Below are 57671 nucleotides of genomic sequence, written 5' to 3'. Positions count from 1 at the left end.
GAACTGGTTGATCCACTTCGCGGCCGTCTTCTCGCCGACACCGGGGATGCCGGGGAGGTTGTCCGACGGGTCGCCGCGCAGGGCGGCGAAGTCCGGATACTGCGCGGGGGTCAGTCCGTACTTCTCCTGGACCTTCTCCGGGGTGAAGCGGGTCAGTTCGGAGACGCCCTTGGTGGGATACAGCACCGTGGTGTGCTCGCTGATGAGCTGGAAGGAGTCCCGGTCGCCGGTGACGATGAGGACCTCGAAGCCCGCTTCCTCGGCCTGGGTGGCGAGGGTGGCGATGACGTCGTCCGCCTCGAAGCCGTCGATGGCGAACCGGTGCGCGTTCATCGCGTCCAGCAGTTCGCCGATCAGCTCGACCTGGCCCTTGAACTCGTCGGGCGTCTTGGAGCGGTTGGCCTTGTACTCGGGGAACTCCTCCGAGCGCCACGTCTTGCGTGAGACGTCGAAGGCCACCGCGAAGTGCGTGGGCGCCTCGTCACGCAGAGTGTTGGCCAACATCGAGGCGAAGCCGTAGAAGGCGTTCGTCGGCTGCCCGGAGCTGGTGGTGAAATTCTCCGCGGGCAGCGCGAAGAACGCCCGGTACGCCAAGGAGTGCCCGTCCATGAGGAGCAGGCGAGGACGGTTGTCTGCGGTCTTCTTCGATGCTGTCTCAGCCACGTACCCGATCCTGCCACGCCCCACTGACAATCCTGACCCGCGCTCCACCCCGAGGGGCCCCCGGCGGTGCGTGACAGGATCGGGGGGAGAGTTGTCGGGGACGGAATCGCGGGACGAGTCCCGTCGTACGAGTGAGGGAGAGCGTGATGGCACGCAAGCCGCCTTCAGGTGACCCGGTCCAGGACGCGCCGCAGGTCGCCGACCCGCAGCACAGCGCGGCCGGGCTGCCGGCCGTGGCGCATTCGCTGCGGGTGGCCCAGCAGCAGATGGGCGTGCGGCGCGCGGCGCGGACGCTGCTCAAGGTCAACCAGAAGGACGGCTTCGACTGTCCGGGCTGCGCGTGGCCGGAGGGCGACCACCGGCATACGGCGGAGTTCTGCGAGAACGGTGTGAAGGCGGTGGCCGAGGAGGCGACGCTCCGCCGGGTGACGCCGGACTTCTTCGCCGCGCACCCGGTCGCCGATCTGGCGAGGCGCAGCGGCTACTGGCTGGGCCAGCAGGGCCGTATCACCCAGCCGATGCTCCTGGAGCGCGGCGCGGGCGGCAGCGCGCACGGCGACAACGGCGGCGGTGGAGCCGGCAGCGGTGAGGGCGGCGGTGACCGCTACGAACCGGTGAGCTGGGAGCGCGCGTTCGCGATCATCGCCGAGGAACTCAACGCGCTGGACTCCCCCGACGAGGCGCTGTTCTACACCTCGGGCCGTACGAGCAACGAGGCTGCCTTCCTGTTCCAGCTGTTCGCCCGCGAGTTCGGTACGAACAATCTGCCGGACTGCTCCAACATGTGCCACGAGTCGTCCGGTTCGGCGCTCTCCGAGACCCTGGGCGTCGGCAAGGGCAGCGTGTCCCTGGAGGACATGCACCAGGCCGACCTGATCATCGTCGCCGGGCAGAACCCGGGGACCAACCACCCCCGGATGCTCTCCGCCCTGGAGAAGGCCAAGGCCGCGGGCGCGAAGATAATCTCGGTGAATCCGCTGCCCGAGGCCGGCATGGAGCGGTTCAAGAATCCGCAGACGCCGCAGGGCATGATCAAGGGCGCGGCGCTCAACGACCTGTTCCTCCAGATCCGCATCGGCGGCGACCAGGCCCTCTTCCGGCTGCTGAACAAGCTGATCCTGGAGGCCGCCGAGGAGGACCCGTCCGCCGTCGACGAGGCGTTCGTCGCCGAGCACACCCACGGCTTCGGGGAGTTCGCCGCCGCCGCGCGGGCCGCCGACTGGGACGAGACACTCATCGCGACGGGTCTCGACCGCGCCGACATAGAGCGCGCGCTGTCCATGGTGCTGGCGTCCAAGCGCACCATCGTCTGCTGGGCGATGGGCCTGACGCAGCACAAGCACTCGGTCGCGACCATCCGCGAGGTCGTCAACTTCCTTCTGCTGCGCGGCAATGTGGGCCGGCCCGGCGCGGGGGTGTGCCCCGTGCGCGGACACTCCAACGTCCAGGGCGACCGCACCATGGGCATATTCGAGCGGCCCGCGCCGGCCTTCCTCGACGCCCTGGACCGGGAGTTCGGGATCACCTCGCCGCGTCACCACGGCTACGACGTCGTCCGGGCCATCCGGGCGCTGCGCGACGGCGACGCGAAGGTCTTCTTCGCCATGGGCGGCAACTTCGTCTCGGCGTCGCCGGACACGGAGGTGACGGAGGCGGCGATGCGCAACGCGCGGCTGACCGTGCACGTCTCGACCAAGCTCAACCGCTCGCACGCGGTGACCGGCGCGCGCGCCCTGATCCTGCCGACCCTCGGCCGTACGGACAAGGACGTGCAGGCGGGCGGCAGGCAGGTCGTGACCGTGGAGGACTCGATGGGCATGGTGCACGCCTCGCGCGGCAACCTCGCCCCCGCGAGCCCGCACCTGCTGTCCGAGCCCGCGATCGTCGCCCGGATGGCGCGCGCCGTCCTCGGCCCGGAGTCGCTGACTCCCTGGGAGGACTTCGAGAAGGACTACGGCTCGATCCGCGACCGGATATCGCGTGTCGTTCCCGGCTTCGAGGACTTCAACGAACGCGTCGCCAGGCCCGGCGGTTTCCAGCTCCCGCACGCGCCGCGCGACGAACGGCGCTTCCCCACCTCCACCGGCAAGGCCAACTTCACCGCCGCGCCCGTCGAGTACCCGGCGCTGCCGGAAGGCCGGCTGCTGCTCCAGACGCTGCGCTCGCACGACCAGTACAACACCACGATCTACGGGCTCGACGACCGCTACCGGGGCATCAAGGGCGGCCGCCGCGTCGTGCTGGTGAATCCGGACGACGCACGCCGACTGGGCCTGGCCGACGGCTCGTACACGGATCTCGTCAGCGAGTGGAAGGACGGTGTCGAACGACGGGCGAGCGGTTTCCGGGTGGTGCACTACCCCACGGCCCTCGGCTGCGCCGCCGCCTACTACCCGGAGACGAACGTGCTGGTGCCGCTCGACTCCACGGCCGACACCAGCAACACCCCGGCGAGCAAGTCCGTCGTGGTGCGCTTCGAGCACCGCTGACAGCACCGCCGGCGGAACTCCCCGGTCCGGTCCGCGCGTCGGTCCGTCCGAGCGCACGCCCCACCTAAGCGTTCGCTCAGCCATCTGATAAGACGGTGCGTACCGGCGCGCGCGGACCCACGCACGGAGGCCGGTCGCCGAATCGCGCGGCGGAACGCACCGAAACATGCAATGAACACGTATCGCACCACACAGCCGATCGGAGCCGGGCCCATGGGTGAACAGCCAGAAGCGAACGACGAGTCGGCGGCGACGTTCCCGAAGGAGGTCGTCGACGAGTACGCGCCGTACGACACCGACCTGACGTCGCTCTTCTCCGCCGGGGACCTCGGCAGCCGGATGGGCCTGAAGGTCACCGAGGCGTCCCCCGAACGCGTCGTCGCCACCATGCCGGTGGAGGGCAACACCCAGCCGTACGGGCTGCTGCACGGCGGCGCCTCCGCCGTACTCGCCGAGACCCTCGGCTCCATCGGCGCGATGCTCCACGGCGGGCGCGACAAGATCGCCGTGGGCGTGGACCTCAACTGCACGCATCACCGCGGCGCGCGCGGCGGAGTGGTGACCGGTGTCGCGACCCCGCTCCACCGGGGCCGGTCCACCGCGACGTACGAGATCGTGATCACCGACGAACAGGGGAAGCGGGTGTGCACGGCCCGGTTGACGTGTCTTCTCCAGAGCGGCGACGGCACCGGATTCATGGCACGGAAAGACGGCTGAGGGGCGAACCTCAAGGGATGCTCAAGCGGGCCGGGGATGGCACCGAACGGGCCTCCCGGGGCCCGCGGTGACCAACAGGTGAGACGCGCGACCGGCGTCGGACGGCCGCGAAACACGGCGGAAACGAAGGTCCGCCGGGACTTCCGCGGTGCCCCGCCCGCCGCCGGAGCCCGGCGAGGGAGAGCCAGGTGGGACCCTCGATGGTGACGTTGTGTTACGCCCTGCGGGGCGATCCATTGTCGTGGCGCCCGAAGCGCAGTAGCGTCGGCGCATGAGCGGTATCGGCCCCGTCGAACCGGGCGAGGACACCTATCACCATCCCGCGGCCCCGCTCACGGGTGCGACGCGGCCTCGCCTCCGTCTCACGGTGCCTCCGCGGCACCGCCGCAAGGCCGCGCTGGGCGTCGCCGCGACCCTCACGGCGGGCGGCTGCGTGTACGTCCTGACGGCCCCCTCGCCGCCCCCCGGGCCACCACCGCCCTGGCCGTCGCAGGTAGTTGGCTTCGCCTACGGGGGCGCGGCGCCGAGGAGCGGGCACATGGGGGCGTTCACCTTCGGCGTCAGCATCTCGACCGAACCCGGCCGGCGTGTCACGGTCGACGCCATCACCCAGCCGTCCCCGGCGCTGGCCGTTTCGACCGAGCCGCCGGCGCCGTTCACCGTGGCGGCCGGAGACTCCCGCGAGGTGCTGGTGACCGTCTATGTGCTCGACTGCGGGGAAGTGCCTCGGAACACCGGACTCCCTTTCCTGGATGTCACGTTGCGTAATGACCGGGCCGTCCAGAAACAGAGTCGGATCCTCGGCGGCGGATACCCGGAAGACCTCGGCGCGGCCATCGGAAAGGCATGCGTCCACTCCGTTCCGTAGTCGGCCGACTACCGGTCCGGTCCTGCTGGTTCTCACTATGTGGACTCACCAACAGTCTCAAATCACACGTCTTTCCCCTCCGTCGCGGGCTTCATCACGCTTCCGTCATAACAAGAGCGTCACATCCTTGGTCCCACCTCTGCACCACCCCCACCAGCGCGCTTAGAGTCACGGCCAGTCACCGCGCCACCGGATTCCTTTCAGTTCGGTTCCAGCGCTCGACCCGGCTTCCCAATCAGGGACAGCCGTGCCAGGGGAAAGGACTGATCGTGCGTCACCGTTCCTTGTTCATAGTCACCACTGCTGTCACTGTAGGAGCCCTCACGCTTTCGGCTTGCGGCTCCCGCGACGACAGCAGCGAGGGCGGCGGCGGCGGAAAGAAGACCGTCGTCATCGGCCTCGACGCGCCGCTGACCGGAGACCTCTCCGCGCTCGGCCAGGGCATCAAGAACTCCGCCGACCTCGCCGTCAAGACGGCCAACAAGAACAACGAAGTCGAAGGCATCACCTTCAAGCTGGAGTCCCTGGACGACGTCGCCCAGGCCGCCACCGGCCAGCAGAACGCCACGAAGCTCGTCGGCAACCAGGACGTCATGGGCGTTGTCGGCCCCCTGAACTCCGACGTCGGCCAGGCCATGCAGAAGGTCTTCGCCAACGACAACCTGGTCCAGGTCTCGCCCGCCAACACCAACCCCGAGATGACTCAGGGCAAGGACTGGCAGACCGGCAAGAAGGTCCGGGGCTTCGACACGTACTTCCGTACGGCCACCACGGACGCCATTCAGGGCCCGTACGCCGCGCAGTACATGTTCAACGAGAAGAAGCTCAAGAAGGTCTATGTCATCGATGACAAGAAGACCTACGGAGCCGGTCTCGCCGCCACCTTCTCCGCCGAGTTCAAGAAGCTCGGTGGCACGGTGGTGGGCACCGACCACATCAACCCGGACGACAAGGACTTCTCGTCCGTCGCGAGCAAGGTAGCCCAGAAGGACGCCGACTTCGTCTACTACGGCGGCGAGTACCCGGCCGGCGCCCCGCTGGCCAGCCAGATCAAGAACGCCGGCGCGAAGATCCCCACCGTCGGTGGTGACGCTCTCTTCAGCGCCGAGTACATCAAGCTGGCCAAGAAGAACTCCGAAGGCGACGTCGCCAGTTCCGTGGGCGCGCCCCTGGAGACCCTGGAAACCGCCAAGACGTTCATCAAGGACTACGCGGCCGGCGGCTACGACGGCGCGTTCGAGGCGTACGGCGGCTACGCCTACGACTCGACCTGGGCGATCATCCAGGCCGTGAAGGCAGTCGTGGAGAAGAACGACGGTGAGCTGCCCGGCGACGTCAAGGACGCGCGCAAGCAGATCACCGAGGCCATGCAGGACGTCAAGTTCGACGGCGTCACCGGCACGGTCGGATTCGACGAGTACGGCGACACCGTGAACAAGCAGCTCTCCCTCTACGAGGTGAAGGCCGGCAAGCACGTGCCCGTCAAGACGGGCGTGTTCGAGGGCTGACCGGGCTCACCAGCCCTCCCTCCTGTAGGACCTACCACCGCGCGGGGGCGCCACAGCGCCCCCGCGCGGCCGTATCTGACCCCACTCATTCGGAGGCCCCGCGGTGAACGATCTGCCGCAGCAACTTGCCAACGGCCTGCTACTCGGCGCGCTGTACGGACTCATCGCAATCGGTTACACGATGGTCTATGGCATAGTCCAGCTCATCAATTTCGCCCATGGCGAGATCTTCATGATCGGCGGCTTCGGTGCGCTGACCGCATTTCTCTGGTTGCCCAGCGGTACCAGTCTGCTCATCGCACTGCCCCTCATGATCCTCATGGCGATGGCCTGTTCCGTGCTCGTCGCCGTAGGAGCCGAACGCTTCGCCTACCGGCCCCTGCGCGACGCGCCCAGGCTCGCGCCACTGATCACCGCGATCGGCCTCTCCATCGCACTGCAGCAAGCCATCTGGGCCTTCTACCCGGACGCCACGAAGTCCCGCCCCTTCCCCGAGTTCGAGGGCGGCAGGCTCGACTTCGGCGCGTTCGCGATCAGCCGCGGTGACCTCTTCCTGCTCATCGCCGCGCCCCTGTGCATGATCACGCTCGGCGTGTTCGTCTCCAAGACCCGCACCGGGCGCGCCATGCAGGCCACGTCGCAGGACCCGGACACGGCCAAGCTGATGGGTATCAACACCGACCGCATCATCGTCACCGCGTTCGCCATCGGTGCCGCCTTCGCCGCCATCGCGGCGGTCGCCCACGGCCTCAAGTACGGCGAGGTCAACTTCAAGATGGGCTTCATCGCCGGACTCAAGGCCTTCACTGCCGCGGTCCTCGGCGGTATCGGCAACATCTACGGAGCCATGATCGGCGGCCTGGTCCTCGGCCTCGCCGAGGCCATGGCCACCGCCTACATCGAGAACATCCCCGGCATGTCGCAGCTCGGCGGCGGCGCCTGGAAGGACGTGTGGGCGTTCGTCCTCCTCATCCTCGTACTGCTGCTGAGGCCACAGGGTCTACTCGGCGCACGCGTCTCGGACAGGGCGTGATACCGATGACCACCACCACATCCGAAACGACCACCGCGCCCGCGGCCCACCGGGAGCACCGCCCCGTCATCGGCCTGCCGCCCACGGCGGCGAGCATCGGTGCCGCGGTCGGCGCCGTCGTGACGTTCGCGAGCACCTTCCTCGCCTGGACCTGGACCGCCGAATTCCCCGGCGACCTCACGGTCACGGGCTACCCCGGCGGCCTCCAGCTGCTCACCCTCACCGGTGCGCTGCTGACCCTGCTCTTCGTCGCCGCCGGTTACGGCGTACGCGGCCTCTGCTGGCTCTCCCCCGGCGGCAAGAACGGGCCCGTCCTTCTCTTCGCCCTCGGTACGTTCGCCACCACCTGGTACACGGTCATCGCGATCGCCGTGAAACTCGGCGGACTCGCCAACCTCGAACCGGGCGGCTACGTCGCCGCCGTCGCCTCGCTGATCACGCTCGTCGCGGCCCTCGGCCTCCCCAGCGACGTCGCGCACGAGCACCCCAGCCCCAACGCCTGGCAGCGGTTCGTCCAGTCGTTCAAGGCGCCCACGCCCGAGGAGGCCGCACCGCTTCCCGGCTGGGCCGAGATCCTCATCATCGCCGCCGCCTTCGGGCTCGGCCTGTTCGTCTTCACGTACGGCATCGACACCGAGGCCGCCGAGCTCTTCATCGGCTACATCCTCCTCGTCGCCTTCGGCGCGACCGCCGTTTCGCGTGCCGGCCTCAACCGCCGCCTCGCGAGCCTGACCTCGAAGCACAAGAACGTGACCGTGACCGCGGCGTTCGTCTCCGCGTTCGCCTTCCCGTTCACCCAGAGCAACGACGCGTACGCCTCCATCGGTACGAACATCCTGATCTTCGCCACCGTCGCGCTCGGACTCAACGTCGTCGTCGGCCTCGCCGGCCTGCTCGACCTCGGTTACGTCGCCTTCCTCGGCGTCGGCGCCTACACGGCCGCCCTCGTCTCCGGATCGCCGTCGTCCACCATCGGGCTCCAGCTGCCTTTCTGGGCCGCCGTCCTCTGCGGCGCCGGTGCCTCGCTGATCTTCGGTGTCGTCATCGGCGCGCCGACGCTGCGACTGCACGGCGACTATCTGGCCATCGTGACGCTCGGCTTCGGTGAGATCTTCCGCATCACCATGCAGAACCTCGACGGATCGTCGGGCCCCGATGTCACCAACGGCTCCAACGGCATCCCGAACATCCCCGACCTGGACCTCTTCGGGTTCAACCTCGGGGAGCCACATACGATTCTGGGCGTCGAACTCGGCAGGTTCTCCAACTACTACCTGCTGATGCTGCTGTTCACGATCATCGTGGTGACCGTGTTCCGCCGCTCCGACCAGTCGCGCATCGGCCGCGCCTGGGTCGCCATCCGCGAGGACGAGACCGCGGCCAGGGCCATGGGCATCAACGCCTTCCGGCTCAAGCTGCTCGCCTTCGCGCTGGGCGCCACCCTCGCGGGCATGGCCGGCACCGTACAGGCGCACGTGACCTTCACCGTCACCCCCGCCCAGTACAAGTTCGTCGAGGCCGTCCCGCCGAACTCGGCGTTCCTGCTCGCCGCCGTCATCCTCGGCGGCATGGGCACGGTCAGCGGTCCCCTCATCGGCGCCTCGCTGCTCTACCTCATCCCGGCGAAGCTCCAGTTCATGTCCGACTACCAGCTGCTGCTCTTCGGCATCGCGCTGATCCTGCTGATGCGATTCCGCCCCGAGGGCCTCATCGCGGACCGCAGGAAGCAGCTCGAATTCCACGAAACCGGGCAACTGGACGCCCCCAAGGGCGATATCGGCCTCAGTAAAGCGGGGGTGTGACCCGAATGACCACCGACATCGAACCCACCGGCGCCGGATCCCCCAAGGCCGCCGCGGGGACCGCCGTCCCCGTGCTCCAAGCCACCGGCGTCACCAAGAAGTTCGGCGGCCTCACCGCCGTACAGAACGTCGATCTCCAGGTCAACACCGGTGAGATCGTCGGCCTCATCGGCCCCAACGGCGCGGGCAAGACCACCTTCTTCAACTGCCTCACCGGTCTGTACGTCCCCACCGACGGCACCGTCACCTACAAGGGCACCGTCCTGCCGCACCAGTCCCATCTGGTCACCAAGGCAGGCATCGCCCGTACGTTCCAGAACATCCGGCTCTTCGCCAACATGACGGTCCTGGAGAACGTCCTCGTCGGACGCCACACCAGGACCAAGGAAGGCCTCTGGTCCGCACTCCTGCGCGGCCCCGGCTTCAAGAAGGCGGAGAAGGAGTCCGAGGAACGCGCCATGGAACTCCTGGAGTTCACCGGCCTCGCGGCCAAGCGCGACCACCTCGCCCGCAACCTCCCCTACGGAGAACAGCGGAAGCTGGAGATCGCGCGCGCACTCGCCAGCGACCCGGGCCTCCTCCTGCTCGACGAGCCCACCGCCGGCATGAACCCGCAGGAGACCCGCACCACCCAGGACCTGGTCTTCGCCATCCGCGACCAGGGCATCGCCGTACTCGTCATCGAGCACGACATGCGCTTCATCTTCAACCTGTGCGACCGCGTCGCCGTACTCGTCCAGGGCGAGAAGCTCGTCGAGGGCACCGCCGAGGTCGTCCAGGCCGACGAGCGGGTCGTCGCCGCCTATCTCGGCACCCCCTACGAGGGCGCCCCGGGCGCCGAGGAAGTCTCCGAGGTGGAGGCCGCGGAGGCACACAGCACGGTAGGCAAAGAAGGAGACACCAAGTGACCGCACTACTGGAGGTGGAGGACCTCAAGGTCGCCTACGGCAAGATCGAAGCCGTCAAGGGCATCTCCTTCAGCGTCGAAGCCGGTCAGATCGTCACGCTCATCGGCACCAACGGCGCCGGCAAGACGACCACGCTGCGCACCCTGTCCGGGCTGCTCAAGCCCTCCGGGGGGCGGATCGTCTTCGACGGCAAGCCGCTTCAGGGCGTCGGTGCGCACAAGATCGTCGCGATGGGCCTGGCGCACTCCCCCGAGGGCCGCCGGATCTTCCCGCGTCTCACGATCGCGGAGAACCTCAAGCTCGGCGCTTTCCTCCGTAAGGACGCCGCCGGCATCGACAGCGACATCAAGCGCGCCTACGAGCTGTTCCCGATCCTCGGCGAACGCAGCAAGCAGGCGGCGGGCACCCTCTCCGGCGGCGAGCAGCAGATGCTCGCCATGGGGCGGGCGCTGATGTCGCGGCCCAAGCTGCTCATGCTGGACGAGCCCTCCATGGGACTCTCGCCGATCATGATGCAGAAGATCATGGCGACGATCGCCGAACTCAAGTCGCAGGGCACGACGATCCTCCTCGTCGAGCAGAACGCCCAGGCGGCGCTGTCACTGGCGGACCAGGGCCATGTGATGGAGGTCGGCAAGGTCGTGCTCTCGGGCACCGGACAGGACCTGCTGGTCGACGAGTCGGTGCGGAAGGCGTACCTGGGCGAGGACTGAGTCCCCGCGCGCGTACGTATACGGAACGGAAGAAGGCCCGCGTCCCGAACGGGATGCGGGCCTTCTCGCGTCGCGCCGGCCGCTCTACTGCCCCTTCGCGGCCTTCTTCTCCTCGTCGTCCTCGATGACGGCCTCGGCGACCTGCTGCATCGACAGCCGCCGGTCCATCGACGTCTTCTGGATCCACCGGAACGCGGCGGGCTCCGTGAGGCCGTACTGGGTCTGCAGGATCGACTTCGCGCGGTCCACGAGCTTGCGCGTCTCCAGGCGGGTCGTCAGATCGGCGACCTCCCGCTCCAGCGCCTTCAGTTCGTTGAAGCGCGAGACGGCCATCTCGATGGCGGGCACGACGTCCGTCTTGCTGAACGGCTTCACGAGATACGCCATGGCACCGGCGTCCCGGGCGCGCTCCACGAGATCGCGCTGGGAGAAGGCGGTGAGCATCAGGACGGGCGCGATCGACTCCCGCGCGATCTTCTCCGCGGCGGAGATGCCGTCCAGGACGGGCATCTTGACGTCGAGGATGACGAGATCGGGTTTGTGCTCCCGCGCGAGCTCGACGGCACGCTCACCGTCGCCGGCCTCGCCCACCACGGAGTAGCCCTCTTCTTCGAGCATCTCCTTGAGGTCGAGGCGGATGAGCGCCTCGTCCTCGGCGATGACGACTCGCGTCGTCAGGGGCGGGACATGCGACTTGTCGTCGTCGGAGACGGGCTGGGGCGACTCGGGGGCGGTCACTGAGGCTCCTCGTTCCAGGCAGATACTGCTCGTCAAGAGCCTACCCAGCTACGGTATGGTTGTGTCACGGAGGGGACGGCATTTCCTTCGTTTCAAAGGGCGCCCCGGTAGCCCAGCGGTAGAGGCAATGGTCTCAAACACCATCCAGCGTGGGTTCGAATCCCACCCGGGGTACTTTCCCTCCATTTCCATGATCGCACCAGACCTCCGCGATCATGCGGGATCGCGCGATCACACCGAGCCCCGCTCCCGGTTCACGGGAGCGCGACGGACTCGGTCGCACCCAAGCCGATCCGAACGGCATCCGAACAGCATGGGACGCGAATGAGCCCTCCCCGTTTTGTCACAGTCGTGATACTGTTCTGAAATGCCAGCCCGAATTGACCTTGAACAGCGTCGCAAGGATGTTATCGAGGCGGGTTTCCGCCTGTTGGTCGCCGAAGGCCTCAGCGGTTTGTCGCTGCGGAAGGTCGCCGCCGAATCCGGATTGAACATCGGATCGGTGCGCCATTATTTCGATGATCATCAGAACCTCCTCATTGCCGCCGCGACCGAGGTCAGCGATCGCATGGGGAAAAGGCTCACCCGGTATTCGACCGACACCTTGGTCGGACTCGAAGGCGCGGCCGCCGTGGACGCGTTTCAGGCCCTGGTCGAGGAACTGCTCCCGATCGACGAGGAACGCCGCGTCGAGTCGATCGTACTGATGGAATTCATCGTCGCCGCACGGGTGAATCCGATCTTCCGCCCGGTGACCGAGAAGATGGCAGCCGACATGCGGCTGGTCATCACCGACGCCCTGAGCGTTCTCGATGTGCCCGACCCGGCCGAGGAGGCCGAACGGCTCGTCGCCGTCCTGGGCGGGCTGATCGTCGATTCCGTGACTCCGCACGGCTCACTCGGCGTCGAGCGTCTCCGCAAGACGCTACGGGCGCATCTGTGCTCGATATTGGCGACCGCCCCCGTCGCCGTACCGACCACCGACTGACCTGATCCACGCACCATCAGGCACCGTCGAAGCACAGAAGGAGATCAGTTGTGCCCGCGTGGCTGTTCGCGCTGCTCGCTGCGGCTTTTGTCCTCTACACCGACGACTATGTGATCGCGGGGGTTCTGCCGGAGATCGCCCGCGATCTGAATGTCAGCGAGGCGCAGGCGGGGCAGTTGGTGACCGTCTTCTCCCTCACCGTCGCCCTGGCCGCGCCGGTCGCCGGGGTCGCCCTCGCACGAGTGTCCCGACGGCGTCTCTTCACGGCCTCCTTCCTGATCTTCGTCGTGGCGAATCTGCTGGCGGCCTCGACAACCGGCTTCGGTCTTCTGGTGGCCCTGCGGATCGTCGCGGCGCTCGCCGCGGCGGCCTCGACTCCGGCGGTCTTCGCCTACGCCGCCGAGCGCGCTCCGGAAGGCCATATCGGCAGGTACGTCGCGGTGGTGGCGCTCGGCGTCACGGGCTCGATCGCCGCCGGAGTCCCGATCGGCACCTGGATCGGCGGCCACTTCGGCTGGCGGGCGACCTTCGTCGCGGTGGCGGTGGCGGGAGCCGGAGCGCTGCTCCTCCTGCTGGTGACCCTGCCACGCGAGAGCGCCGAAACCGGTGAAGTCCTCACCGTCTCCGAGCAGTTGCGGGCCCTCGCCAGCCCGCCGGTGTCGCTCGGACTCCTGGCGAACTGCGCACTCATGACCGGATCGATGATGATGCTCACCTACATGGCGCCGTACCTCGCCGCGGTGAGCGAGGCCAGCATCGATCAACGGGCCCTCGCGTTCAGCCTCTCCGGCTTCGCCGGCATCGTCTGTATCTGGGCCGGTGGGAAGGCCACCGACCGGTGGGGTCCCGACCGGACCCTGGTCGCCGGAATCAGCCTCTTCACCGGGATCATGGTGCTCCTGGGAATGCTCTGGCTCGCCCGTCCCGTGCCGTTCTCCGTCCTCGTCGTGGTCGGGACCATCTGGGGCGGCATGGCCTTCTGGAACTCTCCGGCGATCCAGGCCCGCCTCTATCTGCTCGCCGGACCGGCCGCGGCTCAGGCACTGGCGCTCAACACATCGAGCACCTACCTCGGAGTCTCACTGGGCGGAGCTGTCGGGGGCCTGACTCTCAACAGCGTGGGAGCCGGACTTCTGCCGGCCGTCGCGGCCGTCCTCGGACTGAGCTCGCTGGCACTGCTGGCACTGGCCATCGGCGCCTCGAAGAGGACGCTGAGCGGCAAGGCGGTTCTCGCGGAACCTTGATTCCCACAAGCGTGAAGGATGGAGTTGAGATGAATAATTTCATTCTGTTCGGTCCCGCCGACGCCACGGCAGACTTTCGCGGATACGAACCGATACTGCGAAGTTCGGCCACCGCGAGGTCCATCTATCGCGAGATCGCCGACGTGCTCGGGATTCCGGCGGACAGACTCCTCGATGGAGAGGTCCCCCATATCCATCCGGTGCCACTTCGCTGGTACAGACAGATGGCCGCCATGCTCAGCGTCGCGCGAATCCTCCAGGACGATCAGGGTGCGGCCGCCGTGTACGGGGGAATCTCCCTGGGTGAGCTCGCGGCACTGCATTCGTCCGGAGCCGTTCCGACGGAACTGGTGGTGAATTTCCTTCATGAGAGGCACCTGCGGGACACCGACCGGGACGAGGCCATAGGGTTCGCGTTCGTGCCGGCCCCCGTCGACTGGCGCTACTACGAGCAGCCGGGTCGTATGACCATCTCCTGCGACTACGGGTCGATCTTCGACGGCGCCGGCCGAATGATCATGGTCTCCGGCTTACGTTCGGCGCTCGAATCGGCCCGTACCGAGGGTCCCGCGGATCTACAGGTCGTGGATCGTTCCCTCGCTCATCAGGCCTATCACTCGCCGTTCCGGGAGCCGAGTCGTCAGCGGCTCGAATCGCTCCTGGAACGGAACTCCCTCGCCCAGCCCTCGACTCCGGTGATCACCGCGATTCCGGGCATGCACGCGCTGTCCACGGGAGCGGAGGCCGCGAAGGCACTCGTCGTCAGTGAGACCCAGTCCCTCGATGTCCCGGGTCTGGTGGAGGCCTTGCGGGACCACGGGCCCGACAAGGTGTATGTGATCAGCTCGTTCCTGCGCCAGCTGGAGATCGATTTCCATGCGCCGACCGAGTATCTGGACGATTCCTGGCTGGCGCAGAAGTTCGGCCAGTGACCTTCGCGTGACCGCATCCGAAGGAATTCCCTGTGCTTGAATCCGAGCAAATACTCGATCCGACGACCAGGTCCATCGCCGAAGCCGGCTGGGACGCACTCACCAGAAACGATCCTGATCTCCGGGCGCTGCTGGACGCCGAAGCGCGTTATCAGACCACGACCCTGTCGATGGTCGCGTCGGCCGGCGTCGCCGCTCCATCCGTCCTCTGCGCGAATGGGACGGCCCTGTCGAACGTGACCGCGGAGGGCTATCCCGGGGCTCGATATCATCCGGGCGCCGTGCACTTCGACGAGATCGAGACGCTCGCTGTCGAACGTGCGAAGAAGGTGTTCGGCGCCCGGTACGCGAATGTGCAGCCGCACTCCTGCTCATCCGCCAATCTGGCGGTGCTGGCGGCGCTGCTCCCCCGCGGCGGCAGAATCCTCGCACTGGATCTCGACTCGGGCGGCCATCTCACTCACGGCGCGAGCGCGTCGGTCAGCGGCAGGTACTACGACGTGGCCAACTACGGCGTCGAGGCGGACGGAACTCTCGACCACGACACGGTCCTCGGCCGGGCGCTCGAACACCGGCCGGACGTGATCATCGCGGGAGCCAGCGCCTACCCCCGATGGATCGATTTCGCCCAGTTCAGGACCGTCGCCGACCGTGTCGGCGCCTATCTCCTGGCGGACATCTCCCATATCGCGGGACTCGTCGCGGCGGGGCTGCATCCAAGTCCGATCGACTACGCCCACATCACGACGACCAGCACGTACAAACAGCTCGCCGGCCCCAGGGGCGGCCTGATCCTGCTCGGCAGGGACCACCGCCGGACAAGCCCGGACGGTCGGACGGAGCTGTGGCGGCTGATGCAGCGCGCCGTGTTTCCGGGGTTCCAGGGCACCCCGGATCCCTCCTCGATCGCGGCCAAGGCGCGCGCGCTGGCGATCGCGTCGAGCGGCGGCTTCCAAGCCACGATGAAACGGGTCGTGGACAACGCGAAGGCGCTGTCCGACGAACTCCTCACACTGGGGTACGAAGTCCTGACCGGCGGCACGGACAACCACATGGTTCTGGTGGACGTCAGAACCGCGGGACTCACCGGAATCGTGGCGGAGCGCGCACTCGAAGAATGCGACATCCTGGTCAACAGAAACAAGATACCCGGAGACTCCTTTCCGCCTTCGGTGGGGGGCGGCCTGCGTTTCGGTACCAATATCCTCGCGCAGCGTGGAATGGGAACGTTCGAGGTCCGCGAATGCGCGGGCATCGTGCATGAAGTGTTGTCCGGCATCGAATTGAAGGATGCCACTCATTACGAACTGAAGGCGTCGCTCCGCGACTCCGCGCGCGACCGGGTAAGTGCCCTCTGCGCCCGCTTTCCGCTTCGGTTCACCTATGAGGAGACTTCCCCGTCGGAAGGGTTACCCAGGACGTGATTTTCTCCGATTCCTCGTCCCAGCTGAATTCCTGTCCCCTGTCTTCGGCACTGGGACGTCGTCCCGTACCGAACCGGGCACGACCGGGCGATCGTCTGAACCGGCGCCTCTACACGGAGCTTCCGGCCTCGCTCTCGGAAGCGTCCCGCGAATCGCTTCTGGCGGTGGCGCTCGCGGCGCTGGTCCACCGCTACACCGCTCTCGGCCGGGTCTCCATCGACAGGCTCGACGGCCCGTACAGGATCTCGGTCGAAATGGCCGATGACTCGTCGAGCACCGCCGATCTCGTCGAGAGCGTGGATGTCTCACCGCTCCCGGACCGCACCCACGGAGCCTTCGCCCTCTCGTTCGCCGGCGATTCCGGTGGTGCGGACGGCGAGACCCCGTACGAACTGGTCCTGTACGCCGGCATGGGTTCGCCGGGCATGACCCTCAGTTTCGACGCCGTCAGATTCGAGGACGGTTCCGTCGACCGGATCGCGGGCCACTTCAAGGTTCTGCTCGACCAGATGGCGAAAGCCCCGGACGCTCCCGTCTCACGGCTGAACATCCTCACGGCCGCGGAGGCCGACACCATGCTCCGCGTATGGAACGAGACGCGGACTCGTCTTACGGACGACATCTGCCTCCACCAGGCGTTCGAGGCACAGGCGGCGAAGAACCCCGACGCCCTGGCCGCCGTCTTCGGCGGGGACCCGTGGTCGTTCGACAAGGTGAACCGGCGGGCGAACGAACTGGCCCATCGCCTGATCGCCCTCGGAGTCCGGCCGGACAGCAGGGTCGGCATCCATCTGGAGAAGACGGCGGGCCTCCTGATCGCGATCCTGGCCGTCCTGAAGGCCGGCGGGGCGTACGTCCCACTGGATCCGCAGTACCCCCGGGACCGCCTCGCGCGGATGCTCCTCGGCACCAACTGCGAGGCGCTGATCACCGGTCGGACCCTCGAACGGATTCTTCCCGCACGGGCGCCTCACCAACTGGTGGTCGACGAGGTGTGGGGCCGGCCCGATCCCCTCTCCGAGAATCCCGTCACCGAGGTCCGCCCGGACAGTCTCTGCTATGTGATCCACACCTCGGGTTCCACCGGATCCCCGAAGCCGATCGCTCTCTGCCACCGTGGCGTGCTCAACAACATCGCCGACCTCAACGCGAGATACGGGGTGGGACCCGATGATTCGGTTCTCGCGCTGTCCTCACCGAGTTTCGACATGTCCGTGTACGAGTTCCTCGGTCTCACCATCGCCGGTGGCACGGTGGTCGTCCCCGATCCGGAGTCCGGCTACCACCCGGATTCCTGGCTGGATCTGGTTCACCGGCACCATGTCACCGTATGGAATTCGGCGCCTCCGCTGATGGAGCTGTTCCTCGATTTCGTCGAGATCACCGGTGATGCCCGCCCCCTCCCCCTGAGGCTCTCCCTGACCGGCGGAGACTGGGTGCCCGCGACGATGCCGGCACGGTTCCGGAAGGTCGCTCCCGGGCTCGAATTCGTAGCCCTGGGCGGTGCGACAGAAGCCTCGATCCACTCGACCGCCTTCGAGGCGGAAGAGTCCACGGAGTGGAGCGGCGGACACCTACCCTACGGCCGGCCCCTCGCCAACCAGCGGACGTTCATCCTCGACGACCGGATGATGCCTGTCCCGGTCGATGTCGCGGGAGAGCTCTATCTGGGGGGAGTTGGCCTGGCCCGGGGCTATCTCGACCGCCCTGTGGAGACGAGCGAGAGATTCGTCCAGTGGTCCTACGGCGAGCACCCCGCGCAACGTCTGTACCGCACGGGCGACATGGCGAGGTTCTCGCCCGACGGTCTGATCGAGATCCTCGGGCGAAAGGACTTCCAGGTCAAGATCAACGGGATGAGAGTGGAACTGGGGGAGATCGAGTCCACCATCGCCGCTCACCCGGGCGTCAGGCGTGCGGTGGTGGTGTCCAGGGTCGCGCCGAACGGTCATACGTCGCTGGCGGCGTACGTGACCGCCGAACCCGCCCTGGCGCCGGATCACGCGTCGGTCCTCGACTCGCTGCGCGCACGGCTTCCGAAGCACATGATCCCCTCCTCGATCGAGATCGTTGAATCGCTGCCCCTGAACGGGAACGGCAAGGTGGACCGTCTCGCGTTGAGTTCACCGACAAAGGAGGGCGTCCCCGCTCCGCGTGAACCGGCCGAACCGGCCGAACCGGACCGATCAGCCGGACCGGGCGGGCCGGCGGACGACGGGAAGTGGTATCGCCTGGTGATCGACGCGTGGCTGGACGTCCTGGGCGTCGACCACCTGGAGGGCCACGACAACTTCTTCGAGCACGGCGGGGATTCCATGAAGGCCATCAGAGGCATGGTCCGGATCGACCGACGGCTGCGGCTGTCGGACATCTACGAGTATCCGACGGCGACCGCTCTCGTGGCTCATCTGACCGCCGTCTACGGCGAGTGTCCGAGTTCCCCGTCCTAGAGTCGCCCGACCTCCGGAGTAGTCATGGCCGTCTATCTCGTGACCGGCGCCGCGGGTTTCATCGGCGCCAACTATGTGCACCGCCTGCTGGAGTGGGAGCCGTCGGACGCCGAAGTGATCGCGGTGGACTACCTGGGCTTCGCCGGAAATCACGCGAACCTGGCTCCCGTGTCCGAACGCATCGTCTTCGAGAAGGCCGACATCGCCGACCTGGAGACCATGCGGGCGATCTACCGGCGGTACCGTCCCGACTTCGTCGTGAACTTCGCGGCCGAGTCGCACAACGACCGCGCGATCCTGGAGCCGAGCGCGTTCATGCGGTCGAACGCGCTGGGGGCGCAGGTCATGGCCGAGTGCAGCCGGCGGGTGCCCGTCCGGTCCCATGTCCATGTGTCGACGATCGAGGTGTACGGCGAACTGGCCCCCGGGAACGAGTGGTTCACCGAGGGGTCCGCGCTGAACGCCAAGACGCCGTACAGCGCGGCGAAAGCGGCCGGCGATCAGATCGTGCGCGCCTACATGCGGACGTATCCGGACCTGAACATCCGGATGACCCACTGCGCCAACAACTACGGCCCGTACCAGTTGCCGGAGAAGCTGATTCCGCTGGCGGTGACCAACCTCCTGCGCGGTCGAAAGGTACCGGTGTACGGCGACGGGTCGCACAGCCGCGACTGGCTGCACGTGGCCGATCACTGCGCGGCGGTGCACCGGGTGCTCCATGCCGACCTGGAACCGATTCCGGCGCGGGCGGCCACGGAGCCGGAGCTGCTGCCGATCTTCGACATCTCGGCCCGCTGTGAGGTCGGCAATCTGGACATGGCGAGCCGCGTCATCACGATGCTCGACCTGGACCCGTCGGAGTGGATCGAGCACATTCCGGACCGGCCGAACCACGACCGCCGGTATCTGATCAGTCCGGAGAAGATCGAATCGGAGCTGGGCTGGCGGCCGGTGCACGACTTCGACGCCGGTATGGCCGAGACGGTCGCCTGGTATGTGGAGCATCGCGAATGGTGGGAGCAGATCATCGAGGAGAGGGGCGAACTCGGCTTCGACTGGGCCGGGGTGCGCGCCGCCGGGAGCGCGCCCTGACATGTTCGCCATGCCCGCAACTCGCCCCGCGGATAAGCCGGTCAGGCGTACGAAGGGCGGCGCGATACGGGCTGACGCCCGGCTCAAGAAGGCGAACAGACGCAGGTCACAAGGGATTTGAAGCGGGGACTCCTGCCTGAACCTTTACGTTTTATCACGGGCGGGATAGAGTGTACTCGCGACCACCCCGGGGCGACCGGGTGCAAGTACTGCAATTTTGAACGAAGTACCTCCACAGATGCGGTGAAGGGGGCGAGTGAGAATGCGGTCGGTTCCACCGAGGAACGAAGTCAAGATGTACCGACCGCAGGTGGAACCTTCCTCGCTGATACGTCTCCGGCAGGTTATCGAGTCCGGCTGGATCGGCCTCGGACCCGTCACCGGACAGTTCGAACAAGAGCTCGCCGTATCGGACTTGATCGGAAAGAATCCGGTCGCGGTCAATTCGGGCACCGCCGCCCTGCATCTCGCGCTCGTCGTGGCCGATGTGCCGAAGGGTAGCGCGGTAGTCGTTCCCGCCAATACGTTCGTATCGACGGCGGCCGTCGCGCTCCAGCATCAGTGCCGGGTGATTCTCGCCGACATCGAACGCGCCACGGGCAACGTCGACTTGGAATCGGTGCGGGAGATCCTGGACACGGAGCCGGACGTCAGCGCCGTCATCGCGGTCCACTACGCGGGGATCCCCTGCGACCTGGCCGGCCTGAGCGAGCTCTCCCACAGGTACGGGGTGACGGTCATCGAGGACTGCGCCCATGCCATCGGTTCGGTGTGGCAGGGCCGCCCGATGAGTGAGTCGCCGAACATCCAGGCGTATTCGTTCCACGCGACCAAGGCGCTCGCCATCGGTGAAGGGGGATGCGTCACCTTCCCCGATGCCGCCTCCGCGGAGCGGGCGAAGCGTCTGCGCAGACTCGGCATCGATATGAGCGCCCGATCCTGGGGAAATCCGTACGACATCCCCGAGCTCGGTTTCAAGTACAACATGGGCGATATCGCGGCGGCTGTCGGGCTGGCCCAGTTGGAAGGACTGCGGGAGAACCTTCGAAAGCGCCGGTCGAACCTGATTCGATACCGGGAACGGCTGGCCGATTCGCCGGTGGAACTCGTACGTGAATCCGGTGATTCCGACCGCTCCGGAGGTTTCGCCGTACCGATCCTGGTCAAGAATCGAGAACGGGTGAGGAAGGAACTCGATGCCGCCGGAATCGAGTCCGAAATCTACTTCAGGCCGCTGGGCGCATTTCCGATCGGTGCTACGCGTCCCACTCCCGTCGCCGAGCGCTTCGCCCAAGACGTCATCTGTCTCCCCATACATCCGCTGATCAGTCTCGACGAGATCGACTACGTCTGTGACCGGTTAAGCGAATGTGTGGCATGAATGCTGGCGCGCCAGGGACGATCCGTGAGATTCGGGAATCCAGAATGCAGACGATTGAATCCGTTCCGGAGTTACGCGCGGAGTGCCATCGCCGGCGTAGTTCGCTCACCGCACACGCACTCCCCGTTCCGCTGACCGGCCTCCGGGGCTGGTCGATGACGGAGGAGGGAGTCCTCGCCCACCGGACCGGCCGGTTCTTCCGGGTGGTCGGTGTACGAGATCTGTCGGACACGAATCACCCCTTCGAACAGCCGCTCATCGAGCAACACGAAGTCGGTGTGCTGTGTCTGTTCGTCACGCGGTTCGACGGCGGGTTCTACGGACTGATCACGTTCAAGTTCGAGCCGGGGACCCCGGACGGGATCGAGGTCGCGCCCACCGTCCAGGCCACCCGCAGCAACTACGAGGCCGCCCACGGCGGTAGGCGCGTTCCTGCCGTCGATCTCGCGCTGTCCGACGAAGTACCCACGCTGGCCGATGCCTTGCAGCGCGAGCAGGAGTCCTGGTTCCTCGGGAAGGTCAACCGCAACCGCATCATCCTGCTCGACGCGGACGACGCCGTAGACGTCGGCCGGACCGTCCCGGAGAGTCACTGGGTGCCGATGGCGGTCCTCCTGGCGGCGGCGCTGGAGAGCCGTCTGCTCAACATGGATCTGCGCTCGGTGCTGTCGATGTGGCCGCTGGAGGCCACCGCGTCCCAGGAGGGCCTCGGCCGGGTGACGACGGGACCGCGTCCGAGCGGAGAGGCACCGGACCCGGCCGGCTCGAATCCCGAGGTCGTACCGTTGAATCGGTTGGCGCGGTGGCAGGTCGCGGACAGCATCGAGCACCGCGAGCGCCGGTTCTTCGCCGTCGTGGGCTGCCGTGTCGAAGGGCAGGGCCGTGAAGTCGCTTCCTGGGACCAGCCGTTGCTCGCGCCGGTCGGTATGGGTCAGTGCACGCTGTTGGTCCGGTCCGGTCCCGACGGTCTCGACCTGCTCGTCGCGGAGAGAGTGCGGATCGGATCCGTCCGCGGCCCCAGTCTTGAGCCGCGGTTCCTGCGAGGCGACATCGCCGACTACGCGACGGCCGCCCGGCGGCGATCGATGGTCGCCGAGTCGTCGGGGCTCGTCCGCTGCCGCGACATCCACTCCGCGGTGCACGCCGAGGAAGGGGGACGGTTCCGCGGCGCCCTCGCCACCTACCAGTTGGGCCTGCTCGCCGACGGCTTCGACGAGGAGCCGGCCGACGGGTGGGTCTCCCTCAGCGAGATCGAGGAGCTGGATCAGCGCGGTGACCGGCTCAGCGTCGAGCTTCGCACCTGTCTGACGATGATCAAGGGCCTCATCACGATCGGAACGCTGAAGCCATGATCGCCGCGATCGGGAACTCCGCATACCTGGGCCGGCGGGTCGCTCCCCCGCTCCGGGAACTGAACGGCTCGGACGATCCCCTCGTCCTGGGCACCGATCACCCGCGCAAGGCCCGGTCCGCCGCAGGGCCGGAGCGGATCCAGATCACCGACCGCGCGACCGGCCGTCACTTCGACGACTGCCGCGCGGCGTTGGCCGCGGGGAAGCACGTTCTGGCGGAGAAGCCGGTGCCGCGCATCGTGGAGACCTCCGGGCCGGCCAACGACACGCGAGCGTGCCTCTCCGCGGGAATGACCCACCTGCGGGATTCGACGACCGCGGGGCTGGTCGACTTCCCGGCCATTCTGCGCCGAGTCGCCGCGCTGGAAACCATAATTTAGGCATTCCCGCGCACACCCATGTCTCTGGACCAAGGATCGACCACGGCCCGATGAGGGTCGGAAGGCGGTATGCAATGGGGACGACGAAGCCTGCGAAAGCAGGAGTCGCCGGAATCGTTCTGGTGGGAGGCACCGGATCACGACTGTTTCCGGCCACCCGTGTAGTCAACAAACATCTGCTCCCGGTCTACGACAGGCCGGCCATCGCATTCTCCATGGATGTGATGAGAGAGTGCGATGTCGATTCTCTGGTCATCGTCTGCAATGCCGCTGACGAAGAGATTTTCCAGACCATTCCCGCCTGGCTGGGGTATTCGGAGATCGACATCCGGACGGTGGTCCAGAAGGAACCGAACGGCATCGCGGGCGCGATCGCCTGCGCCAGGGACTGTCTGGAACCCGAGGGGTACGAGCGGATCGTCGTCTCGCTCGGTGACGCGCTCTATGTGTCCGGCTCGACCTGGTCACGGGAAATACTCAGGCCGGCCGACGCGACGGGATGCGCCGCTGTCGTCGCGGTCATCGAGCACCCCGATCCGAAGGACTTCGGGATCGTGGAGAGCACCGCGAGCGGGAGGGTCGTCCGGGTTCAGGAGAAGGCCGAGGTGCACGAGAGCAGCCAGGTGTGCACGGGGCTCTACTCCTTCGACGACTCGGTGTGGACGAGGCTTGAGGCGATCGTCCCGTCCAGCCGCGGCGAGTTGGAGATGACGTCTCTGCTGGAGTCGTACATCCATGACGGGGGCCTCACCTCGGTGACCGTGCCCGCGGAAGCCGGTTGGTTCGACATGGGGACACCCGACCGTCTGGTTGATGCCGCGGTCGCTCGCCGGCGACTGCTCGCGTAATTTCCGCCATACATCGGGAGAAAGAATTGACTCTCCAGCAGGAGAACACGGAAGCGTCGCCGGTCACTCTCGACCCCATTGTCATCCGGGACGCAACGGAAGCGGACCGCACGACCATTCAGGGGCTGCTGCACGGTTCGCTCAGAAGGAACTACGACGGTGACCACATCGCGCAGGCCGACAGAATCCTCGACGCGCACCTCGCCGGCGGCAGGGACCCCGTGGGCCACTTCTCGAAGACACAGCATGTCTATGTGGCCGAGGCGGGCGGCGAAGTGGTCGGCGTGATGAACATCGCCGAGAAGCGCCAGGGAACGATGAAGATCAGCCCTCTCATCGTCAGCCCCGACTTCCGGGGCTCCAACGGCGCCGGATCGGCGCTGCTGGCGAAGTCGGTCGAGGTCGCGAAGGCCCGCGGGATCCGACAGCTCTACGGGACCGTCGCCGAGCCGAGTTCCTGGATCGAGACTTTCTACTTGAACCGCGGCTGGACCTGCGGTTCGCAGTCGAACAGTCAGTACCGTCCCGGCGTCGTCGAGCACGCGATCTACTACACCGTCGACGGAGGGGATTCCGATACGACGGGACGGGAGCTTCTGAAGTTCGAGGAGTACTCGGCCTCGAAGTACGAACAGCTCCGAGGATTCCTCGCCTCCCGCATGGACGCCTTCGTCGACGGCCTGGACGAGGATTTCGTCCGCGCACTGGTCGCGGGGCACGAGAGGCGGCTCTCCCAGGAGGTGGAGTCCAAGTACAAGGAAATCTGTCTCGGATACGAGTCCGACGTACTGAGCTCCGTCGTCGCGTTCGGTCCCAAGAAGGGCGGGGCGGTCAAGCTGATGCCGTTGAGCGCGACATCGGAGAGCGCGTTGCGGGAGACCCTCAGATTCGCGCAGTCCTGGGCCCGGGGGCGTACTCACAAGCTGTACACGCATCAGCATGTGGATCCGGCGGTGGTGAGGGCCTTCCAGAGTGAGATGTGGACGCTCGAAGGGCTGCTCCCGGAGGCGTACTCCGCGGGAAAGGTGGCGGCCCAGTGGGGCTGGCTCGCCGGTGAGACCACTCATCTGGGCCGCGACTCCGACCGGTTGAAGGCGTACACCGAGCGCTTCCTCACCTTCGTCCGCGAGCGGGGCTGGGACCAGCTGGAGGAGGCACGCAGCCTCGCGATGGCGGTCGGCGGCGAGGCCGGCGAGCTGCTGGCCGAGCTCCAGTGGCTCAGCGAGCCCGAGATCGTGGAACTGCTGCGCACGGACAGTGAATTCAGGACCAAGCTGTCGTTCGAGGCGGCGGACATTCTCAACTATCTGATCCGGCTGGCGAGATACTGCGATTTCGATCTCGTCGAGGCGGCGGACAAGAAGCTGGCTGTCAATATCGACCGATTCCCGGTGGAGGAAGTTCACGGGCTGAAGGGGAAGAGATACAAGGCCGACCGCTGAGTCCGGAAAAGCCGATCCGTCGGATGAGGAGTCGAAGCCGGTGAACATTCTCTTCGTATGCAGCGTCTACCATCCGGTGACCGGGGGCGCGCAGGATCCTGTCGACCAGCTCGGCGGTGTGCTGGTCGCACAGGGCCATCATGTGGACGTACTGACACGGCACGTTCCCGACACCACCCCGAAGCAAGAGGTACGCAACGGAGTCCGTATCCACCGGGTCGCCAACCCGGTGCTCCCCTCCGACTTCAGAGAATTGACGGCGGAGCTCAAGGAGTTCGCCGGACGCGTCCGGAAGCCCGACGTCATTCACGTCGTCGGTCTGCGCCGGCCCCTTCCGATGATCGCGGAACTGCTTGCCTGTCTGTGGCGCGTACCGGTCATCCAGACCGTCGGCGGCTACGACATCCCCGACGCGGTCGATCCCGACCCGAGGCTCGTCTGGCTGACCGGACGGGACTTCGTCCTCCCCGCCATACGGCGGGCGGACCTGCTCAACGCGGCGTCCGACGATCTCGCCAGGCAGACCGAACTGCTGGTCGGGGAGAGGTCCCCGGTGCCGACGCTCTACGTGGGTATCGACCACGACCTGTTCAGCGGTGCGGTCCCGCACGCGGAGGCGGCCGCCCTGGGGCCCTATGTGCTGTCGCTGCGCCGCCTGGAGCCCGCGAAGTCCGTGGACCGGACGGTCGAGGCCGTGGGCCTGCTGCGGGACGAGATCCCGGAGCTCCATCTCGTCGTGGCCGGGGACGGCAGCGAGCGGTCCGCTCTGGAGGCCCAGGTCGAGCGGCTCGGTCTGACATCCCGGGTCCACTTCATCGGAGAGGTTCCGATCGAGGAGGCGGCCTCCTTGCTGAAGGGCGCGTTCGCGACCGTCGTGGCCTCGAGATCCGAGGGCGGCGGGCTGGTCAATGTCGAGGCCCAGGCAGCCGGCTGTCCGGTGATCGCGACCCGGGCCGGCGGTATCGGTGAGTACCTCGGAGGCGAGGCGGGCGCGCTGTACGTGGACGCACCGGACGGCCCGATGATCGCCCGGGCGATCCGGACCCTGTGGTTCGACCCGGATGCCAGGGAGCGGCTCGTCGCGGCGGCACGACCGCTGTCGGAGCGACTGTCGACACGTGCGCTGGCATCGGAGTACACGGCGGTCTACGCGGATCTCGTCGAGGCGTACCGGCCACGGGACTTCTCACCCTGGGACATGGTCACGGCCGCCCTGTGGGAGGAGTTCTCCCTCGCCTCGGGGAGGAGCCCCACGCTGGAGCACCCATGGCGAGCGCCGCAGGCGGTCGAGGATCTCGTGCTGTCGACAGCGGACGCCGAGTTCCGGGCGCTCGGCAGGGGGGCGAAGGCCTTCTACTACCTCGCCTGGTCCAGTGGTGTGCCGGTCGAGCAGCTGCGAAAGGTGTGCGAGTTCGTGCTGCGGGCCACCGACGAGATGCCCAAGGACACCGTTGCCGCCGGCCTGGAACACGCCGCGGACTGGGGCCGCTTCGACATCGAAAGCTGCCTCGGATACATCCGAAACTAGGAGACGCATGTCGAAGGGTTCTACGCCACCGGCCACCTCGGTCACGTCGAAGCGGTTCTACGACGCGTATTCACGCGGCTACTCCGCCTACCTCGAACGGCATGCCGGATACTTCCGGGCGGTCGAGAGAGTGCTGGCCGAGGCCGCAGGGGACCGGGAAGGTCTCGCGTTGCTGGACGTCGGCACCGGTACCGGCGAACGTCTCCAGCGCATCGTCACGGAGATCCGTCCCTCACGTGTCGTCGCCATCGACGAGAGTCCCGAGATGGCCGCCCTCGCGCGGAGGAACTGTCCCAGCGCCGAGGTGCTGGCGATTCCTCTGGCGGCGCCCCAGCTGCCGGCCGCGCTTTCGTCGACGTCCGATGCCTTGACCGTGGACGCCGCGAAGTCCGACGGGGCGAAGTTCGATCTGGTGACCTGTCTGTCGAACGTCCTGGGCCATGTCCCGCGGGCACAGCTGCTGACGGGACTGAAGCAGGTCAGGAGCCTGCTGAAACCGGGTGGTTCATTCGTCTTCGACGTCAACAACCGCTACAACGCCGTCAGTTACGGCCGGTTCAGAGCCGTCCGCAATCTCGTCAGGGATCGCTTACTGCCCGGCGGAGGGGATTTCACCACGGCGTACAGAAACGGCGACGAGGTGTTGCGGACCTCTGTCCATCTCTTCAGTCCGTCCGAAGTGGCCGGGCTGCTCGGGGAGTCCGGGTTCACGCTGACGTTCCTCGGCTTCCGGGACTACTCGACAGGGAGAGAACGGGGCCGATTCGGCGGCAGCATCGTAGCGAAGGCGGTCAACGCATGAGCATGTCCACCGCCCCCGGCCCAAGGGTGTTCCTCGCGGCGCCTTTCGGGAACTACATGCGGGGCGACGCGTTCCTGCCGGAGAAGAAGACGGAGATCCTGGGCTACCACACGCGGCTCTCCGAGCTGGGCGCGTCGGTCTTCAGCTCCCATGTCAACGAGGCCTGGGGCGCGGCGGGGCTGCCGCCCGAGGACTGTATGCGGGACGATCTCCGCGCGTTGCACGCGGCCGATTCCCTGTGCGCGCTCGTCGGTGACGAGCCCTCCGCCGGAGTGGCGTTCGAGCTCGGTTACGCGGCCTCGGTCCGCCGTCCCACCGTCCTGGTCACCTCTTCCTTCGGGTCCCTCTCCTCCATGATCCGAGGGATGGGCACCCTGCTCGAACTGGAGGTGATCGAGGGGGAATCGGGCAGCCGGGCGGTTCTGGAGAAGGCCTGTTCCGCGGCGTTCGATCTGGGCGCGGCACATCGCCGGGCGGATCGCTTCTGGGAGAGCGCCCAGGTGGAGCGCGCACTGAAGTTCCGCTCGCTGGGAGGAGAAGCGTGAGCGCGTCGAATCCGGCCGCCGGCGGTCTTCGGATCGGCGTCCTGGGCGTGAACTTCGGCTGGGGGCCGCACGCCGCGCTGGAGACCATCATCAGTGAGATCAGACGGACCGTGTCCGGGGAGTGCCGGGTCGTCGCCTTCGGGAGCGAGTACGGACGCTCCCTGATGGACAACGTGGTCGACGAATGGTGCGAGTTCGACGGGTCGGACTACGAGTCGCTGACACGGGCCGCCGCCGAGAAGAACCTGGATGTGGCTCTCGTAACGCTGGAGGGATTCGCCGCCCGCGCGTTCGAGGCGGCGGGGGTGAGAACCGTCTTCGTCGACCTGATGCCCTTCCTCTGGCACGGGGCCGACCTGGCCGTGCCCCCGCTGGAGGTGAGCCGGTACCTGGCCCTGCGGCTTCCCGGGCTGTCCCCCGAGACCCTCGGCTGGATGCGGAGCATCCACAATCTGACCTGGATCGGCGCGGTCGTTCCGTTGCGGCCGCCGGACACGGCGCGGGACAGCCAGGGGTACGCGGAGGGAAATCGGCGGGCGATCATCACTCTCGGCGGAATGCTCGGTCTGGCCACGCGGGACACCACCACCTATCCGGCGCTGGTGCTTCCGGGCGCCGTCGAGGCTCTGGTCGAATCCGGATTCACCAGCATCGTGATCGCCGGCAACACGTCTCGCGCGGCGCTGGACGCCGTCGTCGCGCCGTATCTGGGACAGGCGGAGTTCCGTCTCGGTCCGCTGACCCGTGCCGAGTACCGCGGCCGTATCGCGGAAAGCGCGCTGTGCCTCAGCCAGCCGGGGCTGATGAGCCTGTTGGAGGCCAGTTCGTGCGGGACGCCGTTGATCCGGCTGCCACCGCAGAACGTGTCCGGTTTCCAGCAGGCCGAGATCCACCGGATCGGGACCGGTGCGGACACCGGCGTGCGGTGGCCCAGCGAGGTCGTCGACGAAGAGGTGGTCACGCGGAAGGCGCGGGAGACCGAGGCGGCGGGGAACGACTATGTCTATGCGGCGATCGCGGACGGGCTGCGCCGGCGGCGGGAGACCACACGCCTCTTTGTCCGGACACAGTTGGAGAAGCTGATTCCGGAGTGTCTGGCGCTTCCCCCCGACATCTGGACCGGCCTGGTGGAGAAGGTGGGGACGGACGGCGCGAAAATGGCCGCGGAGGTCGTGCTCGACACGGCCGACGCCGTAGCCAGGGCTTGACGGGGCGTCGCGATGGCCAGGACCGTGATCATCTTCGGCGCCAGGGGATTCATCGGAAGACGGGTGGCCGCGGCGCTGACGGCGGACGGGTGGCGCTGTATCGGAGTGGATCGGTACGGGCGTACGACGGGTGGTGTCGGGGACATCAACGGCCCCTACTTCTCCGGGAGCGACTGGTCGCCCGTCGCGCTGCCGCGCTTCCTGCGGCGCTGTGGCCCCGCCGCGGTCGTCAATGCCGTCGGTGCCTCATGGTCCACCGATCCCGCTGTGCTCCGACGGGACAACGTCCTCTGGCCATGCCGTCTCGGCGAAGCGTGTGAAGTGTCGGGGTCGACGGAATCCATCCTTCATATCGGTTCGTCGCATGAATACGGGGCCACCGCCCCGGGCGTACCGGTGAGCGAATCGAGCGGCCTGGCTCCGGTGACCGAGTACGGCAGGTCGAAGACGGCGGGAGCCTCTTACCTGATTCGCGCGGCCTGTCGCATGAACAGTCCGGCGACGGTGGTGCGCGCGTTCAATGTGATCGGTCCGGGTCACGGCACGCACGGAATCTGGGCATTGGCGGTGGGGCTCTACCGGGCGGCGGCGGAGGCGGGGGCGGACCGGGTGGTGGCCAATGTCCCTTATCCGGAAACGGCACGAGACCTGGTCGACGTCCGGGATGTGGCCCGGCTGGTGTGCCTGGCCGCAGGAAGAGGCTCGGGAGCGTCGGTGGCGACCTACAACGCGGGGTCCGGGACCGCGACAAGCATCAGACAGCTCTTCGACGCTTTCACCGAGCAGACCGGGATTCCCTATCGCTTCGTACGGAGTCCCGTCGATCTGCGCATCGGATCGGCATGGCAGCGCGCCGATGTCTCACACGCGGAATCACGCCTCGGCTGGATGAGGAACTTCACCCTCGCCGACTCCATCCGTGCCTGCCTCGCCCTCGATGAACCGGCCGCGACCGCACTCGTCTGACTCGGCCGTACCACGGCACACCCACGGAACCCGGGAGACCCATGCATACCCATACCTCGATTCTGGCCGCGCGGCTGGCGGACCGGGGCGGCTGGACGGACACCGCGGCGGTCACGGACGAACAGACGGGTGAGACCTACCGGCACAGGGATGTCCACACCCTGGCCGGGGATCTCGCCGCCGAATTACTCGATCACGGCATCCGCGCGGGTGATCACGTCGGGCTTCTGGTGGGTGACCGGCCGGCGTGGATGCCGGCGTTCCTCGCCCTCCATGCCGTGGGCGCCGTTCCCCTGGTCGTGAATCCGGATCTGGACGAGCACATCCGGTCGAGGATGCTGCGAATCCTGCCCACGGAGTTCGTGATCTCCTGTCAGGACGACTCGCTGAAAATCGATCGATTCGGAGCTCGGCAGCCGGCCGGGCGCGATGTCCCTGCGGACGGACACGCGGCCTCCCGCTACTACCTCTACAGCTCGGGTACCACCGGAGATCCCAAAGCCGTGGCACATACGAGCACGGATCTCGCTGTCTTTTACGAAGCGGTCTGCGGCCCGAACGGTCTGGACATCGATGCGACGGACACGATCGTCTCGCTCTCCCAATACTATTTCACCTACGGATTCAACAATCAGTTCGTCTATCCGCTCTTCAGCGGTGCCTCGGTCGTACTGAACAGCCGTCGCAGAAACGAGGAGGAGTTCGCCGACTCGCTGCACCGGCACGGCGCCACCGTGGCGTTCTCCGTGCCGTCGGCACTCGCCAAGCTGGCCGACCACATCGAGAGTTCACCCGTCGAGCGCCCCGCGTCCCTCCGGGCGATCGTCTCCGCCGGCGAGCCACTGCCCGAGTCGGTCGCGGCCCGGATGGAGGACCTCTGGCAGGTCCCGGTGCTGGATCAGATCGGCTCCACGGAGGTGGGCAACGCCTTCTGCGCGAACGGAACGAGGCGCCGGGCGGCAGGTACCGCCGGTCTCGTCTGCCCCGGTTACCAGGTGGAGCTCCGGACCGGCTCGGACGCCCTCCCGCGGGTGGCGGGACCGGCGCGGAAGGCCGGCGCGGTGTGGGTGTCCGGTCCGACCATTCCTGAGACCGCGGTCACCGCGAAAGGTCCGACACAACTGCTCGTCGACGGCTGGCTGGAGACGAAGGACTACGGGTACTGGGCCGACAACGGTGGTCTCGTGGTGGTCGGCCGAACAGACGACTTCCTCCATGTCGGGGGAATCTCCCTGTCGGCGGTGGAGATAGAGGCGGCCATCAGGGACTGTGCGGGCGTCGAGGACTGCGCCGTGGTCGCTCCGGTGGTCAACGGTGTTTCCACACTCACCGCGCTCGTGGAGCTCGACGAATCGATCAGGGAGACCGAGGAGTTCTTCACCGGTCTCCGGTCGCACCTTCGCCGAGAGCTGGAACCCTTCCGAGTACCGAAACAGTGGACACCGGTCCCGGGAATCCCCCGAACCGCCAGCGGAAAGATCATGAGACACAGACTGATCATGTCTCTCGACGGAGCACCACCGGGAATGATCAAATGATCCGTATCCTCCTCATCGACAACTACGATTCCTTCACCCACAACATCTGGATGTATCTGAGCGAGATCGCGGATGTCGAATGCGTGGTCGTCAAGAATGACGATCCGATGGCGTCGTTCTCGTTCGCGGACTTCGACGGCATCGTGATCTCACCCGGCCCCGGAAGTCCTGACGTACCCGCCGACGTGGGCATATCCAGGACCGTCGTGACGGCGACGGACAAGCCGATTCTCGGAGTCTGCCTCGGGCACCAGATCATCGGCAGCGTCTTCGGGGCGAAGGTCGGGCCCGCGCCGAAGATAATGCACGGGAGGACTTCCCGGGTGCGTCACAACGGTGACCGGCTGTTCCGTGGCATGACCGAGGTGTTCACCGCCGTACGGTACAACTCGCTGGCCGTGACGGATGTCGGGGCGCCGCTGGAGCTCATCGCCGAGGACGAGGACGGCATCGCGATGGCGATCCGCCACGGAGACCGGCCGGTATGGGGAGTCCAGTTTCATCCCGAGTCGATTCTCACCGAGGACGGAAAGGTCCTCCTGAGCAATTTCGTCGGGATCGTGGGCGAGAACAAGGCGTCGTCGTCCGGTCACCTGGCCCTGAGCGGCACGATCGACTGCGGTTGGGTGTGTCTGTCGGGAGAGGTCGACGGCCGGTCGCTGTTCGAGGAGTTCTGCGGCTCGTCGACGGAGTCCTTCTGGCTGGACAGCTCCGACACCGACCAGGGCCGGTTCTCCATCATGGGAGGCATGCCGGGCGCCCGCTCGACAACGGTGAGTTACCGGGTGGCCGACCGCCGCGTCACGGTGACCGAGCCCGACGGCTCGGTACGGTACGTGGACTCCGATGTGTTCACCTTCCTCAAGGAGCGGCAGTGCGCCGTCCGCACGGACCGGGAGGAGTTACTGCCCTTCGAGTTCCGCCCCGGCTTCGTCGGGTATTTCGGGTACGAGTTGAGGGCGGACACCGAGAGAATGGCCATCTCCCGGCATTCGCACCTCCCCGATGCCCGATTCCTGCTCACCGATCGCTATGTGGTCGTCGACCATCGAGAGCATCGCGTCTATCTGCTGTTCGCGTCCGGGCGCGGCCTGGGGAACGGCGCCGACGCGCGGGCATGGTTCGAGAAAGCCTCCCGGGCGGTGTCGCGCGCGATGTCGGCCCCTCCTCGCGACATCGCCCCGGCGTCCCGGGCGTATCCGAGGGACGTTGTCTTCCGGGACAGCAAGAGGTCGTATCTGGAGAAGATCCTCCGATGTCAGTCCTACCTCACCAGCGGTGACTCCTACGAACTCTGTCTGACCAACACCGCCTCGGTGGCCGGCTCCCTCGATGCCGTCGCGACCTACGCGCGTCTTCGGGCCGCCAGCCCGGTCCCCTACGGCGCGTTCCTGCGGACACCGGGCTTCTCCGTGCTGTCCGCCTCGCCCGAGAGGTTCATGACCATCACCGGTGATCGGCTCGTGCGCGTGAGCCCGATCAAGGGCACCCGTCGGCGCGGTGCGACCGAGGACGAGGACTCGGCACTGAAGCGGGAGCTCGCGACCGACGAGAAGGAGATCGCCGAGAATCTGATGATCGTCGATCTGATGCGGAACGATCTCAGTCGCGTCTCCGAGGTCGGATCCGTCCGTCCCGTGGAGTTGTTCGGTGTCCACACCTTCGCGTCGGTGCATCAGATGGTGAGCACCATCGAATCGAGACTGCGGCAGGATGTCGCGGCGGTGGACTGCATCCGCCGGTCGTTTCCGCCCGGCTCGATGACGGGGGCTCCGAAGCTGCGCAGCATGGAGATTCTGGCCGGTCTGGAGGAGGAGCCCAGAGGCGTCTATTCGGGCGTGCTCGGTTGGGTGTCCCTGGACGGGCGCGCCGACCTGAGTGTGGTGATCAGAACTCTTGTCGTCGAGGAGAACTCCGCGTCGTTCGGGGTCGGCGGCGCGATCACCTTGATGTCGGACCCGGAAGCGGAGTACGTCGAGACGCTGGTGAAGGCGACCGCCCCGACGTCCGCCTTCGGGGGATGCCTCGATTGATGCCGTACGTCCGAGACAGCCATGGGTGAGCGATCAGGAGGCAGTGTGTCCACGGACATCAACAAGGAACAGATTCTGGAGCTCACCCGCAAATACCATCAAACCCGGGCCGCCACGGAGTTCGTACCCGGCGTCACTCCCATCTGGCCTTCCGGTGCGGCGCTCGACGAGGACGACCGGGTGGCACTGGTGACCGCCGCGCTGGACATGCGCATCGCGGCCGGGGTCAGCGCGCAGAAGTTCGAGCGCGGTCTGGCGAATTTCTTCGGGCTGCGGAAGGCGCATCTGACGAACTCGGGTTCGTCCGCGAACCTCCTGGCGGTGTCGGCGCTGACCTCCCGGACGCTCGGCGAGCGGCGGCTGCGCCCCGGGGACGAGGTCATCACGGTGGCCGCGGGCTTTCCGACCACGGTGAATCCGATCGTCCAGAACGGCTTGATCCCCGTATTCGTCGATGTCGAACTGGGCACGTACAACACCACGGTCGACCGGGTGGCAGCCGCGGTCTCACCACGTACGCGCGCGATCGCGCTGGCCCATACGCTGGCAAATCCCTACCAGGTCGCGGAGATGGCCGAACTCGCGGAGCGGCACGGCCTCTTTCTGATCGAGGACAACTGCGACGCCGTGGGCTCGACCTATCAGGGACAACTCACCGGTACCTTCGGTCACTTCGCCACGGTCAGCTTCTACCCCGCCCATCACATCACCACGGGCGAAGGCGGTTGCGTGCTGACCGACGACCTGAGGCTGGCACGGCTCGTGGAGCAACTGCGCGACTGGGGGCGGGACTGCTGGTGCGAGCCCGGCCAGGACAATACGTGCTTCAAGCGTTTCGATTACCAGCTCGGCACCCTCCCGCATGGCTACGACCACAAATACATCTTCTCCGAGATCGGCTACAACCTGAAGACGACGGATCTACAGGCGGCGCTCGGCGTGAGCCAGCTCGGGAAGGTTTCGGAATTCGGTGAGATCCGGCGCCGGAACTGGAATCAACTGCGCCGGTCGCTCGACGGATTGCCGGGACTGCTGTTGCCGGAGCCGACTCCGGGCAGCGATCCGAGCTGGTTCGGATTCGTTCTGACGGTACTGACGGAAGCGCCCTTCACCAGGCAGGAGTTGGTGGCATTCCTGGAGGAGCGGCGTATCGGCACCCGCCGGCTTTTCGGCGGCAATCTCACCCGTCACCCCGCCTACATCGGGCGGGACCACCGGATTTCCGGCGGGCTGGCCAACACCGACACCATTACCGACAACACCTTCTGGGTGGGGGTCTATCCCGGCCTGAGCCCCGCGATGATCGAGTATATGGCCGAAACCATCACCGAGTTCGTACTCCGGCGCGGTCGCGGTGCGGTGTGAAATCCACGATCCTGTTATCACATCCGTGATACCATTTCGCGGTGGGATATATCGATGTCAACTCTGTTTCTTACACGCTGCCTGACGGTCGGGTGTTGCTGGACGAGATCTCGTTCCGGGTGGGTGAGGGGAAGAAGGCCGCGCTGATCGGCGCCAACGGGTCCGGCAAGACCACGTTGCTGCGGACGATCGCCGGAGACCTGGCACCGCACGGTGGGGTGGTGAACCGTGGCGGAAGCCTGGGCGTCATGCGGCAGTTCATCGCTCGTGAGGGCGCCCAGGTGCGTGATCTGCTGCTGTCCGTGGTGGACCCACGCGTCCGCCGGGTCGCGTCGGCCATGGACGCGGCGGAGGCGGCCATGGGGGCGAGTGAGGACACCTCGGCGCAGATGGCGTATGCGAACGCGCTGGCCGAATGGGGCGACGTCGGCGGGTACGACGCCGAGGTGTTGTGGGACGTGTGCACCACCGAGGCGCTCGGCATGCCCTTCGAGCGGTGCCGACGGCGTGCGGTCCGGACGCTGTCGGGCGGTGAGCAGAAGCGGCTGGTCCTGGAGGCGTTGTTACGCGGCCCGGATCAGGTGCTGCTGCTCGACGAGCCGGACAACTTCCTCGACGTACCCGGCAAGCGGTGGCTGGAGAGCCGGCTGACCGAAACACCGAAGACCGTCCTGTACATCAGTCACGACCGCGAGTTGCTCGCCCGCACGGCGCAGAGTGTCATCACCGTCGAGCTGGGTGGAGCGGGAAACACCGCCTGGGTCCACCCGGGCGGTTTCGACACCTACCACCAGGCCCGGCTGGAGCGCTTCGAGCGGTTCGACGAGATGCGCAACCGGTGGGACGAGGAGCGCGCCAAGCTGAAGTCCCTCGTGCAGATGTACAAGCAGAAGGCCTCCTACAACTCGGACATGGCCTCGCGCTACCGCGCCGCCCAGACGCGCCTCGACCGGTTCGAGAAGGCGGGCCCGCCTCCCGCGCAGCCCCGTGAGCAGCATCTGGCGATGCGGCTGCGCGGTGGACGCACCGGCAAACGGGCCGTGATCGGCGAAGGTCTGGAACTCACCGGGCTGATGAAGCCGTTCGATCTGGAGGTCTGGTTCGGCGAGCGGGTCGCCGTGCTCGGTTCCAACGGCTCGGGCAAGTCGCATTTTCTGCGGCTGCTCGCCGCCGGCGGCACCGCCCCCGAGCCCGAGCACCAGCCGGTGGGTGATCTTCCGGTGGAGCCGGTGTCGCACACGGGGGTGGCGCGGCTGGGCGCGAGGGTCCGTCCGGGCTGGTTCGCGCAGGTCCATGGCCGACCCGATCTCGTCGGCCGCACGCTGGTCTCCATCCTGCACCGCGGCGACGAACACCGTGCCGGGCTGCCCCGCGAGGAGGCGTCGCGGGCACTGGCCCGGTACGAACTGGCGAACGCGGCGGAGCAGGACTTCGACTCCCTGTCCGGGGGCCAGCAGGCGCGTTTCCAGATTCTGCTGCTCGAACTCGGCGGTACGACGCTGCTGTTGCTGGACGAGCCCACCGACAATCTCGATCTCGTCTCCGCCGAGGCGCTGCAGCACGCGCTCCGCGGTTTCGAAGGGACCGTTCTCGCGGTGACGCACGACCGGTGGTTCGCCCGGGAGTTCGACCGGTTCTTCGTCTTCGGTTCCGACGGCACGGTCTACGAGGCGCCCGAGCCGGTGTGGGACGAGAAACGGGTCGTACGCCGGCGCGGCTGAGGTGCGCCAGGGCGCACATCGCTCCCCCCGGCGCACGCAGGGCCGGAGCGATGAGCTCCGGCCCGGTGTGCGTCCGAGGGGCGTACTACTTCGGGCTGTCGTCCTCGCCGATGTGGTGCACACGGACCAGGTTCGTGGAGCCCGGGACGCCCGGCGGGGAACCCGCCGTAATCACCACGATGTCGCCCTTGTCGCAGCGGCCGATCCGCAGCAGCTGCTCGTCGACCTGCTCGACCATCGCGTCCGTCGACTCGACGTGCGGGCCGAGGAACGCCTCCACACCCCAGGTGAGGTTGAGCTGCGCGCGGGTCGCCGGGTCCGGGGTGAAGGCCAGCAGCGGGATCGGCGAGCGGTAGCGGGAGAGGCGCTTGACCGTGTCGCCCGACTGCGTGAACGCGACCAGGAACTTCGCGCCGAGGAAGTCGCCCATCTCGGCCGCCGCGCGGGCGACCGCTCCGCCCTGCGTGCGCGGCTTGTTACGTTCGGTGAGCGGAGGGAGGCCCTTGGCCAGCACGTCCTCCTCGGCCGCCTCGACGATACGGCTCATCGTGCGGACCGTCTCGACCGCGTACTTGCCGACGCTCGTCTCGCCGGACAGCATCACCGCGTCGGTGCCGTCGATGATCGCGTTGGCCACGTCCGAGGCTTCCGCGCGGGTCGGCCGGGAGTTGTCGATCATCGAGTCGAGCATCTGCGTGGCGACGATGACCGGCTTCGCGTTGCGCTTCGCAAGCTTGATCGCGCGCTTCTGCACGATCGGCACCTGCTCCAGCGGCATCTCGACGCCGAGGTCGCCCCGGGCGACCATGATGCCGTCGAACGCGGCGACGATGTCGTCTATGTTGTCGACGGCCTGCGGCTTCTCGACCTTGGCGATGACCGGGACGCGCCGCTCCTCCTCGTCCATGATGCGGTGGACGTCGTCTATGTCGCGTCCGCTCCGCACGAACGAGAGCGCGATGACGTCGGCGCCGATGCGCAGGGCCCAGCGGAGATCGTCGACATCCTTCTCGGAGAGCGCGGGGACGGACACCGCGACGCCGGGGAGGTTGAGGCCCTTGTTGTCGGAGACCATGCCGCCCTCGACGACGGTGGTACGGACGCGGGGCCCGTCGACCGAGGTGACCTCAAGCGTGACCTTGCCGTCGTCGACGAGGATGAGCTCGCCGGCGGTCACGTCGTCGGCGAGTCCTTCGTAGGTCGTGCCGCAGGTGTGGCGGTCGCCTTCGAGGGGTTCGACGGTGATCGTGAATTCGTCGCCGCGTTCAAGCAGTACCGGGCCCTCACGGAAGCGCCCGAGGCGGATCTTCGGGCCTTGAAGGTCGGCGAGGATTCCCACACTGCGGCCGGTTTCCTCGGCGGCCTTGCGTACGCGCTGGTAGCGCTCCTCGTGCTCGGCGTAACTGCCGTGGCTGAGGTTGAAGCGGGCGACATCCATTCCGGCCTCGACCAGTGCCTTGATCTGGTCGTACGAGTCGGTGGCGGGCCCCAAAGTACAGACGATTTTCGCTCGGCGCATGAATCGAGACTAAACCTTACCGCCGGGTAGGTAATTGGTCTCACATGACTACTCAACAACCTTTGCATGAAGGGTTGTTGACAAGTGTTGAAGTGGGCGGCGAGGTGCTCTGATGAGCGCTATCGGGGAATTCCCGGGTGCGCCTTCGGTCAGAGAACCGGCGGTGTCATCGTGAAGCGCGCGTTCACCTGCGCGTAAACGGTCTGGCGCTGCGGTTCGAGGTCCAGCGCGGGCGCGGCGCCGGCGACCTCGGAGCCACCGCCGTAACTCATCGCGTACGACTGGGCACGTGGAGCGAACGGCACGGCGTTCTCCGCGCCGATGTCGGCGAGCTCGACGAGGGCGGCCAGGTTCGCGCCGAGCGCTCCGGCGTACTCACGGGCCCGCTGGACCGCCTCGCGGACCGCCTGCCTGCGGGCCTCGCCGTGCGCGGGCGAGTCGGGCCGCAGCGCCCACCAGGGGCCGTCGACGGTGGTGAGGTCGAGGTCGGCGAGGCGGGTGGTCAGTTCGCCGAGTGCGGTGAAGTCGGCGAGCTCGGCGCTGATGTTCACGCGGCCGTGGTAGGCGCGGATACGTTCGCCGCGGCCGTGCCGGGTGAGTTCCGGGTTGATGGAGAAGGAGCCGGTCTCCAGCTTCTCGACGGAGTCGCCGTACGACTTGATCAGGGCCAGGACCTCGTTGTTGCGGCGGGTGAGATCTTCCAGGGCGGTGCGCCGGTCGGTGCCGCGCGCGCTGACCATGACGCCGATCCTGGCGATCTCCGGGTCGAACTCCAGGCGCGCCTCGCCCCGGACGGCGACCCTCGGGGTTTCCGGGGTGCCGTAGGGGGCGGAGACAGGGGCGGGTGCGTCGGTGGTCACGGCTGGGTTCTCCCTCGTACGACGGCGGGTTGTGGGGGCATCCGGGGGGGCGCGGCGTACGGCCTCCTCCGGTCCGTCCGGCCACTCTCCCATCCGGCTCCCGTTCGGGCACGACATTCGGCGGTCATCGGATCGAAACCCGATGGGGGTGTTCGATTCCGCGTTACTGCGTCAGAATCTAGCCGCCTTATCTACGCGCGTTGTGCGCACAGTTGACGAGTACGAGGGAGTAGCGATGCCGCTGAACCGAAGGACGTTCCTGGGCCGGTCGGCCGCCGCCGGAGCGGGTGTCGCGATCACCGGGGGCGCCGTCGTGCCCGCCGAGGCGCGGGAGCACGGCGACGGCCACGGGCATGGCCACGGGCGTCCGAAGCGGTACTCGTTCACCGTGATGGGCACCACCGACCTGCACGGCAACGTCTTCAACTGGGACTACTTCACGGACAAGGAGTTCGACGACAAGGACCGCAACGACGTCGGTCTGGCGAAGATCTCCACCCTGGTGAACCGCATCCGCGAGGAGAGGGGCCGGGGCAACACCCTGCTCATCGACGCGGGCGACACCATCCAGGGCACCCAGCTCTCGTACTACTACGCCAAGATCGACCCGATCACCGCGAAGCGCGGCCCCGTGCACCCGATGGCGCAGGCGATGAACGCGATCGGTTACGACGCGGCGGCGCTCGGCAACCACGAGTTCAACTACGGCATCCCGGTGCTGCGCAAGTTCGAGGAGCAGTGCCGTTTCCCGCTGCTCGGTGCCAACGCGCTGGACGCGAAGACGCTGCGGCCGGCGTTCCCGCCGTATGTGATCAAGCGGCTGCGGACGCCGCACGGGCGTGATGTGCGGGTGGCCGTGCTGGGGCTGACGAACCCGGGCATCGCGATCTGGGACAAGGTGAACGTCCAGGGCAGGATGACGTTCCCGGGTCTGGAGGAGCAGGCCGCGAAGTGGGTGCCCAAGCTGCGGTCGATGGGCGCGGACGTCGTGATCGTCTCCGCGCACTCGGGATCGAGCGGCACGTCCTCCTACGGAGACCAGCTTCCGCACATCGAGAACGCGGCCGGTCTGGTGGCCGAGCAGGTGCCGGGCATCGACGCGATCCTGGTCGGTCACGCGCACAGCGAGATCCCGGAGTACCGGGTCACCAACAAGGAGACCGGCAAGGACGTGGTGCTGTCCGAGCCGCTGAAGTGGGGGCAGCGGCTGACGCTGTTCGACTTCGACCTGGTGTGGGAGCGGGGCCGCTGGTCGGTCGAGAAGGTGGGCGCGCAGGTCCTCAACTCCAACACGGTGGAGGAGGACCGGAAGATCACGGGGATGCTCGCCGACGAGCACCGCAAGGTCGTGGCCTACGTCAACCAGGTCATCGGGACGTCGACGGCCGCCCTGACGACGGCGGACGCGCCCTGGCGCGACGAGCCGCTGATCGACCTGATCAACCATGTGCAGACGGAGACGGTGAAGGCCGGTCTCGCGGGCGGTGAGTGGGCGGCGCTGCCGCTGCTGTCGCAGGCGTCGTGCTTCTCGCGTACGGCGGGGATCCCGGCGGGCGAGGTGACCATCAAGGACGCGGCGGCGCTGTACCCGTTCGAGAACACCCTGGAGGCACGGCTGCTGACGGGTGCTCAGATCAAGGACTATCTGGAGTTCTCGGCGAAGTACTACGTGCGGACGGCCGCCGGGGCGCCGGTGGACACCTCGAAGCTGACGAACGCGGACAACATCCCGGACTACAACTACGACGTGGTGTCGGGGCTGACGTACGACATCGACATCGCCAAGCCGGCCGGTTCGCGGATCGTGAATCTCTCCTTCGAGGGCAAGCCGCTCGACCCGGCGGCGAGGTTCGTCCTGGCCGTGAACAACTACCGGGCGAGCGGCGGCGGCAACTTCCCGCATGTCGCGGGCGCCCAGCAGTTGTGGGCCGACCCGGACGAGATCCGGAACACGATCATCACGTGGGTGCAGACGGAGAAGACCGTCGACCCCGCCGCGTTCGCCTCGGTGGACTGGAAGCTCACGCGCGACGGCACCCCGGTCTTCTGACTCGTCGCGCGATGAAGCGCCGGCGTGGTGCCGTCCCCTCGGTACCACGCCGGCGCACCCCTTCGTGGGCGCCGGCGCGTGGCTCCGGCGCCCGGCGTCAGCGCATCTCGGAGAGCGGCACGAGACCCCTGGGCGCCGGCACCTGCCGGTGCCTTTCCTGTCCGTCGAGGCCGAAGCTGGTGAAGGCGGTGCGGCGCGGCAGCGGGTAGGGCTCGGTGCCGGTGAGGGAGTTGAGGATCGTCGCGCTGCGCCAGGCGGCGAGTCCGAGGTCGGGGGTGCCGACACCGTGCGTGTGCCGTTCCGCGTTCTGTACGTACACCGAACCGGTCACCGACGGGTCGAGCATCAGCCGGTACCGGGCATCGACACGCGGGCGCTGGGAGTTGTCGAGGCGCAAGTACGGTTCGAGTCCGGCGAGCAGCGGGCCGAGCGGGCGCTCCCGGTAGCCGGTGGCGAGGACGACGGCGTCGGTGGTGAGCCGGGAGCGCCCGGACTGCTGGGCGTGTTCCAGATGGAGTTCGAGGCGGGTGGCGCCGACGCGTCCCGCCGTACGGACGAGGACGCCGGGGGTCAGGACGGCGTCGGGCCAGCCGCCGCGCAGCGTACGGCTGTAGAGCTCGTCGTGGATGGCCGCGATGGTGCCGGCGTCGATGCCCTTGTGCAGCTGCCACTGGCGAGGGACGAGTTCGTCGCGTACGTGTTCGGGCAGGGCGTGGAAGTAGCTGGTGTAGTCGGGGGTGAACTGCTCCAGGCCGAGCTTGGAGTACTCCATGGGCGCGAAGGCCTCGGTGCGGGCCAGCCAGTGGAGCTTCTCGGCGCCGGCGGGGCGGGCGCGCAGCAGGTCGAGGAAGACCTCGGCGCCGGACTGCCCGGAGCCGACGACCGTGATGTGCTCCGCCGCGAGGATCCGTTCGCGGTGGGCGAGGTAGTCGGCCGAGTGGATCACGGGGACGGCGGGAGTGTCGGCGAGGAGCTTGAGCGGTTCGGGGACGTACGGCTCGGTGCCGACCCCGAGCGCGACGTTACGGGTGTAGGCGCGGCCGAGTGCCTCGACCTCGCCGTCCCCGTCGAGCTGGGTGAAGTCGACCTCGAAGACGGCGCGTTCGGCGTTCCAGCGGACGGCGTCGACCTGGTGGCCGAAGTGGAGGCCGGGGAGCTGTTCGCTGACCCAGCGGCAGTAGGCGTCGTACTCGGCGCGCTGGATGTGGAAGCGCTCGGCGAGGTAGAACGGGTAGAGCCGGTCGCGGGCCCTGAGGTAACTCAGGAAGGACCAGGGGCTCGACGGGTCGACGAGGGTCACCAGGTCCGCCAGGAAGGGCACCTGGAGGGTGGTGCCGTCGAGGAGCAGCCCGGGATGCCAGTGGAAGGCGGGGCGCTGGTCGAAGAAGGTGGCGGCGAGGCCTCCGTGGACGCCGTCGGCGAGCGCGGCGAGGGAGAGGTTGAACGGTCCGATGCCGATGCCGACCAGGTCGTGCGGCTGGTCGTGATCGTCTGCTGACAGGTCGGTCATGGAGGTCCTTCACGGCGCGTGGGCCAGATACACCAGGGGTCCGGGGTCGGTCGGGTGGTGCCCACGGTGCACAACGATCCGAACCCGGCGCGGGTAGCGGTGTGCGCTGAAGGAGAGTGCGTCGTCGTGGAGAGCTGTCTTTCGTAAGGAGGACGGGCCGGCCCGTCCTCCTTACGTAAGACGGCGCCGTCAGCCGGCCCGCACCCGCAGCGCGCGGCGCAGGTCGTCCAGTTGGTCGACGAGCTTGCGGCGCAGCGCGGGCAGGAGGTCCCCTCCGGCCAGGCATTCCTCGCCCAGGCGCAGCGTCTCCTCGTCCACGGCGTGCAGCGGGAACGCGTAGCGGCCGGCGAATTCGGCGATGGCCGGGCCGCGGCGCGCGGCCAGTTCGACGGCGTCGCTGTAGAAGCGCGGGACGTACTCGCGTACGAGGTCGGTCTGTTCGGGCTGCCAGAAGCCCTGTGCGGTGGCGGTGAAGAGGTAGTTGGACAGGTCGTCGCCGAGGAAGAGCCGTTCCCAGGCGGCGGCCTTGGCTTCGCCGTCGGGGATGGCGGCCCGGCAGCGGGCGGCGCCCTCCTGGCCGGTGGCGCTCAGGTCGCGGGCGAGTTCTTCGGCGATGGCGGCGTCGTCCACGGCGCCGAGGACCGCGAGGCGGTAGAGGATGCGCCAGCGCAGCTCGGGGTCGAGTTCGGGGCCGCCGGGGACACTGCCCGAGCCCAGCCAGTCCTGGATGCCGTCGGGCTGGGTGGCCGCGGAGATGAAGTGGCGTACGGCGGTGAGGCGCAGACCGGGCGCGTTGCCGTCCTCCGTGCGGCGGATGAGGGCGCGGCAGATGGTCGTGAGGGTGGCGAGGACCCCGGGCCGGTCGTCGGGGCCCAGGTAGCGGTCGGCGATCTGGGTGGCGGCGAAGCCGAGTACGCCTTGGACGATCGCGAGATCGGACTCGTGGGGCAGGTGGGTGCGCGCGGCCTCCAGGTAGGCGGTGGGGGCCAGTTCGCCGTCGCGGACCATGTCGCGGGCCGCGTTCCAGACGACGGTGCGGGTGAGCGGGTCGGGGATGGCGGAGAGGGAGTCGAGGGCGGTGGCCCAGGAGCGGTCGTCGAGGCGGACCTTGGCGTAGGCGAGGTCGCCGTCGTTGAGGACGACCAGGTCGGGGCGGCGGCCGGGGCGGACGGTGGGGCCGTCCTGCTGTGGGATGTCGATCTCGAAGCGGTCGCGCGGGGCGAGCCGGGTGGGGTCGACGAGGTCGCGGTCGTAGGTGCTGACGGCGATACGGTGCGGGCGGCTGCCGTCCTGGGCGACGTCGAGGGTCCAGCCGGCCTCGGGACCGTCGCCGTCGACGGTGGGCGTGAGGGTGTCGACACCGGTCGTACGGAGCCACTGCCCGGCCCACCGGTGGACGTCGCGGTCGGTGGAGGCCGCGAGGGAGTCGATGAAGTCGGCGAGGGTGGCGTTGCCGAACTTGTGCCGGGCGAAGTGTGTGTTGATGCCGGCGAGGAAGTCCGTCTCACCTAGCCAGGCGACGAGTTGGCGCAGCGCGGAGGCTCCCTTGGCGTAGGAGATGCCGTCGAAGTTGAGCATCGCGGACGCGGTGTCGGGCACGGCGTCGGGGTCGGGCGCGACGGGGTGGGTGGAGGGCCGCTGGTCGGCGTCGTAACCCCAGGCCTTGCGGTCTATGCCGAAGGCGACCCAGGTGTCGGTGTAGCGGGTGGCCTCGGTGAGGGTCTGGTAGCCCATGTACTCGGCGAAGGACTCGTTGAGCCAGATGTCGTCCCACCAGGTGAGCGTGACGAGGTCGCCGAACCACATGTGGGCCATCTCGTGGGCGATGACCATGGCCCTGGTCTGCCGCTCGGTGTCGGTGACGGCGGAGCGGTAGACGAATTCGTCGCGGAAGGTGACGAGGCCCGGGTTCTCCATGGCGCCCATGTTGAACTCGGGGACGAAGGCCTGGTCGTAGGAGTCGAAGGGGTACGGCTCCTTGAACTTCACGTGGTAGCGGTCGTAGCAGGCGCGTGTGATGGCGAGGATCTCGTCGGCGTCGGTGTCGAGATGGGGCGCGAGCGAGCGCCGGCAGTGGATCCCGAAGGGCAGGCCCGCGTGTTCGGTGCGCACCGAGTGCCAGGGGCCGGCGGCGACGGCCACGAGGTAGGTGGAGATGGGCGGGGTCGGCGCGAGGCTCCAGCGGCCGTCGCCCTCGTCGGTGGCGATGCCGTTGCCGAGGACGGTCCAGCCTTCGGGTGCGGTGACGGTGAGATCGAAGACGGCCTTGAGGTCGGGCTGGTCGAAGACGGCGAAGATCCGCTGGACGTCTTCGAGGAACATCTGGGTGTAGACGTAGGTCTCGCCGTCGGTGGGGTCGGTGAAGCGGTGCATGCCCTCGCCGGTGCGGGAGTAGCGCATGGTGGATTCGACGCGCAGTTCGTGCCGGCCTTCGGCGAGGCCGGTGAGCGCGAGCCGGTTCTCGGTGAGGGCGCCGGGGTCCAGGGGCTGTCCGTCCAGGGTGATGGAGCGCAGTCGTGCGGGCTTCAGCTCGACGAAGGTGTCTCCGGCCGCGAGGGCGGTGAACTCGATGGCGGCAAGGGATTCGAAGGTCTCGTCGCCGGTGGTCAGGTCGAGGGCGACCGTGTACCGGTGGACGTCGATGAGCTGGGCACGGGTCTGCGCTTCGTCGCGCGTCAGTACGGACATGGGGACATGCTGCCCGATGGCTGTCGGAACGCGCAGCGGGTGGGGATTGCGCTGTCAGCGCACGGGGCGGGGCACGGAAGCGCGGTGTCCGTACCGCGGGTCACCGGTCGGTCAGGCCGGGCCGTCCGTGCGCCCCGAGCTGTCCGCGATGGTCTCGTGGTGCCGGATCACCTCGGCGATGATGAAGTTGAGGAGCTTCTCGGCGAACGCGGGGTCGAGCCGGGCGCTCTCGGCGAGCTGCCGGAGCCGGATGATCTGCCGCTGTTCACGGGCCGGGTCGGCGGGCGGCAGCTGGTGCGCGGCCTTGAGGAGGCCGACCTGCTGGGTGCATTTGAACCGTTCCGCCAGCATATGGACGACGGCCGCGTCGATGTTGTCGATACTCCCGCGGAGCCGGTCCAGCTCGGCCTGGACGGACGGGTCGATGCCGCCGTTGTCACCGTTGTCGCTCGTGGTCATGGTGCGGAAGCTTAGGTCCTGCGGGGCACCGGCAGGGGTGGCGTCTCAAGGAGAGCGTGTGGTGATCGTCGGTGGGTGGTCGGGGTCCGGGACGCGGTCGCTCCAGCCGCCGGGGACGGTCCGGCCCTGGCGCTCGCGGAAGCGGACCGGCGCGGTGCCGACCCGGCGGGTGAACAGCCGGGAGAAGTACGCCGGGTCGTCGTAGCCGACGCGGCGCGCGACGGCTGCGACGGGCAGTTCGGTGGCGGCGAGGAGTTCCTTGGCGCGGCCGAGTCTGATGCCCAGCAGATAGTCCTTGGGGCTGCATCCGGCGCCCCTGCGGACGGCGCCGCGCAGTTCGGCGGGGGTCATGCCGTGCCGGGCCGCGTGTTCGGCGACGGAGAGCGGCAGGAAGGCGTCGCGGGCGAGGGCCTGGAGGACGAGGTCGCCCTCGGCGTTGGTGTCGGCGCGGGCGCGGCGCAGGGCGACGAGGAGTTCATGGACGGCCGCGCCCGTCTCGACCTCCAGGAGCGGGTTGTCGCGCCGTGCGGCGCGGACGATGCGGCCGACGGCGGCGCGGGCGGGCGCCGCGTCGGAGAGCGGCACGACGGGGCGGTCGGTCTGGATGTAGCCGAGTTCGGTGTACGTGGTGGTGGCGGGGCCGGTGAAGTCGACGAAGCTCTCGTCCCAGCCGGTCCCGGGGTCGGCGCCGTAGTGGTGCGGTACGCCGGGGAGCAGCCAGAGCAGCGCGGGCGCGGTGACGGTGGTCCGGCGGCCTTCCGGGTCGCGGTACCAGCCGCTGCCCGCGCCGACGACGACGGCGACGTGGTGATCGAGGACGCGGGGGCCGACCGTGGGCAGCCGGCCGTGCTGGAGGCCGACGCCGAGACAGACCAGACCGAGGCGGTGGTGGACGGGGCTGGGGGTGAAGTACCGCATCCAGGTGTGGTACATCCGCTTCCGCTCCTCTCCCGCCGGTCCGGTCGGCTCCGCGCCCGGCCGGTTCGTCCGCGCGACCGGTTCCGGTCGGCTCCGTTCGCCCGGTCCGTCCATGCACCGCTGATCTTTGTCCATGGACCGGTCCCTGACCAGGGGTGAGGGTGGCCGTGGCACGTGATCGGAGCGAAGGGCGGCGGCGGTGGCCGATTTCACTGTAGGTGACAAGGATTTCCTGGTGGACGGCCGGCCGGTGCGGCTCCTGTCGGGGGCGCTGCACTACTTCCGGGTCCATGAGGAGCAGTGGCCGCACCGGTTGCGGATGCTGCGCGCGATGGGCCTGAACTGCGTGGAGACGTACGTCCCGTGGAATCTGCACGAGCCCTCGCCCGGCCGCTTCACCGACGTGGAGGCACTGGGCCGGTTCCTGGACGCGGCCCACGAGGCGGGGCTGTGGGCGATCGTGCGGCCGGGCCCGTACATCTGCGCGGAGTGGGACAACGGAGGGCTGCCGCACTGGCTGACGGCGGCGGTGGGTGCGCGGGTGCGGACCGGCGACCCGGAGTTCCTGGGCCCCGTGGAGCGCTGGTTCCGGCGTCTCCTGCCGCAGGTCGTCTCCCGCCAGACCGGGCGCGGCGGACCGGTGGTCATGGTGCAGGTCGAGAACGAGTACGGGAGTTACGGCTCCGACCTGCCGTACCTCTCCACTCTGGCCGCGCTGCTCCGTACCGGCGGAATCGACGTGCCGCTGTTCACCTCCGACGGCCCGGAGGACCACATGCTGACCGGCGGCTCGGTGCCGGGTGTCCTGGCGACGGTGAACTTCGGGTCGGGGGCGCGGTCCGCGTTCGCGACGCTGCGCGAGCACCGGGCCGGGGGACCGCTGATGTGCATGGAGTTCTGGTGCGGCTGGTTCGACCACTGGGGCGGTGTGCCGGCGGTGCGCGATCCGGTGGAGGCGGCGGGGGCGCTGCGGGAGATCCTTGCGTGCGGTGCGTCGGTGAACATCTACATGGCGCACGGCGGTACGAACTTCGCGGGCCGGGCGGGCGCCAATCGCGCGGGCGCGCTGCACGACGGCGCGCTGGAACCGGACGTGACGTCGTACGACTACGACGCGCCGGTGGACGAGGCGGGGCTGCCCACCGAGAAGTTCTGGCTGTTCCGGGAGGTCCTGGCGGAGTACCGGGAGGGGCCGCTGCCCGACGTGCCGCCCCCTCCCCCGGTGCTGGGCGACGGGCCCTCGCGTGTCGAGACGGAGACGTGGGTGCCGCTGGACGAGGTGATCGACGCGCTCGGCGGGCCGGAGACACTGACGCCGATGCCGCCGTCGTTCGAGGAACTGGGCGTGGACCAGGGGCTGGTGCGCTACCTCGTGGAGGTGCCGGGTCCCCGGCGGCCGTATCCGCTGACGCTGTCGGGGCTGCGTGATCTGGCGGTGGTCCAGGTCGACGGGGTCCGGGCCGGGGTGCTGCGTGAGGAGGACCCGGTGCTGGCGGAGCCGGTGGCCGGGCCCGCGGTGGTCGAGGCGTGGGTGGAGTCGCTGGGACGGGTCAACTACGGGCCGCGTACGGGCGAGCCGAAGGGGATCACAGGCGGTTTCCTGCACGAGCGGCAGTATCTGCACGGGGTACGGGCGCGGGGGCTGCGGCTGGACGCCTTCGACGACGCGGCGGCCGTCGGCGCGCTCCCGTTCCGCGCCCCGGCCTGGCCGGGGGCGCGGGGGCTGTACGGGGGTTCGTTCGACGTCGTGGCGCCCGGTGACGCCCGGCTCCGGCTGCCGGGCTGGACGCGCGGCTTCGTCTGGGTCAACGGCTTCTGCCTGGGGCGCTACTGGGCGGTGGGCCCCCAGGAGTCGCTGTACGTGCCGGGGCCGGTGCTGCGCGCGGGGCGCAACGAGGTGTGGGTGCTGGAGCTGGAGAGCGCGGGAGCGGGGCACGTACGGCTGGCGTGACGGCCCGTGCCGGACGGGCCTCGTGGCCCGCCCGGCGCCGAGTCGCTACACCTCGCGGACCTCGAAGGCGTCGAGCACGAACTCCGCCGTGCCGTCGTCGCCCACCTTGCGCAGTCCGACCCACGCCTCGCCGTCGTCCGGGGCGGTGAACTCGTGGCTCAGGACGGTCGGTTCGGTGGCGACGGGCAGCTCGGTACGCGACAGCTCCCGCTCCCCCGGCCCGTCCACGGCCGTGATCCAGGCGTACTGGCCGGCCTTCTCGTTCTCGTAGCGGTAGGTGACGCGGTAGCGCCTGCCGGGTTCGAAGCGGACCGTGTGGGGCACCGTGCGGTACACCAGCCCGTCGTTCTCGCCGCGTGACTTGAGCGATTCGGTGCCGTCGACGACGTCGTCGACGGCCTTGCCGTTCCAGCCGCGCTGGGTGAACGGCGCGTGCCGCTGGGCGATATGGGTGCGCGGGTCGGTGGCGCCGCCCGCGTCGCCCTTGACGAAGACGCCCCAGCCCTGCGGGACGTGCTGGAAGTCCTCGAAGACCAGCGCGCCGGGACGCGACAATCGCCGCGCGCCCACGTCGCGTACGTTGTCGAGCCGACGAGGGTGTCGCCGGTCTTGGCCTTGTCGATCTCGACACGGGCGGCGAGCAGGGTCGCGCCGCTCTGGTCGCTCCGTACGGAGAGCAGGGCGAGTTCCGGCAGTTCCAGGGTTCCGACGCGCAGGGCCTCGGTGTCCGCGATCCGGGTGACGCGCCAGTCGACGCGCCATCCGTCGACGGTGATCTCGGCGTCGATCTCGGTACCGCCGTCGAAGGCGAGCGTGTACGCGGCCCGGTCGCGGCCGGCGGGCCGGGTGCTGACCTTCGGGGTGTGCGGCACCCCGTCGATGAGGACGCCGGTGACGGGGGCGCTCCGCCCGTGCAGGACGGCGCGGGTGGAGCGGTCGGTGTACGACACGACGCGCGGGAAGCCGCTGTCGACGCGGACCTCCAGCTCACGGGAGCGCAGGACGGTCTCGCGGGTGCCGGGGGCGGGTGCGGGGGACGCCGGTACGGTGCCTGTGCCCGGCACCGTACCGGCTGCGAAGGCGCCGCCCGGAGCGGCGAGGGCGGCGCCGGCCGCCACGACTGCGGTGGCGGCCACAACGGTTCTGCGGCGGGGGCCTCGTTCTGCTGCGTTGGCGTTCACGTCGCTCCTCTTCGTCCACGGTGTTCCGTGCACGTCAATTTGCGTCGCGGGGAGCGGGTGCGCCCATGGACAAAGGCGGGACAGGTCTTGAACTAACGCGCCGGCGGCGTGTGCTGACCTGCCCCGCCCTCGGGGCCGGGCGCTCTACGGGGTCGGATCAGCTCGGATCAGAGAGCCCGGAGGGGATCAGAGAGTGGCCGCGGCCGACGCGATGGCGGAGGCGAAGGTGGAGACCTCGGTGTAGACACCGGGGTAGTTGGGCCGGGCGCAGCCGTTGCCCCAGCTCACGATGCCGACCTGGATGAAGGCGCCGGCGTTGTCCTTGCGGAACATCGGGCCGCCGGAGTCACCCTGGCAGGTGTCCGTGCCACCGGCCGCGAATCCGGCGCAGATCTCCTCGCCGGCGATGATCTGGCCGCCGTACGACGAGTTGCAGCTGGCGTCGGAGACGAACGGGACGGTGGCCTTGAGGAGGTAGCGCTGCTGGGCGCCGCCCTCACGGGCCGCTCCCCAGCCGGCGACGGTGAAGTTGCCGTTGTTGTAGGCGGTGGTGGTGGCGATCTTCAGGGTCGGCAGGTTGATCGGCTGGGCGAGCTTGATCAGCGCCCAGTCCTTGCCGGTGCCGTTGTAGCCGGGGGCCTGGAGGACCTTGGTGGAACGGACCTTGATGGCGCTGGTGCTCTGGAGGTCCACGACGCCCGCGGTGGCGGTGATGCTGGTGTTGTTGCCCGATCCGCTCACACAGTGGGCGGCCGTCAGCACGACGGTGGACGAGTACAGCGAGCCACCACAGCCCATCGAGAGGCGGACCATGAAGGGGAACTCGCCCTGGGCGGCGCGGGTGCCGCCGACGACGGGCGGCGCGAGGGGGGCGGCGGCCTGCGTCTTGGGCGCGTCCGGCACGGGCGCGGCGGAGGCGGAGGTGGTCTGGAGGCTGATGGCGGCGAGCATGACAGCGCCGGCAGCGATGCATCTCTTGAGGACACCCTGAATGCTCAACGGTCTGCCTTTCGTGGGGGCTTGAGGGATTTGCTCCTGTCATGGCACACGGGTCGACGCGCGTTGCGCGCCGTTGGCATGAGCCCGACAGGAACGCGATCCGGATTATCCGGAGGGCAGGAGCGGCCCCACAAGATACGGATCTCGGCCAACCGAACGGTCGGCCTCCGGTCGCCGTCCGGCCACCGAACACCGGAACCCGCCCAGACCACCGGTCGCCGCGCGCGCGTCCGCCGACACTGCGCCCACACGGACGAAAGCCATGCGACCGAAGGAAACGGGAGAAACAAGAGAGAGGGGCGGGGTCCGGACCAACTGGTCCGGAACCCGCCCCTCCTCGTTCGTGTCACCTCACGCGCGTCACACGCCTACCGCATGGCGTGCCGCGCCTGACGATCCGTCCGTCAGAGACCCGCCGCTGCCGACTGGATGTCGGCGGCGAAGGTGGACACCTCGGTGTAGACGCCCGGGAAGCCCGGCTGCGCGCAGCCCTGGCCCCAGCTCACGATGCCGACCTGGATCCAGCCGCCCGCGCCGTTGTCACGGAACATCGGGCCGCCGGAGTCGCCCTGGCAGGTGTCGACGCCACCCTCCTCGATGAAGCCGGCGCAGATCTCCTCGGACGGGACGAGGCTGCTGCCGTACGCGCCCTCGCAGTCCGCGTCGGAGACGAACGGCACGCCGGCCTTCAGCATGTAACGCTGCTGGCCACCGCCCTCGGTCGCGGCGCCCCAGCCGGCGACGGTGAAGTCGCCGCTGTTGAAGCTGTCGTCGGTCGCTATGTCGAGCGTCGGCAGGTCGATCGGCTGGGCGAGCTTGATCAGCGCCCAGTCCTTGCCGGTGCCGTTGTAGCCGGGGGCCTGGAGGACCTCGGTGGAGTTGACCTCGACGGCGTCCGGGCTCTCCAGGTCCACGACGCCCGCCGTGGCGGTGATGCCGGTGTTGGGCCCGGAGCCGTCCACGCAGTGGGCGGCGGTCAGGACGATGTCCTGCTCGTAGAGCGCGCCGCCGCAGCCCATGGAGAGGCGGACCATGAAGGGGAACTCACCCTGCTCGGCGGGGGTGCCGCCGACGACCGGCGGGGCCGGAGTGGGGGCGGCGGACGCGGATGCGGGCTGCAGGCTGACACCGGCGAGGACGACCGCGCCGACGACGGCACATCTCTTGAGGGCACGCAGGAAGCTCAACTGACTGCCTTTCGTGGGGGGAAACAGTGCATTTGGTTGTCTTGCGTGGGGCTGTCGTGCGTGAAGCTGTGTACGGATGACGCTCAGCACGTGGGGGTGCCGTACGCATGGCGGAGCCGACCGACGACCGGTGAGACAACGAGGTCGCCCGCGTCCGCCCGCCACAGCGTGATCCGGATTATGGGGAGGAAATCAGCCGTGGCACAAGATGCAGGTTTCAGCCAACCGAACGGTCGGACCTCCGGCGGCGTCCGGGGACCGGCGCGGGGAGTCCGTCGACCGGTCGGCGGACCACACGCCCGCACCCCCGCGGCCCACGCCCCTACGGGGCTCACCGCCGTACAGTTGAGGACGGTCGACCGTCCTACGAAGGGGTAGTGGCGTGACGGACAGAGGCGCGACGAACGGCAGCCCGGTCGTACACGGCTACCCGCATCTGGAGACCGCGCGGGCCGCGATCACCGCGCTGTACCGGCGGATGTCGGGTGACGGCATCCGGCAGTACGACGCCAGCGTCGCGCCCGCCGACGTCGCCTTCGCCGATGACGACGACCTCCATCTCGGAGTGGCGCGGGTGGCCCGCGCGCTGCTCCAGCAGCTGCATCTGCCGGACGCCCGGATGATCGTCAGCTTCCGCGAGATGGAGCACGCGGCGAGTGTCGAGCTGACGGCCGGGCCGGAGTACTTCATCGAACTCAACGACCGCTTCCGGACGCACCGCAGGGACATCGGCGCCGCCCTCGCGCACGAGATCACCCATGTCCTGCTGCACCGGCTCGGGCTGAGCTTCCCCGGCACCCGCGACAACGAGATCCTGACCGACACCGTGACGACGTATCTGGGCGCGGGCTGGCTGCTCCTCGACGCGTTCCGGGAGGACCGGGACTCCAGCCAGAAGCTCGGCTATCTGACGCCGGAGGAGTTCGGCTATGTGCTGGCCAAGCGGGCCATCGTGTTCAACGAGGACCCGGCCATCTGGTTCACCAGCCCCCAGGGCTACACCGCGTACACGAAGGGCAAGGCCCAGGCCCTGCGGGACGAGCAGCAGCCGCCGCTGACCACGGCGGGGTGGTCGGGCCGGCACCGGTACGCCAAGGAGCGCCGTTACGCGCTCGACCACCCCGGCGAGTCCGGGGACGCCGGGCGCCCGTACGCCTTCGAAACACTGCCGGACGGGCTGCGGGTGTCGTTCCCCTGTCCCACCTGCCATCAGCGCATCCGCGTGCCGGTCCGGGGACGGGTGCGGGCGCGGTGCCAGCTCTGTCACACCGTGCTCGACTGCGACACCTGAACTCCCTTTGTACCGAGGGGACTTCACCGCACCGGAGGAAGTCTGTCGATTTATCGATTTGGCGGGAATGGTCTCGCCGGGCGAAGGTCGAGGGATGACGAACGAGCGGACAGCGGACTCCGACGACGCGCCCGGCAGCCCGCCCGGCGCCGCGCCGGACGAGGCTCCGGACGACGCACCCGACGACGGACGCGACGACGCGTCGGACGCGCTTTTCGCGGCCGTGTACGAGGGCCGGGAGGACACGGTCGTCACTCTGCTGCGCTCCGGCGTCACCGCCGAGGCGACCGATCAGGACGGCCAGAGCGCGCTCTACGCGGCGGCCGTCAGCGACGAACCCGGCGCGGTCCGGCTGCTGCTGGCGGCGGGCGCCGACCCGGAGCGGTCGAGCGGACCCGGCGACGGTGACCTGCCGCTGTGCGGGGCCGCGTGCGGCGGTCATACGGAGGTGGTGCTGGCCCTGCTGGCGGCGGGCGCGCTCCCCGACCGGCGCGAGGCGTACGGCTTCACGGCCCTCGCCTGGGCCGTCGGGCAGGGCCACGCGGCCACGGTGGAGGCGCTGCTGGCGCACGGGGCGGACCCCGACCTCCCCGGTCCCGGCGGCGGCGTCCCCGACGGCGAGCCGCCACTGGTGACGGCCGCCCGGCGCGGCTCGCCGTCGACCGTACGGGCCCTGCTGCGGCACGGCGCCGGTGCGCGCGAGGAGGCGCTGGCCGAGGCCCGGCGGTGGACCGCGCCGGAGGCGGTGGAGCACGAACTGCACGCCGAGCTGCTGCCGATGGCCGGTGAGGGCGACGAGACGGTGGTACGCCGGATCGAGGAGGACGGCGGGGTGACGGTCGTCGTGGAGACGTTGAGGGACGGTGTGCCCGTCGCGAGCCTGGAGCGGCAGACGGGGCACGGGGCGATCACCACCGTCCTGGAGGAGTCCCTGGGTCTGCCCGCGCCGTTCGAGGAGCTGGCGGGGCGGGCGCTGCGGTGCGGGGTGCCCGAACGGGACGACTGGCGGGAGCCGGTGGCCGCGCTGTGGCGGCGCGGCGACGAGGAGTCGTTCCAGGCGTCGCTCGCCTGGCTGGCGAGCGACGATCCGCTGCGCCGCGCCTTCGCCGCCGACGTACTGGCCGGGCTCGGCATGGCGGACGGGGAGAGGCCGTTCGCGGACCGCGCGCTGCCGCCGCTGCGGGAGTCGTGCGCGCGGGCCCGGACACCGGAGCTGATCGGCGCGTGCGTGACGGCGCTCGGTGCGCAGGGCGATTCGGCCGTCCTGCCCGAGATCCTGCGGCACACGGGGCATCCGGACCCCGGGGTACGCCGCCGGGTGACCGCCGCGCTGGCCGGACTGGTGGCGGGTGACCACGAGGAGGGGATCGCTGCGCTCACCGCGCTCAGCGCCGACATCGACAACCCGGTGCGGGAGCGGGCGACGACGGCCCTTGCGGCGGCCGACGCGGACACGCCCGGGATCCGTGAGGCACTGGCGGCGCGGTTGACGGATCCGGTGGCGGTCACGGCGGCCGAGGCGGCGCGGGGACTCGCGGCGCGGGAGGATCCGAGGGCGGTGGACGCGCTGGCCAGGATGCTCGCCGACGGGAGGGTGGCCGGTCACGCGCGTGAGACGGCGGCCGCCGCGGTGAGCGGTCTGCCGGACGCGGCGGTCCGGCGAAGACTGGAGGGCCTGCTGCCGCGCGGCCGGTGAGTGAACGGGGGCCGCCGAGTGGCCCCGGGGACCTGACGACGGTTCAGAGCAGCCGCAGGGTGCCCGGCGCCCGCTCGTCGATGATCTCCGTGAGCCAGTCGAAGACCGTGCTGCCCCGGCCGGCTTCGGCTTCGTCCAACTGTCCTTGGACGAAGCCCCTGTTGCCCTCGGGAACGCGTGCCAGCCGGCCCCGGAGCTGCCGGGCCGTCTCCTCGTGCCCGAGCGCGCGGCGGGAGAGTTCGTGGTCGCGCCACTCGATGACGAAGTCCCGGTCCTCCGGCGTCCCGAAGCCGCCGCCGAGGCAGTCCGCGAAGGCGTCCAGATTACGGCCGAAGTAGCCGTCCGGACCGTTCACGGCTTCGCCGATCACCTGCCAGAAGCGTTCGAGACCGGTGACCTCCGCCCCGGGGATCACATACGTAACTGTCATGGGGCGGAGGCTACCTGTCGGTCGTGGTGCGGACGGTGAGCGATCAGCAGCCGTGGTCGACGAGGTCGAAGGACTCGTAGTGGTCGGCGGTGTAGTAGTCCTGCTGCGAGTTGCCGGTCACGATGCGGCGCGCGCCGCGGTCCGGGGAGCCCGGCGTCTCGACGGTGTACTCGTGGTAGTAGCCGGTGGACTCCTGAGGCAGGATGCCCTCGCGGTTCTGGAAGACCCCGCCGTCCTGCGGGTACGGGAACGGCCCGCCCTGGTCGATCAGGTCGAGGGTGTCGTGCGCCTGGGACGGCAGGTCGGAGTAGCAGATGTCGCCGACCGCGAGCGGGGCGGCCGTGGCGGCTCCGGCCGCCGTGCCGCCGACGAGGAGGGTGGACAGGAGGGCGGCCGCGCCGCCGATGAGGGCGATTCGTGGGGGGATTCGCATGCCCACATGATGACGCGCGTAGACATGGGCACGTCAATCCCAAGTCCGTGGAGTTTTCGGGAAGTTAACCGGTCGGTACGGGCACGACATCCGCCCGTTGTCGCCGGTTTGTCGTCGGGGGCCGGACAGGCTGACTGCCTCTCCGGCCCCCGGTGAACGACTCCGGGCCGGCTACGCGGCGGTGCGCCGGCCGCCCTCCGCGCCGCGCTCCGGCGGGCGGCCACGACGGCCGCCCCGGCTGCCGCGCCCGGAACCGCCGGCCGCGCCCAGCCGTGACCCGCCGCCCGAGCCCGCGCCGTTGGTCCGCCGCGCCGGGCGCGACGCGCGCGCCTTCTGCGGCTTCCGTACGACGGGCTGCGGCACCTCGATGGTGATCGCGACCCCGGAGGGCTCCCGCGCCCCGGTCAGCCGCGTCAGTTCCTCGTCGGTCGACTTGACGCTGGTGGTCCTCGGGGCGATGCCGGCGTCCGACATCAGCCGCGTCATGTCCCGCTTCTGCTCGGGCAGTACGAGCGTCACGACGCTGCCCGACTCACCGGCGCGCGCGGTGCGTCCGCCGCGGTGCAGATAGTCCTTGTGATCGACGGGCGGGTCCACGTTGACGACCAGGTCGAGGTCGTCGACGTGGATGCCGCGAGCCGCGACGTTCGTCGCGACGAGCACCGTCACCTCACCGGTCTTGAACTGGTCGAGCGTGCGGTTGCGCTGCGGCTGGGACCGGCCGCCGTGCAGGCCGGAGGCCCGTACACCGCTCGCCAGCAACCGCTTGACCAGCCGGTCCACCGACCGCTTGGTGTCCAGGAACAGCAGCACCCGGCCCTCGCGGGCCGCGATCCGCATGGTGACCGCCTTCTTGTCGGTCTCGTCCATGACGTACAGGACGTGGTGCTCCATCGTCGTGACAGCGCCCTGGGAGGGGTCGACGGAGTGCACGACGGGGTCGGTCAGGTACTGCCGTACGAGCCGGTCGATGTTCTTGTCGAGCGTCGCCGAGAACAGCATCCGCTGGCCGTCCGGCCGTACCTGCTTGAGCAGCGCGGTGACCTGCGGCATGAAGCCCATGTCGGCCATCTGGTCGGCCTCGTCGAGGACGGTGATGGTGACCTGGTCCAGCCGGCAGTCGCCGCGTTCGATGAGGTCCTTGAGCCGTCCGGGTGTCGCCACGAGCACTTCGGCGCCGCGGCGCAGCGTCCCAGCCTGCTTGCTGATCGACAGGCCGCCGACGACGGTGGCCATGCGCAGGTTCACCGCGGTGGCGTAGGGCGTGAGGGCGTCGGTGACCTGCTGCGCCAGCTCGCGGGTGGGTACCAGCACCATCGCGTACGGCGCGCGCGGCTCGGCGCGACGGCCGGCGAGGCGGGCCAGCAGCGCGAGGCCGAAGGCGAGGGTCTTGCCGGATCCGGTACGGCCCCGGCCGAGGATGTCGCGGCCCGCGAGGGAGTTCGGGAGGGTGGCGCCCTGGATCGGGAAGGGCTCGGTCACACCCAGGGAGGTGAGGGTCTTGAGCAGTGCCGCGGGCATGTCGAGCTCGTCGAACGCCTCGACGGCGGGCAGCGCCGGGGTGATGGTTTCCGGGAGCGTGAACTCCTGGGGGCGCGCGACGCGGCGGACCGGCGCCTTCGCCGAGCCTTTTGCGGGGCTCTTGGCGCGGGAGTGGACCGGTCGCTTACCGGCCGGGCGGGGTGCGCGGGCCGGGCGTTCGGGGCGAGTCATTCGGTGAAGAACCTTCCTGGGGCGTTTCCGGCCCGGGCCTAGGGCCTGTCCGCAAAGTCATGGGAGCCAGAGTTGTAGGCAGGCGAGGGTGACCATGGCTTGGTA

Annotated in this window: 45 protein-coding genes, 1 tRNA gene and 2 pseudogenes (1 of these 48 running past the window's edge); 33 read left to right on the top strand and 15 right to left on the bottom strand. The window is 68.6% G+C overall.

Annotation, left to right across the window (positions count from 1 at the left end; translation table 11 throughout):
* Window positions 1-663, bottom strand: the beginning of a protein-coding gene (gene polA / locus IEY79_RS18345; RefSeq protein ID WP_189108597.1) for a DNA polymerase I. It extends 2049 nt beyond the left edge of the window; the window shows 663 of its 2712 coding nt (coding positions 1-663); its start codon is at window positions 661-663; its stop codon lies beyond the left edge, outside the window.
* 146 nt (window positions 664-809) lie between these two features.
* On the opposite strand from polA, the gene IEY79_RS18340 reads away from it, so the two are divergent.
* The 8 genes from IEY79_RS18340 (at window position 810) to IEY79_RS18305 (ending at window position 10701) form a co-directional block, all read left to right on the top strand.
* The gene (locus tag IEY79_RS18340) at window positions 810-3152 is read left to right on the top strand and encodes an FdhF/YdeP family oxidoreductase (RefSeq protein WP_189108596.1); all 2343 of its coding nucleotides are present in this window, start codon (window positions 810-812) and stop codon (window positions 3150-3152) included.
* A gap of 213 nt (window positions 3153-3365) precedes the next feature.
* Complete coding sequence (locus IEY79_RS18335; RefSeq protein ID WP_189108595.1) at window positions 3366-3869, top strand: PaaI family thioesterase; 504 nt, start codon at window positions 3366-3368, stop codon at window positions 3867-3869.
* Between the two features lie 271 nt (window positions 3870-4140).
* On the top strand, window positions 4141-4737 hold the full coding sequence (locus tag IEY79_RS18330; protein ID WP_189108594.1) for a Tat pathway signal sequence domain protein: 597 nt from the start codon (window positions 4141-4143) through the stop codon (window positions 4735-4737).
* A 269-nt stretch (window positions 4738-5006) separates the two neighbouring features.
* Window positions 5007-6245 (top strand): branched-chain amino acid ABC transporter substrate-binding protein, encoded by a 1239-nt coding sequence (locus IEY79_RS18325; protein WP_189108593.1) that lies wholly within the window; start codon window positions 5007-5009, stop codon window positions 6243-6245.
* 103 nt (window positions 6246-6348) lie between these two features.
* Window positions 6349-7278: a branched-chain amino acid ABC transporter permease gene (locus IEY79_RS18320; protein WP_189108592.1), complete on the top strand. Its 930-nt coding sequence runs from the start codon at window positions 6349-6351 to the stop codon at window positions 7276-7278.
* Between the two features lie 5 nt (window positions 7279-7283).
* Window positions 7284-9080, top strand: coding sequence for a branched-chain amino acid ABC transporter permease (locus IEY79_RS18315; protein ID WP_189108591.1), 1797 nt, complete (start codon window positions 7284-7286; stop codon window positions 9078-9080).
* 5 nt (window positions 9081-9085) lie between these two features.
* Entirely contained in the window at window positions 9086-9988 is a 903-nt protein-coding gene (locus IEY79_RS18310; RefSeq protein WP_189108590.1) for an ABC transporter ATP-binding protein, read from the top strand.
* Window positions 9985-10701, top strand: a complete 717-nt coding sequence (locus tag IEY79_RS18305) for an ABC transporter ATP-binding protein (protein WP_189108589.1) — start codon at window positions 9985-9987, stop codon at window positions 10699-10701. Before IEY79_RS18310 ends, IEY79_RS18305 begins: the two co-directional genes overlap by 4 nt.
* 84 nt (window positions 10702-10785) lie before the next feature.
* Here the strand turns inward: IEY79_RS18305 and IEY79_RS18300 are convergent, their stop codons facing one another.
* The gene (locus tag IEY79_RS18300) at window positions 10786-11439 is read right to left on the bottom strand and encodes an ANTAR domain-containing response regulator (protein ID WP_189108588.1); all 654 of its coding nucleotides are present in this window, start codon (window positions 11437-11439) and stop codon (window positions 10786-10788) included.
* Between the two features lie 101 nt (window positions 11440-11540).
* Between IEY79_RS18300 and IEY79_RS18295 the strand changes: the two genes are divergently transcribed.
* From IEY79_RS18295 to IEY79_RS18195, 21 genes are all read left to right on the top strand, one after another.
* Window positions 11541-11613, top strand: a tRNA-Leu gene (locus tag IEY79_RS18295).
* A gap of 193 nt (window positions 11614-11806) precedes the next feature.
* Window positions 11807-12427: a TetR/AcrR family transcriptional regulator gene (locus IEY79_RS18290; RefSeq protein ID WP_189108587.1), complete on the top strand. Its 621-nt coding sequence runs from the start codon at window positions 11807-11809 to the stop codon at window positions 12425-12427.
* Window positions 12428-12477: 50 nt separating this feature from the next.
* Entirely contained in the window at window positions 12478-13671 is a 1194-nt protein-coding gene (locus IEY79_RS18285; protein WP_189108586.1) for an MFS transporter, read from the top strand.
* Window positions 13672-13700: 29 nt separating this feature from the next.
* Entirely contained in the window at window positions 13701-14603 is a 903-nt protein-coding gene (locus IEY79_RS18280; protein WP_189108585.1) for a hypothetical protein, read from the top strand.
* Between the two features lie 32 nt (window positions 14604-14635).
* Window positions 14636-16027, top strand: coding sequence for a serine hydroxymethyltransferase (gene glyA / locus IEY79_RS18275; RefSeq protein WP_229700950.1), 1392 nt, complete (start codon window positions 14636-14638; stop codon window positions 16025-16027).
* 164 nt (window positions 16028-16191) lie between these two features.
* Window positions 16192-18477, top strand: a complete 2286-nt coding sequence (locus IEY79_RS18270; RefSeq protein WP_189108584.1) for a non-ribosomal peptide synthetase — start codon at window positions 16192-16194, stop codon at window positions 18475-18477.
* A gap of 24 nt (window positions 18478-18501) precedes the next feature.
* Window positions 18502-19572, top strand: a complete 1071-nt coding sequence (locus IEY79_RS18265) for a dTDP-glucose 4,6-dehydratase (RefSeq protein ID WP_189108583.1) — start codon at window positions 18502-18504, stop codon at window positions 19570-19572.
* Between the two features lie 295 nt (window positions 19573-19867).
* Window positions 19868-20953 carry a DegT/DnrJ/EryC1/StrS family aminotransferase gene (locus tag IEY79_RS18260; RefSeq protein WP_189108582.1) on the top strand — a complete coding sequence of 362 codons (1086 nt, stop codon included), beginning with the start codon at window positions 19868-19870 and terminating at the stop codon, window positions 20951-20953.
* On the top strand, window positions 20941-22305 hold the full coding sequence (locus IEY79_RS18255; protein ID WP_308426677.1) for an NDP-hexose 2,3-dehydratase family protein: 1365 nt from the start codon (window positions 20941-20943) through the stop codon (window positions 22303-22305). The genes IEY79_RS18260 and IEY79_RS18255 overlap by 13 nt, the downstream gene beginning before the upstream one ends.
* Complete coding sequence (locus IEY79_RS18250; RefSeq protein ID WP_189108580.1) at window positions 22302-22685, top strand: hypothetical protein; 384 nt, start codon at window positions 22302-22304, stop codon at window positions 22683-22685. The genes IEY79_RS18255 and IEY79_RS18250 overlap by 4 nt, the downstream gene beginning before the upstream one ends.
* Window positions 22686-22735: 50 nt before the next feature.
* A complete protein-coding gene (locus tag IEY79_RS18245) occupies window positions 22736-23533 on the top strand; it encodes a sugar phosphate nucleotidyltransferase (RefSeq protein WP_308426676.1) in 798 nt (265 codons plus the stop codon).
* Between the two features lie 26 nt (window positions 23534-23559).
* Complete coding sequence (locus tag IEY79_RS18240; RefSeq protein ID WP_189108578.1) at window positions 23560-24975, top strand: GNAT family N-acetyltransferase; 1416 nt, start codon at window positions 23560-23562, stop codon at window positions 24973-24975.
* Window positions 24976-25015: 40 nt separating this feature from the next.
* Complete coding sequence (locus IEY79_RS18235; RefSeq protein ID WP_189108577.1) at window positions 25016-26503, top strand: glycosyltransferase family 4 protein; 1488 nt, start codon at window positions 25016-25018, stop codon at window positions 26501-26503.
* A 7-nt stretch (window positions 26504-26510) separates the two neighbouring features.
* On the top strand, window positions 26511-27305 hold the full coding sequence (locus IEY79_RS18230; protein ID WP_189108576.1) for a class I SAM-dependent methyltransferase: 795 nt from the start codon (window positions 26511-26513) through the stop codon (window positions 27303-27305).
* Complete coding sequence (locus tag IEY79_RS18225) at window positions 27302-27850, top strand: nucleoside 2-deoxyribosyltransferase (protein WP_189108575.1); 549 nt, start codon at window positions 27302-27304, stop codon at window positions 27848-27850. The genes IEY79_RS18230 and IEY79_RS18225 overlap by 4 nt, the downstream gene beginning before the upstream one ends.
* The gene (locus IEY79_RS18220; RefSeq protein WP_189108574.1) at window positions 27847-29058 is read left to right on the top strand and encodes a hypothetical protein; all 1212 of its coding nucleotides are present in this window, start codon (window positions 27847-27849) and stop codon (window positions 29056-29058) included. Before IEY79_RS18225 ends, IEY79_RS18220 begins: the two co-directional genes overlap by 4 nt.
* Window positions 29059-29070: 12 nt before the next feature.
* The gene (locus tag IEY79_RS18215) at window positions 29071-30024 is read left to right on the top strand and encodes an NAD-dependent epimerase/dehydratase family protein (RefSeq protein ID WP_189108573.1); all 954 of its coding nucleotides are present in this window, start codon (window positions 29071-29073) and stop codon (window positions 30022-30024) included.
* Between the two features lie 41 nt (window positions 30025-30065).
* The gene (locus tag IEY79_RS18210) at window positions 30066-31562 is read left to right on the top strand and encodes a class I adenylate-forming enzyme family protein (protein ID WP_189108572.1); all 1497 of its coding nucleotides are present in this window, start codon (window positions 30066-30068) and stop codon (window positions 31560-31562) included.
* Entirely contained in the window at window positions 31559-33595 is a 2037-nt protein-coding gene (gene pabB, locus IEY79_RS18205) for an aminodeoxychorismate synthase component I (protein ID WP_189108571.1), read from the top strand. Before IEY79_RS18210 ends, pabB begins: the two co-directional genes overlap by 4 nt.
* Before the next feature lie 21 nt (window positions 33596-33616).
* A complete protein-coding gene (gene rfbH / locus IEY79_RS18200) occupies window positions 33617-34960 on the top strand; it encodes a lipopolysaccharide biosynthesis protein RfbH (RefSeq protein WP_189108570.1) in 1344 nt (447 codons plus the stop codon).
* A gap of 41 nt (window positions 34961-35001) precedes the next feature.
* Window positions 35002-36681: an ATP-binding cassette domain-containing protein gene (locus IEY79_RS18195; protein WP_189108569.1), complete on the top strand. Its 1680-nt coding sequence runs from the start codon at window positions 35002-35004 to the stop codon at window positions 36679-36681.
* A gap of 85 nt (window positions 36682-36766) precedes the next feature.
* Here IEY79_RS18195 and pyk read toward each other — a convergent pair whose 3' ends face one another.
* Complete coding sequence (pyk, locus tag IEY79_RS18190; RefSeq protein ID WP_189108568.1) at window positions 36767-38200, bottom strand: pyruvate kinase; 1434 nt, start codon at window positions 38198-38200, stop codon at window positions 36767-36769.
* A gap of 149 nt (window positions 38201-38349) precedes the next feature.
* A complete protein-coding gene (locus tag IEY79_RS18185) occupies window positions 38350-39060 on the bottom strand; it encodes an SIMPL domain-containing protein (protein ID WP_229700948.1) in 711 nt (236 codons plus the stop codon).
* A 235-nt stretch (window positions 39061-39295) separates the two neighbouring features.
* Here IEY79_RS18185 and IEY79_RS18180 point away from each other — a divergent pair, with 235 nt between their 5' ends.
* Entirely contained in the window at window positions 39296-41110 is a 1815-nt protein-coding gene (locus IEY79_RS18180; protein WP_189108566.1) for a bifunctional metallophosphatase/5'-nucleotidase, read from the top strand.
* A gap of 97 nt (window positions 41111-41207) precedes the next feature.
* Here IEY79_RS18180 and IEY79_RS18175 read toward each other — a convergent pair whose 3' ends face one another.
* The 4 genes from IEY79_RS18175 to IEY79_RS18160 form a co-directional block, all read right to left on the bottom strand.
* The gene (locus IEY79_RS18175; protein WP_189108565.1) at window positions 41208-42620 is read right to left on the bottom strand and encodes a lysine N(6)-hydroxylase/L-ornithine N(5)-oxygenase family protein; all 1413 of its coding nucleotides are present in this window, start codon (window positions 42618-42620) and stop codon (window positions 41208-41210) included.
* Window positions 42621-42809: 189 nt separating this feature from the next.
* Window positions 42810-45308, bottom strand: a complete 2499-nt coding sequence (pepN, locus tag IEY79_RS18170; RefSeq protein ID WP_189108564.1) for an aminopeptidase N — start codon at window positions 45306-45308, stop codon at window positions 42810-42812.
* A gap of 111 nt (window positions 45309-45419) precedes the next feature.
* Complete coding sequence (locus tag IEY79_RS18165) at window positions 45420-45767, bottom strand: chorismate mutase (protein WP_189108563.1); 348 nt, start codon at window positions 45765-45767, stop codon at window positions 45420-45422.
* 45 nt (window positions 45768-45812) lie between these two features.
* Window positions 45813-46700, bottom strand: a complete 888-nt coding sequence (locus IEY79_RS18160) for a helix-turn-helix domain-containing protein (RefSeq protein ID WP_189108746.1) — start codon at window positions 46698-46700, stop codon at window positions 45813-45815.
* Between the two features lie 184 nt (window positions 46701-46884).
* Here IEY79_RS18160 and IEY79_RS18155 point away from each other — a divergent pair, with 184 nt between their 5' ends.
* Window positions 46885-48636 (top strand): glycoside hydrolase family 35 protein, encoded by a 1752-nt coding sequence (locus tag IEY79_RS18155; RefSeq protein ID WP_189108562.1) that lies wholly within the window; start codon window positions 46885-46887, stop codon window positions 48634-48636.
* Window positions 48637-48681: 45 nt separating this feature from the next.
* On the opposite strand, the pseudogene IEY79_RS18150 reads toward IEY79_RS18155, so the two are convergent.
* The 4 genes and pseudogenes from IEY79_RS18150 to IEY79_RS18135 form a co-directional block, all read right to left on the bottom strand.
* Window positions 48682-49227 (bottom strand): annotated as a pseudogene (locus IEY79_RS18150) (endo-alpha-N-acetylgalactosaminidase family protein); the annotation flags it as partial.
* Between the two features lie 47 nt (window positions 49228-49274).
* Window positions 49275-49586 (bottom strand): annotated as a pseudogene (locus IEY79_RS38410) (endo-alpha-N-acetylgalactosaminidase family protein); the annotation flags it as partial.
* 417 nt (window positions 49587-50003) lie between these two features.
* Entirely contained in the window at window positions 50004-50768 is a 765-nt protein-coding gene (locus IEY79_RS18140; RefSeq protein WP_189108745.1) for a S1 family peptidase, read from the bottom strand.
* Window positions 50769-51220: 452 nt separating this feature from the next.
* Complete coding sequence (locus IEY79_RS18135) at window positions 51221-52003, bottom strand: S1 family peptidase (protein ID WP_189108561.1); 783 nt, start codon at window positions 52001-52003, stop codon at window positions 51221-51223.
* Window positions 52004-52385: 382 nt separating this feature from the next.
* On the opposite strand from IEY79_RS18135, the gene IEY79_RS18130 reads away from it, so the two are divergent.
* Complete coding sequence (locus IEY79_RS18130) at window positions 52386-53294, top strand: hypothetical protein (RefSeq protein ID WP_189108560.1); 909 nt, start codon at window positions 52386-52388, stop codon at window positions 53292-53294.
* A 94-nt stretch (window positions 53295-53388) separates the two neighbouring features.
* Window positions 53389-54990 (top strand): ankyrin repeat domain-containing protein, encoded by a 1602-nt coding sequence (locus IEY79_RS18125; RefSeq protein WP_189108559.1) that lies wholly within the window; start codon window positions 53389-53391, stop codon window positions 54988-54990.
* 43 nt (window positions 54991-55033) lie between these two features.
* On the opposite strand, the gene IEY79_RS18120 is transcribed toward IEY79_RS18125, so the two are convergent.
* The 3 genes from IEY79_RS18120 to IEY79_RS18110 all read right to left on the bottom strand — a co-directional run bounded on the left by IEY79_RS18120 (window position 55034) and on the right by IEY79_RS18110 (window position 57566).
* Entirely contained in the window at window positions 55034-55420 is a 387-nt protein-coding gene (locus IEY79_RS18120) for a barstar family protein (RefSeq protein ID WP_189108558.1), read from the bottom strand.
* A 43-nt stretch (window positions 55421-55463) separates the two neighbouring features.
* Window positions 55464-55853 (bottom strand): guanyl-specific ribonuclease, encoded by a 390-nt coding sequence (locus IEY79_RS18115; RefSeq protein WP_189108557.1) that lies wholly within the window; start codon window positions 55851-55853, stop codon window positions 55464-55466.
* A 171-nt stretch (window positions 55854-56024) separates the two neighbouring features.
* Window positions 56025-57566, bottom strand: coding sequence for a DEAD/DEAH box helicase (locus tag IEY79_RS18110; RefSeq protein ID WP_189108556.1), 1542 nt, complete (start codon window positions 57564-57566; stop codon window positions 56025-56027).
* Window positions 57567-57671 lie beyond the last annotated feature (105 nt).

This window comes from Streptomyces camponoticapitis, assembly GCF_014646115.1.
Classification (GTDB): Bacteria; Actinomycetota; Actinomycetes; order Streptomycetales; family Streptomycetaceae; genus Streptomyces; species Streptomyces camponoticapitis.
The sequence above is the reverse complement of the archived record's forward strand: the minus strand, read 5'-3'. Positions and strand labels throughout refer to the sequence as shown.

What these genes read in the sequence shown, in the direction of transcription:
- IEY79_RS18310 (WP_189108590.1), top strand. Translation starts at nt 9,086, where the DNA reads ATGACCACCGACATCGAACCCACCGGCGCCGGATCCCCCAAGGCCGCC.
- rfbH (WP_189108570.1), top strand. Translation starts at nt 33,617, where the DNA reads ATGGGTGAGCGATCAGGAGGCAGTGTGTCCACGGACATCAACAAGGAA.
- IEY79_RS18110 (WP_189108556.1), bottom strand. Translation starts at nt 57,566, where the DNA reads ATGACTCGCCCCGAACGCCCGGCCCGCGCACCCCGCCCGGCCGGTAAG.
- IEY79_RS18260 (WP_189108582.1), top strand. Translation starts at nt 19,868, where the DNA reads ATGTACCGACCGCAGGTGGAACCTTCCTCGCTGATACGTCTCCGGCAG.
- IEY79_RS18335 (WP_189108595.1), top strand. Translation starts at nt 3,366, where the DNA reads ATGGGTGAACAGCCAGAAGCGAACGACGAGTCGGCGGCGACGTTCCCG.
- pyk (WP_189108568.1), bottom strand. Translation starts at nt 38,200, where the DNA reads ATGCGCCGAGCGAAAATCGTCTGTACTTTGGGGCCCGCCACCGACTCG.
- IEY79_RS18215 (WP_189108573.1), top strand. Translation starts at nt 29,071, where the DNA reads ATGGCCAGGACCGTGATCATCTTCGGCGCCAGGGGATTCATCGGAAGA.
- IEY79_RS18180 (WP_189108566.1), top strand. Translation starts at nt 39,296, where the DNA reads ATGCCGCTGAACCGAAGGACGTTCCTGGGCCGGTCGGCCGCCGCCGGA.
- IEY79_RS18265 (WP_189108583.1), top strand. Translation starts at nt 18,502, where the DNA reads ATGGCCGTCTATCTCGTGACCGGCGCCGCGGGTTTCATCGGCGCCAAC.
- IEY79_RS18315 (WP_189108591.1), top strand. Translation starts at nt 7,284, where the DNA reads ATGACCACCACCACATCCGAAACGACCACCGCGCCCGCGGCCCACCGG.
- IEY79_RS18175 (WP_189108565.1), bottom strand. Translation starts at nt 42,620, where the DNA reads ATGACCGACCTGTCAGCAGACGATCACGACCAGCCGCACGACCTGGTC.
- IEY79_RS18230 (WP_189108576.1), top strand. Translation starts at nt 26,511, where the DNA reads ATGTCGAAGGGTTCTACGCCACCGGCCACCTCGGTCACGTCGAAGCGG.
- pepN (WP_189108564.1), bottom strand. Translation starts at nt 45,308, where the DNA reads ATGTCCGTACTGACGCGCGACGAAGCGCAGACCCGTGCCCAGCTCATC.
- IEY79_RS18125 (WP_189108559.1), top strand. Translation starts at nt 53,389, where the DNA reads ATGACGAACGAGCGGACAGCGGACTCCGACGACGCGCCCGGCAGCCCG.
- IEY79_RS18245 (WP_308426676.1), top strand. Translation starts at nt 22,736, where the DNA reads ATGAGGGTCGGAAGGCGGTATGCAATGGGGACGACGAAGCCTGCGAAA.
- IEY79_RS18225 (WP_189108575.1), top strand. Translation starts at nt 27,302, where the DNA reads ATGAGCATGTCCACCGCCCCCGGCCCAAGGGTGTTCCTCGCGGCGCCT.
- IEY79_RS18120 (WP_189108558.1), bottom strand. Translation starts at nt 55,420, where the DNA reads ATGACAGTTACGTATGTGATCCCCGGGGCGGAGGTCACCGGTCTCGAA.
- pabB (WP_189108571.1), top strand. Translation starts at nt 31,559, where the DNA reads ATGATCCGTATCCTCCTCATCGACAACTACGATTCCTTCACCCACAAC.
- IEY79_RS18255 (WP_308426677.1), top strand. Translation starts at nt 20,941, where the DNA reads ATGTGTGGCATGAATGCTGGCGCGCCAGGGACGATCCGTGAGATTCGG.
- IEY79_RS18250 (WP_189108580.1), top strand. Translation starts at nt 22,302, where the DNA reads ATGATCGCCGCGATCGGGAACTCCGCATACCTGGGCCGGCGGGTCGCT.
- IEY79_RS18280 (WP_189108585.1), top strand. Translation starts at nt 13,701, where the DNA reads ATGAATAATTTCATTCTGTTCGGTCCCGCCGACGCCACGGCAGACTTT.
- IEY79_RS18330 (WP_189108594.1), top strand. Translation starts at nt 4,141, where the DNA reads ATGAGCGGTATCGGCCCCGTCGAACCGGGCGAGGACACCTATCACCAT.
- IEY79_RS18165 (WP_189108563.1), bottom strand. Translation starts at nt 45,767, where the DNA reads ATGACCACGAGCGACAACGGTGACAACGGCGGCATCGACCCGTCCGTC.
- IEY79_RS18140 (WP_189108745.1), bottom strand. Translation starts at nt 50,768, where the DNA reads ATGCTCGCCGCCATCAGCCTCCAGACCACCTCCGCCTCCGCCGCGCCC.
- IEY79_RS18290 (WP_189108587.1), top strand. Translation starts at nt 11,807, where the DNA reads ATGCCAGCCCGAATTGACCTTGAACAGCGTCGCAAGGATGTTATCGAG.
- IEY79_RS18340 (WP_189108596.1), top strand. Translation starts at nt 810, where the DNA reads ATGGCACGCAAGCCGCCTTCAGGTGACCCGGTCCAGGACGCGCCGCAG.
- IEY79_RS18160 (WP_189108746.1), bottom strand. Translation starts at nt 46,700, where the DNA reads ATGTACCACACCTGGATGCGGTACTTCACCCCCAGCCCCGTCCACCAC.
- IEY79_RS18115 (WP_189108557.1), bottom strand. Translation starts at nt 55,853, where the DNA reads ATGCGAATCCCCCCACGAATCGCCCTCATCGGCGGCGCGGCCGCCCTC.
- IEY79_RS18210 (WP_189108572.1), top strand. Translation starts at nt 30,066, where the DNA reads ATGCATACCCATACCTCGATTCTGGCCGCGCGGCTGGCGGACCGGGGC.